44 protein-coding genes, 1 other RNA gene and 2 pseudogenes are annotated in these 56,594 nt (G+C 60.4%); 26 read left to right on the top strand and 21 right to left on the bottom strand.

The features are described from left to right. Positions 1 to 187: 187 nt before the first annotated feature. From recC to J2Y39_RS25765, 6 genes are all read left to right on the top strand, one after another. Entirely contained in the window at positions 188 to 3,640 is a 3,453-nt protein-coding gene (recC, locus tag J2Y39_RS25790) for an exodeoxyribonuclease V subunit gamma (protein ID WP_310220371.1), read from the top strand. After that, positions 3,637 to 7,323 (top strand): exodeoxyribonuclease V subunit beta, encoded by a 3,687-nt coding sequence (recB, locus tag J2Y39_RS25785; protein ID WP_310220370.1) that lies wholly within the window; start codon positions 3,637 to 3,639, stop codon positions 7,321 to 7,323. The genes recC and recB overlap by 4 nt, the downstream gene beginning before the upstream one ends. Beyond that, positions 7,320 to 9,428 carry an exodeoxyribonuclease V subunit alpha gene (gene recD, locus J2Y39_RS25780; protein WP_310220369.1) on the top strand — a complete coding sequence of 703 codons (2,109 nt, stop codon included), beginning with the start codon at positions 7,320 to 7,322 and terminating at the stop codon, positions 9,426 to 9,428. Before recB ends, recD begins: the two co-directional genes overlap by 4 nt. 119 nt (positions 9,429 to 9,547) lie before the next feature. Further along, positions 9,548 to 10,117: a YfiR family protein gene (locus J2Y39_RS25775; protein WP_305382167.1), complete on the top strand. Its 570-nt coding sequence runs from the start codon at positions 9,548 to 9,550 to the stop codon at positions 10,115 to 10,117. Beyond that, positions 10,114 to 11,382: a diguanylate cyclase domain-containing protein gene (locus J2Y39_RS25770; RefSeq protein ID WP_310220368.1), complete on the top strand. Its 1,269-nt coding sequence runs from the start codon at positions 10,114 to 10,116 to the stop codon at positions 11,380 to 11,382. The genes J2Y39_RS25775 and J2Y39_RS25770 overlap by 4 nt, the downstream gene beginning before the upstream one ends. Continuing rightward, the gene (locus tag J2Y39_RS25765) at positions 11,382 to 11,882 is read left to right on the top strand and encodes an OmpA family protein (protein ID WP_191622424.1); all 501 of its coding nucleotides are present in this window, start codon (positions 11,382 to 11,384) and stop codon (positions 11,880 to 11,882) included. Before J2Y39_RS25770 ends, J2Y39_RS25765 begins: the two co-directional genes overlap by 1 nt. Here the strand turns inward: J2Y39_RS25765 and J2Y39_RS25760 are convergent. Further along, positions 11,879 to 12,826 (bottom strand): LysR family transcriptional regulator, encoded by a 948-nt coding sequence (locus tag J2Y39_RS25760; protein ID WP_076565624.1) that lies wholly within the window; start codon positions 12,824 to 12,826, stop codon positions 11,879 to 11,881. The genes J2Y39_RS25765 and J2Y39_RS25760 overlap by 4 nt on opposite strands. Before the next feature lie 149 nt (positions 12,827 to 12,975). On the opposite strand from J2Y39_RS25760, the gene J2Y39_RS25755 reads away from it, so the two are divergent. Both J2Y39_RS25755 and mmsB read left to right on the top strand, forming a co-directional pair. Further along, on the top strand, positions 12,976 to 14,502 hold the full coding sequence (locus tag J2Y39_RS25755; protein WP_024011486.1) for a CoA-acylating methylmalonate-semialdehyde dehydrogenase: 1,527 nt from the start codon (positions 12,976 to 12,978) through the stop codon (positions 14,500 to 14,502). Positions 14,503 to 14,512: 10 nt separating this feature from the next. Further along, a complete protein-coding gene (gene mmsB, locus J2Y39_RS25750) occupies positions 14,513 to 15,400 on the top strand; it encodes a 3-hydroxyisobutyrate dehydrogenase (protein WP_217853169.1) in 888 nt (295 codons plus the stop codon). A gap of 199 nt (positions 15,401 to 15,599) precedes the next feature. Here mmsB and J2Y39_RS25745 read toward each other — a convergent pair whose 3' ends face one another. Together J2Y39_RS25745 and J2Y39_RS25740 are read right to left on the bottom strand one after the other, a co-directional pair. Further along, a complete protein-coding gene (locus J2Y39_RS25745) occupies positions 15,600 to 15,950 on the bottom strand; it encodes a cupin domain-containing protein (RefSeq protein ID WP_016770579.1) in 351 nt (116 codons plus the stop codon). A gap of 41 nt (positions 15,951 to 15,991) precedes the next feature. Continuing rightward, entirely contained in the window at positions 15,992 to 16,930 is a 939-nt protein-coding gene (locus tag J2Y39_RS25740; RefSeq protein ID WP_310220365.1) for a LysR substrate-binding domain-containing protein, read from the bottom strand. Positions 16,931 to 17,146: 216 nt separating this feature from the next. Here J2Y39_RS25740 and J2Y39_RS25735 point away from each other — a divergent pair, with 216 nt between their 5' ends. Continuing rightward, positions 17,147 to 17,911: a sulfite exporter TauE/SafE family protein gene (locus tag J2Y39_RS25735; protein ID WP_310220363.1), complete on the top strand. Its 765-nt coding sequence runs from the start codon at positions 17,147 to 17,149 to the stop codon at positions 17,909 to 17,911. On the opposite strand, the gene J2Y39_RS25730 is transcribed toward J2Y39_RS25735, so the two are convergent. Beyond that, positions 17,901 to 18,215 carry a putative quinol monooxygenase gene (locus J2Y39_RS25730; RefSeq protein WP_310220361.1) on the bottom strand — a complete coding sequence of 105 codons (315 nt, stop codon included), beginning with the start codon at positions 18,213 to 18,215 and terminating at the stop codon, positions 17,901 to 17,903. The genes J2Y39_RS25735 and J2Y39_RS25730 overlap by 11 nt on opposite strands. A gap of 181 nt (positions 18,216 to 18,396) precedes the next feature. Here J2Y39_RS25730 and J2Y39_RS25725 point away from each other — a divergent pair, with 181 nt between their 5' ends. The 7 genes from J2Y39_RS25725 (at position 18,397) to J2Y39_RS25695 (ending at position 25,604) form a co-directional block, all read left to right on the top strand. Continuing rightward, positions 18,397 to 18,987, top strand: coding sequence for an NAD(P)H-dependent oxidoreductase (locus J2Y39_RS25725; protein ID WP_150635981.1), 591 nt, complete (start codon positions 18,397 to 18,399; stop codon positions 18,985 to 18,987). A gap of 108 nt (positions 18,988 to 19,095) precedes the next feature. Beyond that, the gene (locus tag J2Y39_RS25720; RefSeq protein ID WP_310220359.1) at positions 19,096 to 20,007 is read left to right on the top strand and encodes a LysR family transcriptional regulator; all 912 of its coding nucleotides are present in this window, start codon (positions 19,096 to 19,098) and stop codon (positions 20,005 to 20,007) included. A 103-nt stretch (positions 20,008 to 20,110) separates the two neighbouring features. Continuing rightward, entirely contained in the window at positions 20,111 to 21,004 is an 894-nt protein-coding gene (locus J2Y39_RS25715) for an NAD-dependent epimerase/dehydratase family protein (protein WP_310220357.1), read from the top strand. Between the two features lie 369 nt (positions 21,005 to 21,373). After that, the gene (locus tag J2Y39_RS25710) at positions 21,374 to 22,723 is read left to right on the top strand and encodes a GntP family permease (protein ID WP_252868774.1); all 1,350 of its coding nucleotides are present in this window, start codon (positions 21,374 to 21,376) and stop codon (positions 22,721 to 22,723) included. A 16-nt stretch (positions 22,724 to 22,739) separates the two neighbouring features. After that, positions 22,740 to 23,600 (top strand): MurR/RpiR family transcriptional regulator, encoded by an 861-nt coding sequence (locus tag J2Y39_RS25705; protein WP_056782832.1) that lies wholly within the window; start codon positions 22,740 to 22,742, stop codon positions 23,598 to 23,600. Between the two features lies 1 nt (position 23,601). Then, positions 23,602 to 25,059 carry a D-aminoacylase gene (locus J2Y39_RS25700; protein ID WP_310220354.1) on the top strand — a complete coding sequence of 486 codons (1,458 nt, stop codon included), beginning with the start codon at positions 23,602 to 23,604 and terminating at the stop codon, positions 25,057 to 25,059. Positions 25,060 to 25,235: 176 nt separating this feature from the next. After that, positions 25,236 to 25,604 carry a glyoxalase superfamily protein gene (locus J2Y39_RS25695; protein ID WP_016771789.1) on the top strand — a complete coding sequence of 123 codons (369 nt, stop codon included), beginning with the start codon at positions 25,236 to 25,238 and terminating at the stop codon, positions 25,602 to 25,604. A 280-nt stretch (positions 25,605 to 25,884) separates the two neighbouring features. On the opposite strand, the gene J2Y39_RS25690 is transcribed toward J2Y39_RS25695, so the two are convergent. Then, the gene (locus tag J2Y39_RS25690) at positions 25,885 to 26,250 is read right to left on the bottom strand and encodes a DUF6124 family protein (RefSeq protein ID WP_236169267.1); all 366 of its coding nucleotides are present in this window, start codon (positions 26,248 to 26,250) and stop codon (positions 25,885 to 25,887) included. A 476-nt stretch (positions 26,251 to 26,726) separates the two neighbouring features. Beyond that, positions 26,727 to 27,743, bottom strand: a complete 1,017-nt coding sequence (locus J2Y39_RS25685; protein ID WP_310220351.1) for an AraC family transcriptional regulator — start codon at positions 27,741 to 27,743, stop codon at positions 26,727 to 26,729. 188 nt (positions 27,744 to 27,931) lie between these two features. Between J2Y39_RS25685 and J2Y39_RS25680 the strand changes: the two genes are divergently transcribed. The 3 genes from J2Y39_RS25680 to J2Y39_RS25670 are packed head-to-tail and all read left to right on the top strand — an operon-like array spanning position 27,932 to position 32,675. Continuing rightward, entirely contained in the window at positions 27,932 to 29,536 is a 1,605-nt protein-coding gene (locus J2Y39_RS25680) for an FAD-binding oxidoreductase (protein WP_310220349.1), read from the top strand. Continuing rightward, a complete protein-coding gene (locus tag J2Y39_RS25675) occupies positions 29,533 to 31,128 on the top strand; it encodes a glycerol-3-phosphate dehydrogenase/oxidase (protein WP_310220347.1) in 1,596 nt (531 codons plus the stop codon). Before J2Y39_RS25680 ends, J2Y39_RS25675 begins: the two co-directional genes overlap by 4 nt. Continuing rightward, entirely contained in the window at positions 31,125 to 32,675 is a 1,551-nt protein-coding gene (locus J2Y39_RS25670; RefSeq protein WP_310220345.1) for an FGGY-family carbohydrate kinase, read from the top strand. The genes J2Y39_RS25675 and J2Y39_RS25670 overlap by 4 nt, the downstream gene beginning before the upstream one ends. Before the next feature lie 879 nt (positions 32,676 to 33,554). Here J2Y39_RS25670 and J2Y39_RS26660 read toward each other — a convergent pair. The 12 genes and pseudogenes from J2Y39_RS26660 to J2Y39_RS25615 form a co-directional block, all read right to left on the bottom strand. Next, positions 33,555 to 34,151, bottom strand: a pseudogene (locus J2Y39_RS26660) (methyl-accepting chemotaxis protein); the annotation flags it as partial. 309 nt (positions 34,152 to 34,460) lie between these two features. After that, positions 34,461 to 35,339: pseudogene (locus tag J2Y39_RS26655) on the bottom strand (methyl-accepting chemotaxis protein); the annotation flags it as partial. Positions 35,340 to 35,621: 282 nt separating this feature from the next. Beyond that, the gene (locus J2Y39_RS25660) at positions 35,622 to 36,209 is read right to left on the bottom strand and encodes a GNAT family N-acetyltransferase (RefSeq protein WP_310220343.1); all 588 of its coding nucleotides are present in this window, start codon (positions 36,207 to 36,209) and stop codon (positions 35,622 to 35,624) included. A gap of 238 nt (positions 36,210 to 36,447) precedes the next feature. After that, entirely contained in the window at positions 36,448 to 37,296 is an 849-nt protein-coding gene (locus J2Y39_RS25655) for a hypothetical protein (RefSeq protein WP_056782848.1), read from the bottom strand. Between the two features lie 567 nt (positions 37,297 to 37,863). After that, positions 37,864 to 38,252, bottom strand: a transfer-messenger RNA (tmRNA) gene (gene ssrA / locus J2Y39_RS25650). A gap of 95 nt (positions 38,253 to 38,347) precedes the next feature. Next, the gene (locus J2Y39_RS25645; protein ID WP_016771781.1) at positions 38,348 to 38,623 is read right to left on the bottom strand and encodes a hypothetical protein; all 276 of its coding nucleotides are present in this window, start codon (positions 38,621 to 38,623) and stop codon (positions 38,348 to 38,350) included. A 206-nt stretch (positions 38,624 to 38,829) separates the two neighbouring features. Beyond that, entirely contained in the window at positions 38,830 to 39,111 is a 282-nt protein-coding gene (locus tag J2Y39_RS25640) for a hypothetical protein (RefSeq protein WP_041477921.1), read from the bottom strand. Positions 39,112 to 39,223: 112 nt separating this feature from the next. Then, positions 39,224 to 42,034, bottom strand: coding sequence for an FAD-binding and (Fe-S)-binding domain-containing protein (locus J2Y39_RS25635; protein ID WP_310220339.1), 2,811 nt, complete (start codon positions 42,032 to 42,034; stop codon positions 39,224 to 39,226). Continuing rightward, the gene (locus tag J2Y39_RS25630; protein WP_310220337.1) at positions 42,031 to 42,702 is read right to left on the bottom strand and encodes a lactate utilization protein; all 672 of its coding nucleotides are present in this window, start codon (positions 42,700 to 42,702) and stop codon (positions 42,031 to 42,033) included. Before J2Y39_RS25630 ends, J2Y39_RS25635 begins: the two co-directional genes overlap by 4 nt. Continuing rightward, positions 42,699 to 44,156, bottom strand: a complete 1,458-nt coding sequence (locus J2Y39_RS25625; RefSeq protein ID WP_150636049.1) for a LutB/LldF family L-lactate oxidation iron-sulfur protein — start codon at positions 44,154 to 44,156, stop codon at positions 42,699 to 42,701. The genes J2Y39_RS25630 and J2Y39_RS25625 overlap by 4 nt, the downstream gene beginning before the upstream one ends. Next, positions 44,153 to 44,977, bottom strand: a complete 825-nt coding sequence (locus J2Y39_RS25620; RefSeq protein WP_310220334.1) for a (Fe-S)-binding protein — start codon at positions 44,975 to 44,977, stop codon at positions 44,153 to 44,155. Before J2Y39_RS25620 ends, J2Y39_RS25625 begins: the two co-directional genes overlap by 4 nt. Before the next feature lie 149 nt (positions 44,978 to 45,126). Next, positions 45,127 to 46,821 (bottom strand): lactate permease LctP family transporter, encoded by a 1,695-nt coding sequence (locus tag J2Y39_RS25615; RefSeq protein ID WP_016771776.1) that lies wholly within the window; start codon positions 46,819 to 46,821, stop codon positions 45,127 to 45,129. Positions 46,822 to 47,084: 263 nt separating this feature from the next. Between J2Y39_RS25615 and J2Y39_RS25610 the strand changes: the two genes are divergently transcribed. Next, positions 47,085 to 47,852: an FCD domain-containing protein gene (locus tag J2Y39_RS25610; protein WP_016771775.1), complete on the top strand. Its 768-nt coding sequence runs from the start codon at positions 47,085 to 47,087 to the stop codon at positions 47,850 to 47,852. A gap of 117 nt (positions 47,853 to 47,969) precedes the next feature. On the opposite strand, the gene smpB is transcribed toward J2Y39_RS25610, so the two are convergent. Then, on the bottom strand, positions 47,970 to 48,452 hold the full coding sequence (gene smpB, locus J2Y39_RS25605) for an SsrA-binding protein SmpB (protein ID WP_007953781.1): 483 nt from the start codon (positions 48,450 to 48,452) through the stop codon (positions 47,970 to 47,972). A 119-nt stretch (positions 48,453 to 48,571) separates the two neighbouring features. Between smpB and J2Y39_RS25600 the strand changes: the two genes are divergently transcribed. Genes J2Y39_RS25600 through J2Y39_RS25590 form a run of 3 tightly spaced genes read left to right on the top strand, consistent with a single transcriptional unit; the run spans position 48,572 to position 50,724 of the window. Then, on the top strand, positions 48,572 to 49,975 hold the full coding sequence (locus tag J2Y39_RS25600) for a sodium-dependent transporter (RefSeq protein WP_016771774.1): 1,404 nt from the start codon (positions 48,572 to 48,574) through the stop codon (positions 49,973 to 49,975). Between the two features lie 7 nt (positions 49,976 to 49,982). After that, a complete protein-coding gene (locus J2Y39_RS25595; RefSeq protein WP_016771773.1) occupies positions 49,983 to 50,417 on the top strand; it encodes a type II toxin-antitoxin system RatA family toxin in 435 nt (144 codons plus the stop codon). Beyond that, entirely contained in the window at positions 50,410 to 50,724 is a 315-nt protein-coding gene (locus J2Y39_RS25590; protein WP_150636053.1) for an RnfH family protein, read from the top strand. Before J2Y39_RS25595 ends, J2Y39_RS25590 begins: the two co-directional genes overlap by 8 nt. A 61-nt stretch (positions 50,725 to 50,785) precedes the next feature. Here the strand turns inward: J2Y39_RS25590 and J2Y39_RS25585 are convergent, their stop codons facing one another. Next, positions 50,786 to 51,313, bottom strand: coding sequence for an outer membrane protein assembly factor BamE (locus tag J2Y39_RS25585; RefSeq protein ID WP_016771771.1), 528 nt, complete (start codon positions 51,311 to 51,313; stop codon positions 50,786 to 50,788). A 97-nt stretch (positions 51,314 to 51,410) separates the two neighbouring features. Between J2Y39_RS25585 and fur the strand changes: the two genes are divergently transcribed. Then, the gene (fur, locus tag J2Y39_RS25580) at positions 51,411 to 51,815 is read left to right on the top strand and encodes a ferric iron uptake transcriptional regulator (protein WP_016771770.1); all 405 of its coding nucleotides are present in this window, start codon (positions 51,411 to 51,413) and stop codon (positions 51,813 to 51,815) included. Between the two features lie 76 nt (positions 51,816 to 51,891). On the opposite strand, the gene recN is transcribed toward fur, so the two are convergent. Next, on the bottom strand, positions 51,892 to 53,565 hold the full coding sequence (gene recN, locus J2Y39_RS25575) for a DNA repair protein RecN (RefSeq protein ID WP_016771769.1): 1,674 nt from the start codon (positions 53,563 to 53,565) through the stop codon (positions 51,892 to 51,894). A 240-nt stretch (positions 53,566 to 53,805) separates the two neighbouring features. On the opposite strand from recN, the gene grpE reads away from it, so the two are divergent. Next, positions 53,806 to 54,372 (top strand): nucleotide exchange factor GrpE, encoded by a 567-nt coding sequence (grpE, locus tag J2Y39_RS25570; RefSeq protein WP_039759570.1) that lies wholly within the window; start codon positions 53,806 to 53,808, stop codon positions 54,370 to 54,372. Positions 54,373 to 54,474: 102 nt separating this feature from the next. Beyond that, positions 54,475 to 56,391, top strand: coding sequence for a molecular chaperone DnaK (gene dnaK / locus J2Y39_RS25565; protein ID WP_024011565.1), 1,917 nt, complete (start codon positions 54,475 to 54,477; stop codon positions 56,389 to 56,391). The last annotated feature ends 203 nt before the right edge of the window (positions 56,392 to 56,594 follow it).

The following is a 56,594-nucleotide window of genomic DNA, read 5'->3' as shown; positions in this document are numbered from 1 at the left end:
GGTTTCCCCATGTGAGAGTAGGTCATCGTCAAGATTAAATTCCGAAACCCCAATTGCGAAAGCAGTTGGGGTTTTGTTTTGCCTGCGAGAAAGTTCTTACAGGCTTCGCAGACCTCGTCCGGCTGTCACAGCCGGCCGACAATGCTAAGGTTCTGCCTCGGCTTTAGCGATTTTCCAAGGAATCCATATGTCGGACGCCCAGTCCCTCAACGCTGCATTCATGGTGGTTCAGAGCAACAGTCTCGATGAGCTGCGCAGTCTTGTGGTCAGCATCATGCGGCGCTACCCACTGGCACCCTTGGAAAACGAAATCGCTTTGGTGCAAAGCAACGGCATCGCCCAATGGCTCAAACTCGCATTGGCCGAAGATCCTGAAGACGATGACCTTGGCGGTTGCGGGATCGCTGCGGCGATTGACGTTCAACTACCCGGCAGTTTCATGTGGCAGCTGTATCGCATGGTATTGGGACGAGAAGAAATTCCGGCGAAATCCCTGCTCGATAAAGCTCCGCTGACCTGGCGTCTGATGCGCCTCTTGCCACAGGTAATCGATCGCCCCCATTTCGAGCCGCTGCAACGCTTCCTCACTCACGACAGCGATCTGCGCAAGCGCTATCAGTTGTCAGAGCGTCTAGCCGACCTGTTTGACCAATATCAGGTGTACAGGGCCGATTGGCTGGAAGATTGGGCGGAAGGCCGCCACCAACTGCGCAATGTGCGAGGTGAAATCAAGCCTCTGCCAGCGACCAGTTGCTGGCAGGCAGAGTTGTGGCGAGCGCTGCTGGATGACGTCGGCGAACAGGGCATGGCGCAGAGTCGTGCCGGCGTGCATCAACGCTTCATGGAATGCATCAACATACTCGACAAGGCCCCGGCTGCGCTGCCGCCGCGCGTGATCGTCTTTGGCATTTCTTCATTGCCCGCACAAGTTCTTGAAGCGCTCGCCGGTCTGGCGCGCTTCAGTCAGGTTCTGCTTTGCGTACACAACCCCTGTCGCCATCACTGGTCCGATATCGTCGCCGACAAGGACCTGCTGCGACATCAATACAAGCGGCAACAACGCAAAAGCGGGATGCCAGTGGTCCTTGATGCCGAGACCCTGCATCAGCATGCACATCCTTTGCTGGCCGCTTGGGGCAAACAAGGTCGCGACTATATCAACCTGCTCGACAGCTACGACGATCCCAACAGCTACCGCGCAGCCTTTCGTGACGGCCGCATCGACCTGTTCAGCGAAGCTCAGCCGCACAACATGCTCAACCAGCTTCAGGACGACATCCTCGAATTGCGCCCCCTCAACGAGACTCGTGCGCTCTGGCCCGCTGTCGACCTGACGCAGGACCAATCGATCCGGTTTCACATCGCCCACAGTGCCCAGCGTGAAGTCGAAATCCTGCACGATCAACTCCTGGCGCGTTTCAGCGCCGACCCGGCTCTACGCCCACGGGACGTGATCGTGATGGTCCCGGATATCGACAGCTATGCCCCGCATATCCGCGCGGTTTTCGGTCAGCTCGATCGATTTGACCCGCGCTTCATTCCGTTCACTTTGGCGGACCAGGGCCAGCGAGGACGTGATCCATTACTGATCGCCGTCGAGCACCTGCTCAAGCTGCCGGACAGCCGTTTCCCGGTCAGCGAGATCCTCGACCTGCTCGATGTTCCAGCTCTGCGTACTCGCTTTGGCGTAGAGGAACGTGACCTGCCAACTCTGCACCGCTGGATCGAGGGCGCCGGCGTGCGTTGGGGCATGAGTGCCGAACAACGGGCCGGTCTCGGATTGCCTGAGCAACTGGAGCAGAACAGCTGGCATTTCGGCCTGCGCCGAATGCTGCTGGGCTACGCAGTCGGCAGCGCTGAGGCGTGTGCAGGCATCGAACCTTATGATGAAATTGGTGGGCTGGATGCTGCCCTGATCGGGCCATTGGTTGCGCTGCTGGATGCCTTGGAAATCGCTCACCAGCAACTCACGCAACCTGCTCAACCGAAAGAGTGGGGGCTGCGCTTGCAGGCGCTGATGCAGGTGTTCTTTCAGGCGAGCAACGAGCACGACGACTACCTGCTGACCCAGCTCGAAGAGCTTCGCGAGACCTGGCTGGAAACCTGCGAGGCGGTCGGCCTGACTGACGAATTGCCGCTGACTGTCGTGCGCGAAGCCTGGCTCGCCGGGCTGGATCAGGGCCGATTGTCGCAACGATTCCTCGCTGGTGCGGTGAATTTCTGCACCTTGATGCCGATGCGTGCCATTCCTTTCAAACTGGTATGTCTGCTGGGCATGAACGACGGCGATTATCCCCGCGCGCAGCCGCCGCTGGACTTCGATCTGATGGGTAGTGATTACCGCCCAGGCGACCGCTCACGACGTGAGGACGACCGCTATCTGTTACTTGAAGCGCTGTTGTCCGCGCGCTCTCAGCTCTACATCAGTTGGGTTGGCCGCAGTATCCGTGACAACAGCGAACGACCCGCCTCGGTGCTCATCGGCCAGTTGCGCGATCACCTCGCCAGCGGCTGGCGTTCAATCGACCCTACCCAGGATCTATTGGAAGCGCTGACCGAAGAACACCCCCTGCAACCTTTCAGTGCCCGCTATTTCCACGAAGGCGAGCAACTGTTCAGCTACGCCAGCGAGTGGCAGGTGTTACATCAAGAGAAAGCGCAGCAAAGCGAAGCGCCGTTACTCGCGCCATATGTTCAAGAGGAACCGTTGACGCTGGCATTGCTGCAGGATTTTCTGCGTAATCCGGTTCGGCATTTTTTCACCCAGCGTCTCAAGGTCTATTTCGAGGCGGCGCAAGCGCCGTTGGCAGATGAAGAACCTTTCGTGCTGGACGCCCTACAGCGCTACACGCTAAGCGACAGTTTGCTGGAAGCCGCACTCAGCCAGCCGGACAATATCGATCAGGCGCTGCAAGCCCGGGCGCTGCGCCTGCAAAACAGTGGTCTGCTGCCTATGGCCGGTTTTGGCGAATGCCTACAGCGTGAACTGATCGAACCGCTGCCGGATCTTCTGCAGCGTTATCAACAGTTGCTGACGTTATGGCCGACGCCATTGAGTAGTGCAATCCCGGTCAGTCTCGACCTGCAGGGTTTGCGGCTGGAGGGCTGGCTCGCAAACCTGCATCAACGCGCCGATGGCGGCCTGCTGTCGGTCACGACCATTCCCAATAGCATCGGCTCGATCAAAACTCGCAAGTGGCATCGGCTGACCAAATCGTGGGTTACCCATCTGGTCGCCTGCGCCAGCGAGCATGCGCTGACCACGGCATTGGTCGCCAGTGACGACACGTTGTTGCTTGAGCCAATGGAGCGAGACCGAGCGTTGCGTTTGCTCGGTGACCTGCTTCTTGCGTGGCAATCAGGCATGCGCCAGCCCTTGCCGATTGCGATAAAAACCGCGTTCGCCTGGTTGTCTCAAACTGACCCGGTCAAAGCCGAAGCCGCTGCGCGAAAAGCCTATGACGGTGACGGCCAGACCAGCAACGGCGAGCGGCGCGAAAGCCCGGCACTGCTCCGGCAATATCCCGACTTCGATGCATTGTTGGCAGACGAAACCTTCACCGGCTGGTGCGACGCGTTGTACCGCCCATTATTCGAAGCGCCGTGGCGTTCCTTGTCCAGCGAAGGTGCGCGCGCATGAGTACCAAAACACCGTTGGCTCTGGCCTTCCCGCTGCGCGGCAGTCAGTTGATCGAAGCAAGCGCAGGCACCGGCAAAACCTTCACGATCTCGGCACTTTATCTGCGGCTGATACTCGGTCATGGCGGCGAGACAAGCGGTTTTGCACGCGAACTGCTGCCGCCGCAAATCCTCGTAGTGACGTTTACCGATGCTGCTACCAAAGAGCTGCGTGAACGCATTCGGACACGCTTGGCTGAGGCCGCGCGGTTCTTCCGCGACGAAATTGTTGCCCCGGACGGACTGATTGCCGAGCTGCGCGATCAGTTCGATCCGCAGCAATGGCCGGGCTGCGCCAACCGCCTCGATATCGCCGCGCAGTGGATGGACGAAGCCGCCGTCTCGACCATTCACAGCTGGTGTCAGCGCATGCTGCGCGAGCATGCGTTCGACAGCGGCAGCCTGTTCACGCAATCCCTGGAAACCGATCACAGCGATCTGCTTGGCGAAGTGCTGCGCGATTACTGGCGGCTGTTCTGCTACCCGATGCAGGGCGATGCGCTGAAGTGGGTGCGCAGCAATTGGGGTGGCCCCGTAGCGTTGTTGCCTCGGGTGCGCGGCTTGTTTGCCAGCGAGCGTGACACCGATGAAGGCAAGGCGCCCGCGGAGATGATCGAAGAGTGTTTGCTGGAGCGGCGAGCGGCGTTGGTCGAACTGAAAATGCCTTGGCGTGACTGGGCAGACGAGCTGCTTGCTCTCTGCCATGAAGGCGTCGCCAGCAAAACCGTCGATGGCCGCAAAATGCAGGCGCGTTATTTCGAGCCCTGGTTCGAGAAACTCAAGACCTGGGCGGAAGACGAGTCGCTTGAGCAACTGGACATTGGCACCGGCTTCACCCGATTGACGCCCGATGGCATGGCCGAGGCCTGGAAAGGCCAGGCTCCCAGTCATCCGGGGCTGGACGCCATGTCCGGACTCAAGTCGAGCCTGGATACCTTGCCGACGCCCGATGCTGCTGTTCTGCAACACGCTGCCAAGTGGGTCGGCGCGCGTTTTGAAGAAGAGAAGCGCCGTCGCGCAGAAATGGGGTTCGACGACATGTTGCTGCGTCTGGATGCCGCGCTGCAATCGGAGGGCGGCGAGCGTCTGGCAACGCTGATCCGCGAGCAGTTCCCGGTCGCGCTGATCGACGAATTCCAGGACACCGACCCGGTTCAGTACCGCATCTTCGAGAGCATTTACCGCATTGAAGACAATCACCCTGACACCGGCCTGTTCCTGATCGGCGACCCCAAGCAGGCGATCTATGCCTTTCGTGGTGCCGACATCTACACCTATCTGCGCGCACGTCAGGCCACTACCGGCCGTTTGCATACACTAGGCACCAACTTCCGCTCCAGCCACGGCATGGTGACAGCGGTCAATCACGTGTTCGAACGCGCCGAGTCCCGAGAGCAGGGACGAGGCGCGTTTTTGTTTCGCGAAAGAAATGGCGAGAACCCGGTACCGTTCCTCCCGGTCGAGTCTCAGGGACGCAAGGAAACGCTGCGGATTGCCGGGCAAGACGTCGCGGCACTCAATGTCTGGCTACTGCCTAGCGATCAGCCGCTGTCCGGCTCGGTTTATCGCCAGCAAATGGCCGCCGCCTGCGCCAGTCAAATCACCGCACTGCTCAATGGCGGGCAAACCGGCAGCGCTGGTTTCTTTCAAGCAGACGACTTCAAAGGTTTACGCCCTTCGGACATCGCGATCCTCGTCCGCGACGGTAAGGAAGCCCAAGCCGTACGCGCCGAACTCGCCGCCAGAGGTGTGCGCAGTGTTTATCTCTCGGACAAGGATTCGGTGTTTGCCGCCCAAGAGGCGCACGATCTGCTGGCATGGCTGAAGGCTTGCGCCGAACCCGATGTCGAACGCTCGCTCAAGGCTGCGCTGGCTTGTACCACATTGAACCTGCCGCTGATCGAACTGGAGCGCCTGAACCAGGATGAAATGGTCTGGGAAGCCCGGGTCATGCAGTTCCGCGGCTATAGAGAGCTCTGGCGTAAACAGGGCGTGTTGCCGATGTTGCGACGCCTGCTTCACGACTTCCACCTGCCGCAAACCCTGATGCAGCGCAGTGACGGCGAGCGCGTGCTGACCAACCTTTTGCACCTGTCGGAGCTGATGCAGCAAGCCGCTGCTGAACTGGACGGCGAGCAAGCGTTGATCCGCCATCTGGCCGAGCTGCTGGCACTGTCCGGTCAGGCCGGTGAAGAGCAGATTCTGCGTCTGGAAAGCGACGAGCAACTGGTTAAAGTGGTGACCATCCACAAATCCAAGGGGCTGGAATATCCGCTGGTGTTCCTGCCATTCATTTGCTCGGCGAAACCGGTGGATGGCAGCCGTTTGCCGCTGCATTACCACGACGCTGCGCGCAAGGCGCAGATCAGCCTCAAGCCTACCCCCGAGTTGATCGCCCTGGCTGACGATGAGCGTCTGGCCGAAGATCTGCGTCTTCTGTATGTCGCGTTAACCCGCGCGCAGCATGCCTGTTGGCTGGGCGTCACTGATCTCAAGCGCGGCAATAACAACAGCTCGGTGCTGCACCTGTCGGCGTTGGGTTATTTGCTCGGTGGCGGTGCCGCTTTGGGCGAGTCCAGCGAATTGAACCGCTGGCTGCGGGATCTGCAGCAAGACTGCCCGGCCATCGGCATCGGCGAAATGCTTCAGCCCACTGAGGAGCATTACCAGCCGCCGCGCAATGAAGCAGTGCTACGAGCGACGCTACGGCCCAAGCGCAAAGCCAGTGAAAACTGGTGGATCGCTTCCTATAGCGCTTTGCGCATCAGCGACATATTGAGCGTCGGCAGCGATGAAGCACCGGACAGTCCGCAGGCGCAAAAGCTATTCGACGACGAGCGCCTCGATCCCGACGCGCCACATGAAATCAGCAGTGGTGGCGCCGATATCCACCGCTTCCCGCGTGGCCCTAACCCGGGCACGTTTTTACATGGCTTGCTCGAATGGGCGGGCGCTGAAGGTTTTTCGGTTACCCGCGAAGCGCTGGAAGATGCAATTGCCCGGCGCTGCAATCTGCGCGGCTGGCAAGGCTGGATCACCACGCTGACTGACTGGCTGCAGCATTTGCTCAAGTCACCGTTGCCGATCGCTGGCGGGCAACCGCCGGTGGTTCTTGAGCAACTGACGCAATACCGCGTCGAGATGGAGTTCTGGTTCGCCAGCCACAAAGTTGACGTGCTCAAGCTCGACGAACAGGTGCGCCAGCACACCCACAATGGCGTCGCTCGTGTTGCGGCAGAACCGGTTCAGCTCAACGGCATGTTCAAGGGCTTTATCGACCTGACCTTCGAGCACGCTGGCCGTTACTACGTCGCCGATTACAAATCCAATTGGCTCGGCGTGGATGATCAGGCCTACACGGTGCAGGCGATGGAGCAGTCGATCCTCGACAACCGTTATGACCTGCAATACGTGCTGTATCTGCTGGCACTGCATCGCCAGTTGAAGGCGCGGCTGGCGGATTACGATTACGACCGTCACATCGGCGGGGCGCTGTATCTGTTTCTGCGCGGTACGCGTGCGGAAAGTCGTGGCGTGTACTTCGTGCGTCCGCCACGGGAATTGATCGAACGCCTCGACCGGATGTTCCAGGGCAAACCCGAACCCAAGTCCGAACCCGCCTGGGAACAGGGAGTCCTGCTATGAGCCGCACATTCGCCGATCTGCTGCCGACGCCGCTGGAAGCGGACAGCCTGTCGAAACTCTCGCCGCTAACCCGCGCCGATGATTTGCTGTTGTTGCTGAGCCGTTGGGTTGAGCGCGGCTGGCTGCGCGCGCTGGACCGCGCCTTTGTCGCTTTCCTGCATGAACTCGAGCCCGAGACCGACCCGTTGGTGTTGCTCGCGGCGGCGTTGACCAGTCACCAACTCGGCCATGGTCATGTGTGTCTGGACCTGTTTGAAACCCTCAAGGCGCCGGATTTTGCACTGTCATTGCCGCCCGAAGGCGACGTGCAGGGCGGTGTGTTGCTGCTGCCCTCGCAATTGCTCGAAACGCTCGATGGAGCTCATTGGTGCAAAGTGCTGGCAAGTAGTCCATTGGTGGCCCTGGCCGCTGACCCGAGTGAAACAGCGCAGACACGTCCGCTGGTGCTGTCCTCGAAACGCCTGTACCTGCGCCGCTACTGGACCTACGAACGCCGCATCGATGCAGCGTTGCGCCAACGCTTGTTGCAGCAGGAGCCGACGCCGGATGATCTGCCGCAGCGTCTGAACGAATTGTTCGGCGGCGCGGAATCCGCAGCTGTCATCGATTGGCAAAAACTCGCCTGCGCCATCGCTACGCGCAGCGCCTTCAGCATCATCACTGGCGGCCCGGGCACCGGGAAAACCACCACGGTGGTGCGCTTGCTCGCGTTGCTGCAGGCACCGGCCGTCGAGGCTGGCCATCCGCTGCGCATTCGTCTGGCGGCACCGACCGGCAAGGCCGCTGCGCGTTTGACCGAGTCGATCAGTCAGCAAGTGCAATCACTGCAAGTCGCCGAAGCGGTGCGCGCGGCGATCCCCAGCGATGTGACCACCGTGCACCGTCTGCTCGGCAGTCGACCGGGCACCCGGCATTTCCGTCACCATGCCGGCAACCGCCTGCCGCTGGATGTGCTGGTGGTCGACGAAGCTTCGATGATCGACCTGGAAATGATGGCCAACTTGCTCGACGCCATGCCGGCCCATGCTCGGCTGGTACTGCTGGGCGACAAGGATCAGTTGGCCTCGGTCGAGGCCGGCGCGGTACTGGGCGATCTGTGCCGTGACGCCGAGGGCGGTTGGTACAGCCCGCAAACGCGACAATGGCTGGAGTCTGTCAGTGGCGAGTCGTTGCAGGGTAGCGGTTTGCATGAAGACTGCGACGGCACCCATCCGTTGGCGCAACAAGTGGTGATGCTGCGTCACTCGCGCCGCTTCGGCGAGGGCAGCGGTATCGGTCAGCTCGCGCGCCGGGTCAATCAGCAATTGGCCGATGAGGCGCGACAGTTGCTCGCCGCTGGCGGCTACGACGACGTGTATTCGCTGCCGCTCAAAGGCGAGCACGATCACAAGCTCGAACGCCTGTTGCTCGAAGGTCACGGCAACGGCCCGCAAGGTTATCGCCATTACCTGAGCGTACTGCGCGATCAGCGTCCACCGTCGACGCGGCCCCTTGAGCATTCGGCCTGGACCGATTGGGCGCGGGAAGTCTTGCAGGCGTTCGACACATTCCAGTTGCTGTGCGCGGTGCGCAAAGGGCCATGGGGCGTTGAAGGTCTGAACCAGCGCATTACCGCTGCCTTGCTCAAGGCGCGTCTGATCGAGAGCGATCAGCAATGGTATGAAGGTCGGCCGGTGCTGATGACTCGTAACGACTATGGTCTGGGCCTGATGAACGGCGACATCGGCATCGCCCTGAAACTTCCCGAGCGTGAAGGCGCAGAAATCGGCAAGACGGTTCTGCGCGTGGCCTTCCCGCGTAACGATGGTCAGGGCGGCGTGCGCTTCGTGTTGCCGAGTCGACTCAATGATGTCGAAACCGTGTACGCCATGACGGTGCACAAGTCCCAAGGTTCGGAGTTCGCCCACACGGCGCTGATCCTGCCGGATGCGCTGAATCCGGTACTGACCAAAGAGCTGATCTACACCGGAATCACTCGCGCCCGGCACTGGTTCACCTTGATCGAGCCGCGTGCCGGCGTGTTTGAAGAGGCGGTGCTGCGCAAGGTGAAGCGGCTGAGCGGGCTGATGCTGGAGCTGGAGGAGGGTGCCGAGTCTCAGGGATGAAGTGCTGAATGACCGACAACGAATACTGACCAACCGGTCAGAGGCAGGCGCCTCGCTGGTGTTCTAGCGCTGTGCTATCGTTGCGGCATCATTTCGTTACGCTCCAAGAGAATCCCTCCATGAAGGTGGCCGTCTGGGCGACACAGCGTGTGGTGGCCTGCCAGCACGCATTGCTGATCGTTTTGCTCTGGTTTTTGACGGGCAGCGCCATCGCCCAAGCGCAAACCGGGCCGGCCGAGCAACGGGCCAAAGCGGTCACACAAGTGGTTCTTGGCATCCTCAGTTATGCACGCTGGCCGGTGGAACCAGCGCAATTGCGTCTGTGCATCGTCGGCCCCACCGAATACACCGATGACCTGGTCAAAGGCACCACCCAAGCCACGGGTCGGCCGGTGGCTGTGCGGCGTCTGCTGGCAGACAACCCGGCCATCGTCAGCGAATGCGACGCGGTGTACATCGGCAAGCTGACCGCCGATGAACGCAGTCGCCTGTTCGCATCGTTGATCGGGCATCCGGTGCTGAGCATCAGCGAAGCAGACGATCAATGCACCGTCGGCAGTCTGTTCTGCCTGCGCGTTGGCGATGAACAAGTGTCGTTCGAGGTCAATCTCGACTCCGTGGCTCGCAGTGGTGTGCGCATTCACCCCAGCGTGTTGCAGTTGTCCCGTCGCAAAGCGGCGGCGCCATGAAGCTGTTCAGTTGGAAGGCTCGCCCCACCCTTGGTTCGGTCATTGGCCGTGGGCATTTGATTGTCGCGCTGGTGGCGGTGGCGATGGCCAGTGTTTCGCTGACCTTGCTGGGCGTGCTCGCGCTGCGGGTGTATGCCGATCACAACCTGCACTTGATCGCCCGTTCGATCAGCTACACCGTCGAAGCGGCCGTCGTGTTCAATGACAAAGCGGCGGCAACCGAGGCGCTGGCGATCATCGCCGCCACCGAGGAAGTAGCGGATGCCCGAGTGCTCGACGCGCAAGGCCAATTGATTGCGCAATGGCAGCGCGCCGAAACCGGCTTGTTCTCCGAGCTGGAAATGCAGATCACCCGCGCTCTTCTGGAAAAACCGGTCAGCCTGCCGATCGAGCATCAGGACCGCGAAATCGGTCGCGTCCTGCTCATCGGTCACGGCGGCAGCCTGATGCGCTTCCTGCTCAGCGGCCTGGCCGGGATTGTGCTCTGCACCGCGATCAGCGCCTGGGTCGCGCTCTATCTGGCGCGGCGGCAGTTGCGCGCGATCATCGGCCCGTTGCACAGCCTCGCCGCCGTCGCCCACGCCGCGCGCAGTGAGCGAGCGCTGGATCGGCGCGTGCCGCCGGCGCAAATCGCTGAACTGGATAATCTGGGTAACGACTTCAATGCCTTGCTCGGCGAACTCGAGTCGTGGCAAACCCATCTGCAAAACGAAAACGAAACTCTCGCTCACCAAGCGACCCACGACAGCCTCACCGGTTTGCCCAACCGCGCGTTTTTCGAAGGCCGCTTGATGCGCGCCTTGCGCAACGGCAAAAAACACGATGAGCGGGTCGCCGTGCTGTTTCTCGACAGCGACCGCTTCAAAGGCATCAACGATAACTTCGGCCACGCCTCGGGCGACGCAGTGCTGGTGGCCATCGCCAATCGCGTGCGAGCGCAATTGCGCGAGGATGATCTGGTCGCGCGGCTGGGCGGCGACGAGTTCGCCGTGCTGCTTGCGCCACTGCACACGGTCGAAGACGCTGAGCACATCGCTGACAAGATTCTCGCCAGCATGGACATGCCGATCACCCTGCCCGGCGACAGCAGTGTGGTGACCTCGCTCAGTATCGGCATCGCCGTCTATCCCGATCATGGCGCTACGCCTGGGACTTTACTCAACGCAGCCGACGCAGCGATGTACCAGGCCAAGCGCCTGTCGCGTGGCGCGCAATTCACCGCCGGGTCGGAGCGCCCGGTCGATTCCGTTCATACCAGGAGCTGATGTCCGTGTTCACTCTTCCCGTTCGACTTTTTTCCGCATTGCTGATGATCGCCGCGCTGACCCTGAGCGGTTGCCAGACCGCCCCGCAGAAAGGCCTGACACCGGCGCAGGTCGCCGTGCTCAAACAGCAGGGTTTCGAGTTGACCGACGACGGCTGGGAGTTCGGCTTGTCGGGCAAAGTGCTTTTTGGCAGCGATGTCGAAAGCCTGAACGCAGCCAGCACGGAAATCGTCGAACGCATCGGCAAGGCGTTGCTCGGCGTGGGGATCGAGCGCGTTCGGGTAGATGGCCACACCGATGCGTCCGGCAAGGAAACCTACAATCAGCAACTGTCGCTGCGCCGGGCCAAGAGCGTCGCCAACGTCCTCGGCACGGTCGGCATGAAGCAGGAAAACATCCAGCTGCAAGGCCTGGGCAGCAGCGAACCGGTGGCTTCCAACGACACCGCAGCGGGGCGCACGGAAAATCGCCGGGTGTCGATCGTGGTCAGCGCCGACTAATCGGCAAAGCGCATCTCCCGCGTTTCACCCATCAACAACGCCTGATTGCGTTCAGTCACCTCACGGATGTAATCCCACAACAACGTAATCCGCTTCAACTTGCGCAGATCCTCGCGGCAGTACATCCAGAACTGCCGGGTGATGTCGATTTCCTCCGGCAGCACCGGCAGCAATCGCGGGTCTTGTGCGGCGAGGAAGCACGGCAGGATCGCCAGCGAGCGGCCCTGCTGCGCGGCGACGTATTGCGCGATCACGCTGGTGCTGCGCAAATGCGCGCTGGCGCCGGGCAGCACGTTGGCCAGGTAGAGCAGCTCCGAGCTGAACGCCAGATCATCCACATAACTGATGAATTGATGCTTGCTCAAGTCGGCCGGGCGGCGGATCGGTGGGTGTTTGTCCAGATAGTCCTGGGTTGCGTACAGCTGCAAACGGTAGTCGCAGAGTTTGCAGCAGACGTACGGCCCGTGCTCCGGCCGCTCGAGGGCGATGACGATGTCGGCCTCGCGCTTGGACAGGCTGATGAAGTGCGGCAGCGGCAGGATGTCCACCGAGATTGCCGGGTAGGCGTCGACGAAATGGCTCAGTTGCGGGGTGATGAAAAAACTGCCGAAGCCTTCGGTGCAGCCCATGCGCACATGGCCGGACAGGGCCACGCCCGAGCCCGAAACCTGCTCGCAAGCCATGTGCAATGTGCTTTCGATCGACTCGGCATAACCGAGCAAGCGCTGGCCTTCAGTGGTCAGGACGAAGCCGCTGGTGCGGGATTTTTCGAACAGCAATGTGCCCAGCGCCGCTTCCAGCGAGCTGATCCGTCGCGACACCGTGGTGTAGTCGACGGCCAGGCGTTTGGCGGCGGTACTGGCCTTGCGGGTGCGGGCGACTTCGAGGAAAAACTTCAGGTCGTCCCAGTTCAGCGAGCCTAGCGAGGTGATGTTTTTTTGCATGATGGTCGGGCTTATATGTGCGTTCTTATTAGAAGTTTGCACATCTATACTCCAAAAACAGTCCGACAACCAATTCGCGACACACGCCTCATCTCAAGGCGAACCTTTCGCCTTGGCTCCTACGATAAAAACAAGTTCTGGAGACCAGCATGAACGCATCGCTTACGCCCAACGACACCACGCTGCAAAAGGTCAAGCTGCTGATCGACGGCGAGTGGGTCGAGTCGCAGACCACCGAGTGGCACGACATCGTCAACCCGGCCACCCAGCAAGTGCTGGCGAAGGTTCCGTTCGCCACCGCCGCTGAGGTCGATGCCGCTGTCAGCGCCGCCCAGCGCGCGTTCCAGACCTGGAAACTGACCCCGATCGGCGCGCGGATGCGCATCATGCTCAAGTTGCAAGCGCTGATCCGCGAGCACTCCAAGCGCATCGCCGTGGTCCTCAGCGCCGAGCAGGGCAAGACCATTGCTGACGCCGAGGGCGATATTTTCCGTGGCCTGGAAGTGGTCGAGCACGCGTGCTCGATCGGCACCCTGCAAATGGGTGAATTCGCCGAGAACGTCGCCGGCGGCGTCGACACTTACACCCTGCGCCAGCCGATCGGTGTGTGCGCCGGCATCACGCCGTTCAACTTCCCGGCGATGATTCCGCTGTGGATGTTCCCGATGGCGATCGCCTGCGGCAACACCTTCGTGCTCAAGCCGTCGGAACAGGATCCGCTGTCGACCATGCTGCTGGTGGAACTGGCCATTGAGGCTGGCGTTCCGGCGGGCGTGCTCAACGTCGTGCACGGCGGCAAGGATGTGGTCGATGGTCTGTGCACGCACAAGGACATCAAAGCCGTGTCGTTCGTCGGTTCGACCGCTGTCGGCACCCACGTTTATGACCTGGCCGGCAAACACGGCAAGCGCGTGCAGTCGATGATGGGCGCAAAAAACCACGCCGTGGTGCTGCCGGACGCCAATCGCGAGCAAGCGCTGAATGCCTTGGTCGGTGCCGGTTTCGGTGCCGCCGGGCAACGCTGCATGGCCACGTCGGTGGTGGTGCTGGTCGGTGCCGCAAAACAGTGGCTGCCAGACCTGAAAGCGCTGGCGCAGAAACTCAAGGTCAACGCCGGCAGCGAGCCGGGTACCGATGTCGGTCCGGTGATTTCGAAAAAGGCCAAGGCGCGGATTCTCGAACTGATCGAAAGCGGCATCAAGGAAGGCGCCAAGCTTGAACTCGATGGTCGTGACATCAGCGTGCCGGGTTATGAACAAGGCAATTTTGTCGGCCCGACCCTGTTCTCCGGGGTGACCACCGACATGCAGATCTACACCCAGGAAATCTTCGGCCCGGTACTGGTGGTGCTGGAAGTCGACACCCTCGATCAGGCGATCGCGCTGGTCAACGCCAATCCGTTCGGCAACGGCACTGGCCTGTTCACCCAGAGCGGTGCGGCGGCGCGTAAATTCCAGACGGAAATCGACGTCGGTCAGGTCGGTATCAACATCCCGATTCCGGTACCGGTACCGTTCTTCAGCTTCACCGGCTCGCGCGGTTCGAAACTCGGCGACCTCGGCCCGTACGGCAAGCAAGTGGTGCAGTTCTACACGCAGACCAAAACGGTCACGGCGCGCTGGTTCGATGACGACAGCGTCAACGACGGCGTGAACACCACCATCAACCTGCGCTGAGGATTCGATCATGAAAATCGCATTTATCGGGCTGGGCAACATGGGCGCGCCGATGGCGCGCAACCTGATCAAGGCTGGCCACTCGTTGAACTTGGTCGACCTGAACAAAACCGTGCTGGCGGAACTGGAACAGCTGGGCGGCACCATCCGCGCTTCGGCCCGCGAGGCGGCGGAAGATGCCGAACTGGTGATCACCATGCTCCCGGCCGCGGTGCATGTGCGCAGTGTCTGGCTGGGTGAAGAGGGCGTGCTCGCCGGCATTCGCCAAGGCGTGCCGGCGGTGGATTGCAGCACCATCGATCCGCAGACCGCCCGCGACGTCGCAGCGGCCGCCGCCAACCACGGCGTGGCCATGGCCGATGCGCCAGTCTCCGGCGGCACTGGCGGCGCGACCGCCGGCACCTTGACCTTTATGGTTGGCGCTACCCCGGAACTGTTCGCCACCCTGCAACCGGTGCTGGCGCAGATGGGCCGCAACATCGTGCATTGCGGTGAAGTCGGCACCGGCCAGATCGCCAAGATCTGCAACAACCTGCTGCTGGCGATTTCGATGGTCGGCGTCAGTGAGGCGATGGCGTTGGGCGATGCGCTGGGGATCGACACCGGCGTGCTGGCCGGGATCATCAACAGCTCGACCGGCCGCTGCTGGAGTTCGGAGATGTACAACCCGTGGCCGGGCATCGTCGAAACGGCGCCGGCCTCGCGCGGTTATACCGGCGGGTTCGGTGCAGAACTGATGCTCAAGGATCTCGGGCTGGCGACGGAAGCGGCGCGGCAGGCGCACCAGCCGGTGGTGCTCGGCGCGGTGGCACAGCAGTTGTATCAGGCGATGAGCCAGCGCGGTGACGGTGGGAAAGACTTCTCGGCGATCATCAACAGCTATCGCAAGCCGCAGTAACGCGATCAGCCCTTGTGGTGAGGGGATTCATCCCCGTTGGGTTGCGCAGCAGCCCCCTACATTGTGTCAGGCAAACCGAGTCCTCAGGGTTTGCGACTGCTGCGCAGTCGAGCGGGGATAAATCCCCTCGCCACAGGTTTTAGCAACGCCGGGACATTTGCCGGGAAATCACGTCGGGTGATTTCCCGGCTTTTTTGCATCAGGCGAAGACGAAATATTTGCGCACGGTCTCGACCACTTCCCACGTGCCTTTCATACCCGGCTCAACCACGAAGATATCGCCAGCACGCAGATGAATCGGCGCCATGCCGTCCGGGGTGATCACGCAGTAGCCTTCCTGGAAATGGCAGTACTCCCACTTCACATAATCGACGCGCCACTTGCCCGGTGTGCAGATCCAGGTGCCCATGATCTTGCTGCCGTCTTCGCTGGTGTAGGCGTTGAGGTTGACGGTGTGCGGGTCGCCTTCGAGTTTTTCCCATTTGCAGGCGTCGAGTACCGGCAGCGGGTGGGTGTCGCGCAGAACGGTGATAGGGGCGGTCGCGGTCATGGGGACTCCGGGCAAGTGGACTTGAGAATTGAAGTCGCACCCTATAGCGGCCGGTCGCCGCTCAGTTGTCTGGGGTCGACATCGGAGTGCTCAGAAACGCGCGCAGCGGTGAGCGCTTGTAACAATGCGTTGGCATAACCCGGCAGCGCGGCGAAATCTTTCGTGCAGAGCAATAACGCGCGGCGCGCCCATGGCTCATTGAGAGGTGTGCACTTGAACCGTTCCAGCGTCGCGCGTTCGACAGCGGCCAACGGCACGATGGCCAGGCCGGCGCCATGGGCGACCATACGCATCGCGCCATCAAAGCCATCGGCGCGAATGCGCACCTGCATCCGCGCGCCGCTGTGCAGCGCCTGTTCTTCCAGATAAATCGCCAATGCGCTGTCGGCGCTGAGTCCGACAAAGTCGTGCTGCAACGCGTCGCTGAAACTGACCGCGGCGGCGTCGGACAACGGGTGATCGAGCGGCAGAATCAGCACCAGCGGATCATCACGAAACGCCTGGGTCTGCAGGCCGTTGGTGTCGACCGCGTCGGAGACGATGCCCAAGTCCGCTGCGCCTTCACGCAAGGCATGGGTAATTCGCGCACTGGGCAGTTCCTGTAGATCGATGTCGAGATTGGGATGGCTGCGCAGGAAATCCGCGAGCACTTCTGGCAGGTACTCGGTGATCGCCGTGGTGTTGCACAACAGCCGCACCTGGCCTTTGACGCCATGCGCGTAATCGGCCAGATCCTGCTGCATGCGTTCGGCCTGTTGCAAAAGAATGCGGGCGTGGCGGGCGAGGGCTTTGCCGGCAGGCGTCGGGGTGACGCCGCGCCGACCACGCTCGAGGAATTCGGCGCCCAGCGAGGCTTCCATCGCGCGGATTCGGGCGCTGGCGGCGGCGAGGGACAAGTGGCTGCGGGCGGCGCCGGCGGTGATGTTGCCGGTGTCGAGAATGTGCAGGTAGAGGCGCAGGTCGGTGAGGTCGAAATGCATGGAGTTTGCCTGTGGTTTCGCGGTGGCTGGGCTGGCCCTTTCGCGAGCAGGCTCGCTCCCTCAGGGACTTATGTACAGCGCAGATCCCGTGTGGGAGCGAGCCTGCTCGCGAAGAGGCCAGATGCCTCAACGCCGATGTCAGCCTCTTGCAAAGGAAGAGGCTGCCTCAGTATATGGCAGATTTTCCCCCAGCCCGGATCAGTGCACATTACCTCAATGCACACACTGACCGACTTCTACCAAACCCTCGGCCTGACCCTTTCTCTACTGGTCATCGCCACCTTCCTCCTCGCCGGCACGGTCAAAGGCGTGATCGGCCTCGGCCTGCCCACTGTCGCGATGGGCCTGCTCGGTCTGGCTATGGCGCCGGCGCAGGCAGCCGCTTTGTTGATTGTCCCCGCGACCCTGACCAACCTCTGGCAACTGGCCTTCGGCGGTCATCTGCAAGGATTGATCAAACGCCTCTGGCCCATGCTGCTGATGATCTTCCTCGGCACCGGCATCGGCACCCTCTGGCTCGGCATGGCCGGCGGCCATTGGGTGGTGCGCGGACTTGGCGCGGCGCTGTTGCTGTATGCATTGAGCGGATTGTTCTTGCCCACGCTACACGTCAAATCCGCGCATGAATCGTGGCTCGGTCCGCTGTGTGGTCTGATCACCGGCGTAATCACCTCAGCCACCGGCGTCTTCGTGATTCCGGCGGTGCCGTACCTGCAAGCGTTGGGGCTGAGCCGCGACGAGCTGGTGCAGGCGCTCGGTCTGTCCTTCACCGTCTCGACCCTGGCGCTGGCGCTCGGGCTGTTCTGGCACGACGCACTCGGCGGTAGCGAATTGAGCGCCTCGCTGCTGGCGCTGATCCCGGCCATGCTTGGCATGTGGCTCGGTCAGTGGTTGCGTCAGCGCATCAGTGCGGTGCTGTTCAAGCGGGTGTTCTTTATCGGACTGGGCGCGCTCGGCGCCCATTTGCTGATCAGCGGCTAGCCGACGATTCGCTGAGCATGTCGATCGCGCGAATATCGAAATCGCGCTCAAGATAGTCCATGCGCCTGGCGAAAAACGCTTTCATGTGCGGCAATGCCGAATGCTCATCCAGATGCGCCTGGCTCGCCCAGATCTCGTAGAAGATAAACAGCGTCGGATCTTCCTTGTCGCGCAGCATGTGGTACTCGATACAGCCCGGTTCGGCGCGGCTTGGCTCGACGTAAGCGCGGAACAGCGCTTCGAATTCGGCGGCTTTTTCCGGGTGGGTCTTGGCGTGCAGGATGAAACCCTGGCGTTCACTCATCACAACTTCCTCAAAAGCAGAAAGCGGCGATGCTACGGCAACAATTGCCGATCGATTCGTGCGTTTTGATCAAATGTATTTTGCGTCGATGTGGCTGTTTCCGCGCGAGATCGATGGTTAATCTGCCGCCATTCCAATTCCTGTTTCAATCCAGCCTTGAAGGCTGCGCCGAGGTTTTCCGATGAAGAAAGTGCTGTTGCTCAATGGCGGTAAAAAATTCGCCCATTCCGATGGCCGCTACAACGCCACCTTGCACGAAACCGCGCTGAGCGTGCTCGATCGCGGCGGTGTCGACGTCAAGACCACCTTCATTGATGAGGGCTACGACGTTGCCGAGGAAGTGGCGAAATTCCTCTGGGCCGACGTCATCATTTATCAGATGCCGGGCTGGTGGATGGGCGCGCCGTGGACGGTGAAAAAGTACCTCGACGAAGTCTTCACCGAAGGTCACGGCAGCCTCTACGCCAGCGACGGCCGCACCCGTTCCGATGCTTCGCAGAAGTACGGCAGTGGCGGTCTGATTCAGGGCAAGCAATACATGCTGTCGCTGACCTGGAACGCGCCGCAGCAAGCCTTCGATGACCCGACGGATTTCTTCGAAGCCAAAGGCGTGGACGCGGTGTACTTCCCGTTCCACAAGGCCAACGAGTTTCTGGGCATGACCGCGCTGCCGACCTTCCTCTGCGTCGACGTGATGAAGCGTCCGAATATCGACAATGATGTGGTGCGCTATGAGCAGCATCTGACTGAGGTGTTTGGCCTCAAGGCTTGATGGGTTTCGGGCTACTATCCGGGTACAGCAAAAGATCGCGACCTTCGGTAGGTCCCGCAGGGGGCATGGCGATTGGCTGCGATCTTGGCGATTCCAAAGAGGACACCCGTGAAAGCCAGATCCGATGAGTTGCAGATTTTCGTCTGCGTGATCGAGTGCGGTTCGATTTCCGCCGCCGCCGAGCAGGTCGGCCAGACGCCGTCGGCCGTCAGTCGCACGCTGTCGAAGCTCGAAGCCAAGCTCGACACCACGCTGATCAACCGCACCACGCGACGCATGGACCTGACCGAGGAGGGCAAGTATTTCTTCGAACAGGCCAAGCTGATTCTCGATCAGATGGATCAACTCGAAGAGCGTCTGTCTTCGCGCCAGCAAACTCCCTCCGGACGCCTGCGCATCAACGCCGCCTCGCCGTTCATGCTCCACGCCATCGTTCCCTACATCGACGAATTTCGGCAGCTCTATCCGGACATTCAGCTCGAACTCAACAGCAACGACCTGATCATTGACCTGCTGGAACAAAGCACCGACGTCGCCATCCGCATCGGCACCCTCGCCGACTCGACGCTGCATGCGCGTTCGCTCGGTTGCAGTCCGTTGATGATCGTCGCCAGCCCCGCCTATTTGAAAAAGCACGGCGCGCCACGCCAAGTGGCGGATTTGAGCGAACACACGTTGCTCGGCTTTACCCAGAACGAAGGCCTCAACCAATGGCCGCTGCGCTATGTGCATGGCGACCGCTGGCCGATCACCCCGGCAATCAGCGCCTCCAGTGGTGAGACCGTGCGCCATTTGGCGCTGGAGGGGCAGGGCATCGCCTGTCTGTCGCATTTCATGACCATCGACGACATCCGCGCCGGGCGCCTGAAAGTCCTGCTCGGTGAATTCAACAGCGGCTACCGCCAGCCGATCAACGCCGTGTACTACCGCAACTCGCAATTGGCGTTGCGCATCCAGTGCTTCCTCGACTTTATCCAGAGCAAACTTGCCGCCTACGCCAGCGCCGAATTCAAGGGCTGATTCGTGATCCCTGCGCAAGAGTGAATTGGCCGAGGGCGGGTTTTTCGCCGGGTTTCATCGGCCGATACTCGCTGCATCACTTATTCACGCAGGGAGTTTCTCCATGAACGTATTCGTTACCGGCGCGGCTGGTTTTATCGGCGGTTCCATCGCCACCGGCCTGTTGCAGGCCGGGCACACAGTTACTGGTCTGGTGCGCAGCGCGGAGCAGGCTGATGAGCTGAAAGCGTTGGGCATGAACGCGGTAATCGGCACCCTCGATGACAGCCAATTGCTGGCGCAACAGGCCCGTGCTGCCGATGCCGTCATCAACGCTGCCAGCAGCGACCATCGCGGTGCGGTGGAAGCGTTACTCGACGCTTTGCGCGGCTCGAACAAGGTCTTTCTGCACACCAGCGGTTCGAGCATTGTCGGCGATGCTTCCGGCGGCAAATCCAGCGACGACATTTACTACGAGGACAACCTACCGGAGCCGACTGTCGACAAGGCCGATCGCGTAGCCATCGACAATCTGGTGCTCGCGGCGGCGCAGGATGGCGTGAACTCGGCGGTGATCTGCAACACCCTCATCTACGGCCACAGCCTGGGCGTCAACCGCGACAGCGTGCAATTGCCGCGACTGCTCAAGCAGGCGCGCAAAAGCGGCGTCGTTCGCCACGTCGGGACAGGGCAGAACATCTGGTCCAACGTGCACATCGAAGACGTCGTCGCCTTGTATCTGCTGGCGCTGACCAGGAATGTGCCGGGCACTTTCTACTTTGTCGAGAGCGGTGAAGCCTCGTTCATCGACATGACCACCGCCATGGCCGAAGCCCTCGATCTGGGCAAACCGCAAGACTGGCCATTGCCTGACGCCGAAGCCGAATGGGGCTACGAAATGGCCAACTACGGCCTCGGTTCCAACAGCCGCGTACGCGGCAAACACGCCCGGGAACTGCTGGGCTGGACGCCGAAGCGCACGTCGGTGGTTGAATGGATTCGTAACGAAATGGTGTGAGTCCAGCGCGCACCGAGTGAAGCCATTCGCGAGCAGGCTCGCTCCCACAGGTGACCGCGTTCTGCCTGGAGGAATGCGATCAAAAACTGTGAGAGCGAGCCTGCTCGCGAAAGCGGTGGGTCAGTCAATGAAGATGGTGAATGTGAAGCGGTCTTCGCGAGCAGGCTCGCTCCCACAGAGTTGCGTGGTGATCTGGAAAGCCATGAAAATCCCGCCCTCCGATTTTCATTAATCACGACACGCCATACCCATCAGCGACACACCTTGTCTCTCCACGAAAATTACTTTCATGCGGTTTGAAATCTCTATCTCGAAATGATTTATGAGTTTCACGACCCATTCGAACGTGACCCTTTCGAGGAGTACCGCATGACGCCTTCCTTCGGCTATTGGCTGCTGGTCTACGCCGCTGTGGCCATCATCGCGCTGATCGTGTTGATCGCCCGTTACCGGCTCAATCCGTTCATTGTCATCACCCTGATTTCCCTGGGCCTGGCGCTGGTGGCCGGGATGCCGCCGTCGGCTGTGGTCGGTGCGTATGAGGCCGGCGTCGGCAAGACGTTGGGGCATATTGCGCTGGTGGTGGCGTTGGGGACGATGCTCGGCAAGATGATGGCCGAGTCCGGCGGTGCCGAGCAGATGGCGCGCACGCTGATCGACAGATTCGGCGAGAAGAACGCGCACTGGGCGATGGTCTGCATTGCGTTTCTGGTCGGCTTGCCGCTGTTCTTTGAAGTCGGTTTCGTCTTGCTGGTGCCGATCGCTTTCACCGTGGCGCGCCGGGTTGGCGTGTCGATTCTGATGGTCGGTCTGCCGATGGTCGCCGGCCTCTCGGTGGTGCATGCGCTGGTGCCGCCGCACCCGGCGGCGATGCTCGCGGTGCAGGCCTATCAGGCCTCGGTCGGGCAGACCTTGCTGTACGCGATCGCGATCGGCATTCCGACCGCGATCATCGCCGGCCCGCTGTACGCGAAATTCATCGTGCCGCGCATTCAATTGCCGGCGGACAACCCGCTGGAAAAGCAATTTCTCGAGCGCGAGCCGCGCGACAGATTGCCGGGTTTCGGCATCACCATGGCAACCATTCTGCTGCCAGTGGTGCTGATGCTGATCGGCGGCTGGGCCAATCTGATTTCCACCCCCGGCAGTGCGTTTAACCAGTTCCTGCTGTTCATCGGCAATTCGGTGATCGCGCTGTTGCTGGCGACTTTGCTGAGCTTCTGGACGCTAGGGATTGCCCAAGGTTTCAACCGCGAATCGATCCTCAAATTCACCAACGAATGCCTCGCGCCCACCGCCAGCATCACCTTGCTTGTCGGCGCTGGTGGCGGCTTGAACCGGATACTGGTGGATGCCGGCGTTACCGATCAGATCGTCGGCCTCGCTCACGAATTTCACCTGTCGCCGCTGATCATGGGCTGGTTGTTCGCTGCGCTGATGCGCGTTGCCACTGGCTCGGCCACCGTGGCGATGACCACCGCATCAGGTGTTGTCGCGCCGGTGGCCATCGGTCTGGGTTATCCACATCCTGAGCTTTTAGTGCTGGCGACCGGCGCGGGCTCGGTTATCTTTTCCCACGTCAACGACGGCGGCTTCTGGTTGATCAAGGAATACTTCAACATGACGGTCGCGCAGACGTTCAAGACCTGGACCGTGCTCGAGACGCTGATTTCGCTGGTCGCTTTCGCGCTGACCGTCGGCCTTTCCTACCTGCTGTAACCGGAGCCCGCCGCCCATGGACATCCTCTACCAGATCCGCGCCCGCCAGGACTCCTTCAGTGCCGGCGAGGGGCGCATTGCGCGGTTGATGCTCGACGATGTCGGCTTTGCCGCCAGCGCCAGCCTCGAAGACCTCGCACAACGCGCAGAGGTCAGCACCGCCACGCTGTCGCGCTTTGCCCGCACGGTCGGCTGCCGTGACCTGCGTGATCTGCGCCTGCAACTGGCCCAGGCCAGCGGCGTTGGCAGCCGTTTTCTCGACCCGGCGGGCACGCCCGAGCAGTCGGCGTTCTACGGGCAGATTGTCGGCGACATCGAAACCACGCTGCGCCAGCATCTGGCCGGTTTCGATGAATCGCGCTTCGCCGACGCAGTGAAATTGCTCAGCCAGGCGCGGATGATTCACGCGTTCGGCATGGGCGGTTGCTCGACCCTGTGCAGCGATGAATTACAGGTGCGTCTGGTGCGCCTCGGTTACCCGATTGCGGTGTGTCATGACGCGGTGATGATGCGCGTCACCGCCGCCAGTTTGAACGCCGAGCAAGTGCTGATTGCCTGCTCGCTGACCGGCATCACCCCGGAGCTTTTGGAAACCGTGGAGCTGGCGCGCAATTACGGCGCGCGCATTCTCGCCATCACTCGCGGCGATTCACCGTTGGCCGAACTGGCCGACGTCGTCCTGCCGCTGCAAGGCGCGGAAACCTCGTTCATCTACAAACCGACGGCGGCGCGCTACGGCATGCTGTTGGCCATCGACGTGCTCGCCACCGAACTGGCGCTGGCCAGCCCTGAAGACAATCAAGAACGTCTGCGGCGAATCAAACTCGCCCTCGACGAATACCGTGGCGGCGACGATCGCCTGCCGCTGGGAGACTGACATGCAGTACGACACCCTGATCCGCAACGCGCTGGTCATCGACGGCAGCAACACGCCGGGCTACCGCGCAGACGTGGCGATTCTCAATGGCCGCATCGAGCGCATCGGCGATCTGCCTGACGCCCGCGCCAGCGAAGAAATCGACGCCGCCGGCCGGGTGCTGGCGCCGGGTTTCATCGACGTGCACACCCACGACGACACGGTGGTCATTCGCCAACCCGAGATGCTGCCCAAGCTTAGCCAAGGCGTGACCACGGTGATTGTCGGCAACTGCGGCATCAGCGCTTCGCCGGTCACCTTGAAGGGCAATCCACCCGATCCGATGAACCTGCTCGGCAGCGCAGCGGCGTTCGTCTACCCGCGTTTCAGCGACTACCGCGCTGCCGTCGAAGCGGCCAACACCACGTTGAACGTTGCGGCACTGGTCGGCCACACCGCGCTGCGCAGCAATCACCTCGACGACTTGTTCCGCACTGCAACGCCCGACGAAATCACCGCCATGCGCGTGCAGTTGCGCGACAGTCTCGAGGCTGGCGCGTTGGGTTTATCCACAGGCCTGGCCTACGCCAGCGCCTTCAACGCGTCCACTGATGAAGTCATGCAACTGACCGAAGAACTGACGGCGTTCGGCGCGGTGTATACCACCCATTTGCGCAGCGAATTCGCCCCGGTATTGGAGGCGATGGACGAGGCGTTTCAGATCGGCCGCCACGCGCAATCACCGGTGATCATTTCCCACCTCAAATGCGCCGGCGTCGGTAACTGGGGGCGCAGTCCGCAATTGCTCGCAGCGCTGGAAGAGGCAGCGAAAACCCATCCGGTCGGCTGCGATTGCTATCCCTATGCGGCGAGTTCTTCGACCCTGGATTTGAAGCAAGTCACCGACGCGCACCGCATCACCATTACCTGGTCAACACCGCATCCGGAAGTCAGCGGGCGCGACCTGATCGACATCGCTGGCGAATGGAAACTGTCGCTGGAAGAAACCGCGAAACGTCTGCAACCGGCGGGCGCGGTGTACTACGGCATGGACGAGGCCGACGTCAGAAGAATCCTCGCCCATCCGCTTTCGATGGTCGGCTCTGACGGACTGCCCGAAGACCCGTTCCCGCATCCGCGCCTGTGGGGCGCTTTCCCACGGGTGCTGGGCCACTTCAGTCGCGACGTCGGCCTGTTTCCGCTGCACACCGCCGTGCACAAAATGACCGGCCTGTCGGCGGCGCGTTTTGGCTTGCAGGAAAGAGGCGAGATTCGTGCAGGACATTGGGCGGATCTGGTGTTGTTTGATCCGCAAACCGTGCGCGATGTGGCCGATTTCAACGATCCGCAGCGGGCGGCGCAGGGGATTGACGGGGTTTGGGTCAACGGCGTGTTGAGTTATCGCGACGGGCAGGCGAATGGCAGCAGGGCAGGGCGGTTTCTGGCTCGCGAAGGTAATTTGCGCGAAGGATTTTATTGATGATGATGGCGCCAAAAGATCGCAGCCTTCGGCAGCTCCTACAGGAGATCGAAGGCTGCGATCTTTTGATCCATGTCTCATAGTGGCACTGTGCAATTAAAGAAAGCCATCCACAAGCCGATTTGCTGACATCCTCCCCGTCTACATTGTGGGGCCAATCAGTCAGGGAGCACCCCATGAGCTTCGGCAAAACCACCCCGATCCTGCGGATCTTCGATGAGGCCAAGGCTGTCGAGTTTTACGTCGATTTTCTCGGTTTCAAGATCGACTGGCAGCATCGCTTCGAAGCGAATTTTCCGCTGTATCTGCAGGTGTCGCGGGGCGAGTGTGTGCTGCATCTGTCCGAGCATCACGGCGATGCCTGCCCGGGTTCGGCGCTGCGTATCGAGACCGATGAGCTGGAGGCGTTTCAGCAGCAACTGATGGCCAAGGATTACAAGTTTTCCCATCCGCAGATTCAGGCGATGCCTTGGGGGAGTCAGGACATGACCATTGCCGATCCGTTTGGCAATCGGTTGGTGTTTACCAATGCGATCAGTCTTTGAGCTTGGCGCCCAAGATCAAAAGCCCCTCACCCTAGCCCTCTCCCGGGGGGAGAGGGGACCGATTGGGGGATGCTCGGGAGTTACGCCGACCTGAATGTGCTGTGCTGAATCCATAATCGAATTGAATGCATGGCGTCGAATCCATATCGACTCGGTCTTTCAGGTCGACGGACAACGCAAGACAGCTGGGTCGGCCCCCTCTCCCTCTGGGAGAGGGCTGGGGTGAGGGCAACCCCTGACACCCCACAAAACCAGCCCACACCAAATTCCTCAAAAACCCTCAATCAGTCGGCACCAACCGATCCAGCACCCGATTCACCGCCATCTCCGCGACCATCACAATCTGCGCAATGCCCTGCAACGTCTTGCGCTGCGAGCCGTTCACCAGCCCCGCCTGATCGTTGAGCATCACCGTCGCCGACCCCAGGGTTTCGCAGGCATCGGCCAGCAGCGATTCGTTGTCGGCCTCGGGATTGGCCATGTACAGCGTGTTGGATTTGTAGGGCGGGGCCATGAATTCGGCGCTGGATGGGCCGAGGTAATGGTCGAGGGCGCGGTCGGCGGCTTCGTGGAATTTCTTCGAGTCGACGGATTCGTAGGGGGATGCCGGGCCGGTGGTTGGCGGGTTTGGGGTTACTTTGAACATATCCAGATCCTCATTTTGGCTGGCCACCGCTTCCCTACTAAAGGAAGTGGAGGCAGCTGTGCGCAGGTTAGTAGACCGGGGATCTGGGAAACCGGCGCGCCCGAGAGCGCCCTGCGCACAGCCACCATAAAGCTCAGGCGAGACCTGACTGTCTGATGAACGATGCACCCCAAATACTCCGGGCTACTAAACCCGATCACTGATAGGCAGTGACGCAATCACAGTAGCGATGAGGTCTGGGGCGCACAAGCCGGCGGATTCTGGCGCAGGCGTAGGCAGCGGCGCAAGGAATTGTGGGTGGTTTCGCTGAATGTCTGGCGGCTTTAAACAGTTGTGCCAAGACGCGTTTAATCGGTGTGGCAAATGACGCCTTCGCGAGCAGGCTCGCTCCCACAAGGGGGCTGCGGTGAACTCGGAAATGCAGGCAACCGAGAACTACTGTGGGAGCGAGCCTGCTCGCGAAGAGGCCATCAGCATCACCGCCGATTCCGCAGCCGAAACTCCCCCGGCGGCATCCCGCGCCAGCTCTTGAACGTGCGATGAAACGAGCGCGGCTCGGTGAAGCCCAGATACTGCGCAATGTCCTGAATCGGCAACGTGCTGTTGAGCAAATAATGCTCGGCCAGTTCCTGACGCAGCTCATCGAGAATCTGCTGATACGACGTCCCGGCCTGCTGCAATTGCCGCTGCAACGTGCGCACCGAGACGCTGAGCTGCTCCGCCACTTGCTCCTTGCGCGGCAAGCCCTCCTTGAGCAAACCGCGCAGGATGTTTTTCACCTGCTGCGCCAGCGACGCATCTTCCAGCGTCGCCAGCAAACCCATCGCGTGTTCTTCCAGGGTTCGCAGCAATTGCGCATCGGCCTGACGCAGCGGCAATTGCAAATACGCCAGCGGCACCACCAGCGCCGAATACGCCTGATCGAATAGCACCGGGCAACCAAAAAACGCCTCGTACTCGGCCAGCGTCACCGCATCCGGCCGCCCATGCTCCAGCCATACGCAGGCCGGCGACAGCTGCGTGTCGGCGATCCAGCGCGCATAGTGCAGCCACGAACCGAGCACATTTTCCACCAGATGCCGACGAATCCGTGGCCGCTGGTAACGGCAGGCCCAGATCAGATGCACGTGCTCGCCCTGCACCTCGGCGCGGCTGACGCCCATGTCGCCGACGAGTTTTTCGAACGGCATGATCCGGCTCATCGCATCGCCCAGCGTCGCGCAATTCATGGTGATGTAACCGAGCACGCTCCACGAATTGGGCAGGACGAAATTCGCCGCATGCAGCCCGAACAACCCATCGCCGGAGTGCTCGCAGAAATAATCCAGCAAGCGCTCGTGAACCTCACCCGGCAGGCGCAAGGTGTTGTCGCTCAACTGCTGCGCCTGCAACCCGGCCGCCGCCAACGCAGGCTCGATGGCCATGCCCAACTGTTCGGCGTGACGCAGGTATTTGAGCAGCGGCGGAACGGAAGTGAAGCCGAGCGATGGCATGGTCGCGGTCCTTTGATCGACGGCGCGTGAGCGAATGAATGCCGCAAGGTAAGTGGATTGCCCGGCGAAAGTAAATGCCCGGACGTTTGGCGCCATTCGCTACAGGTTCTGGCCGGATGCGACCGTGACAGATCTCCAGCGCTGACTAGTATGCAAGCTTGATCCAACGGCAGAAAAAGGACACACGCATGCGACGCTGGAACGGCTGGGGAGAGGCAGGCACGGTGGTCGAACTGCCGGCCCAGGGCGCGACATTTCTCCACGAACGCTTGGGTGCTGGCCGGGCATTGCCCGATGCGACCCTGGCAGCGGCGTTGGCGCAAGTGCCGACCTCGCGTCTGGTGCCTCATCGCTTGTACAGCGTCGATACTCACGATCGCCTGCTGCACGCGCGCGGCCAGAGCCTGCCGGACTGGTTGGCATTACGCGAAGGCGCGCTGGGCACGTATCCCGATGCCGTGGCGTTTCCCGAAACCGCCGAGCAGATCCGCCAATTGCTGGCGCTCGCCCATGATCAGGATCTGTGCCTGATTCCCTACGGCGGCGGCACGTCGGTGGCCGGGCACATCAATCCGCCAAACTCCGCGCGTCCGGTGCTGACGGTGTCGCTGGCGCGAATGAATCGACTGACCGACCTCGACGAACAGAGCCTGCTGGCGACGTTCGGCCCCGGCGCCAGCGGGCCGCAAGTCGAAAGCCAATTGCGCGCGCGCGGCTACACGCTGGGACATTTCCCGCAGTCGTGGGAGCTGTCGACGCTGGGCGGTTGGGTGGCCAGTCGTTCCAGCGGCCAGCAGTCGTTGCGCTACGGGCGGATCGAGCAATTGTTCGCTGGCGGCACCCTGGAAACGTTCGCCGGGCCTTTGCAGATTCCGACATTCCCGGCGTCGGCCGCCGGCCCGGATCTGCGTGAAGTGGTGCTCGGTTGCGAAGGCCGCTTCGGGATCATTTCCGAAGTCAAAGTGCGAGTCAGCGCGTTGCCGGCGGACGAGCGTTTCTACGGCGTGTTTCTGCCCGATTGGCCGCACGCGCTGCAAGCAATCCGGCAACTGGCGCAGGCGCGCGTACCGCTGTCGATGCTGCGTCTGTCCAACGCGGTGGAAACCGAAACGCAACTGGCGCTGGCCGGCCATCCGCAACAGATCGCCTGGCTGGAGAAGTACCTCAAGCTGCGCGGCGCCGGCGACGGCAAATGCCTGCTGACCTTCGGTGTCACCGGCAATCGCCAGCAAAACGCACTGTCGCTGAAACACGCGCGCCAGCATCTGAAAGCCTTCGGCGGCGTGTTCACCGGCACCCTGCTGGGCAAGAAGTGGGCGCAGAACCGCTTCCGCTTTCCCTACCTGCGCGAGAACCTGTGGAACGCCGGTTACGTGGTCGACACCCTCGAAACCGCCACCGACTGGAGCAACGTCGACCACTTGCTCAGCCTCATCGAAAATAGCCTGCGCGACGCCTTGGCCGCCGAGGGCGAGCGCGTGCATGTGTTCACTCATCTCTCGCACGTTTACGGCGAAGGCTCGAGCATTTACACCACTTACGTTTTTCGCCCGGCAGCGGACTATGCGGCGACGCTGGCGCGCTGGCGGATGCTCAAACACGCGGCCAGCCAGACCATCGTCGACAACCACGGCACCATCAGTCATCAGCACGGTGTCGGCAAGGATCACGCGCCGTATCTGCTGCGCGAAAAAGGCCCGCTGGCGCTGCAGACGTTGCAGGCGTTGAGCGAACATTTCGACCCGGAAAGGCGCCTCAATCCCGGCACGTTATTGCCAGAGTCGCGGCCATGACGGCGGAATGGAACGCGCAATGGCGCGAGCAGATGCTACCGACGCTGGCGGATGAAACCTGGGACCTGATCGTCATCGGCGGCGGCATCAGCGGCGCCGGGATCGTCCGCGAAGCGGCGCGCCGGGGCTGGCGTTGTCTGCTGCTGGAGCAGCGCGATTTTGCCTGGGGCACCTCCAGCCGATCATCGAAAATGGTCCACGGCGGTTTGCGTTACATCGCCAAGGGCCAGTGGCGCCTGACCCGCGATTCGGTGCGCGAGCGCCAGCGTTTGCTTGATGAAGCGCCGGGGCTGGTCGAGCCGATGAGTTTCATGATGCCGCACTATCGCGGCGGCTTTCCCGGGCCGCGCGTCATGGGCGGCTTGCTCTCGGTGTACGACGCGCTGGCGGGGCGGCGCAACCATGCTTTTCATGACGCCCAGCAACTGCGTTTTCTCGCCCCGGGGGTTAAGGAAAACGGCCTGCTCGGCGGCAGCTGTTTTGTCGATGCCCTGACCGATGATGCGCGGCTGGTGATGCGCGTACTGCGCGAGGCCCGGGCCGATGGCGCGGTGGTGCTCAATGGTGTGCGCGTCACGCAACTGCTGCGTGAAGGCGGGCGGGTGTGCGGGGTTCAGATCGAAGATGGCGAGGGCGGCGCGACGCTGCAATTGCGCTCCGCTGTGTTGGCTGTGGCCACAGGCGCGTGGGCTGAGCGCTTGCGTCCCGCTGACGCTGCGAAGCAATTGCGCCCGTTGCGCGGCAGCCATCTGTTACTGCCGGGCTGGCGCTTGCCGGTGGCGCAGGCGTTCACTTTTTTGCATCAGCGTGATCGGCGCCCGGTGTTTGTGTTTCCGTGGGAAGGCGCGACGGTGGTCGGCACCACGGACCTCGATCACCGCGAAGATCTCGACCACAGCGCGCGCATTTCCAGCGACGAATTCGACTATCTGCTCGCCGCGTGCCAGCAGCAATTTCCCAGCGCCGAAATTGGTGTCGACGACGTGCTCTCGACCTGGTCAGGCGTGCGTCCGGTGGTCGGCAGCGCGACGGGTGCGCAGCAGGGCAAACCGTCTAACGAGACCCGCGAACATGTGCTGTGGCAGGAGCCGGGTTGCGTGACTTTGGCCGGCGGCAAACTGACCACATTTCGCCCGCAAGCGCTCGAAGTGCTCAAGGCTTGTGCGGCGATGCTTGGGCGTTCTTTTGTCGATGACGGCGCGCCGGTGTTCGCCGCTGTGCCGCCGCTGACGATTGCGGGACTGAGCGGCAATCAATGGCGACGCTTAGCCGGGCGTCACGGTCGAGACCTGCCGAGGCTGGCGCAATTGCTCGGCGAACTCGGTCTGGAAACGGTTGGCGCCACCGATACTTTGTGGGCAGAGCTGGCGTTTGCCTGCGAGGCGGAAATGGTTGTGCACCTGGATGATTTGCTGCTGCGTCGCACCCGTTTGGGCCTGTTGCTGCCGCGCGGTGGCGAGGATTTTTTCCCGGCGATCCGCACGCTGTGCCAGCCACGATTGGCCTGGGACGATGAGCGCTGGCAGGCGGAAATCCAGCGCTACCGTTTGCTGTGGCTGCGCGATCACGGCTTGCCGGAGATCACGCCATGAAATACCTACTGGCGATCGACAACGGCACCCAGAGCGTGCGCGCGCTGCTCTTCGATCTGCAGGGCAATCTGCTCGGCAAAGGCAAAGTCGACTTGCAGGCGTACTACTCGACGCAACCCGGTTGGGCCGAGCAGGATCCGGAATATTACTGGGCGAAACTCGGCGAGGCCTGCCAGCAACTCTGGCAGCAGACCGGCATCGACCGTGCGCAGATTGCCGGCGTGTCCCTGACTACCCAGCGCGGCACAGTGATCAACGTGGACGCCAAGGGCAAACCGCTGCGCCCGGCAATTGTCTGGCTCGATCAACGTCAGGCTGAGGTCGAGGGCAGCATCAAAGGGCCGTGGGGCTGGCTGTTCAAACTGGTCGGCGCCCAAGCGACGGTGGATTATTTTCGCGCCCAGGCCGAGGCCAACTGGATCGCCCGGCATCAGCCCGATGTGTGGGCGGCGACTGACAAGTTTTTGCTGCTCTCGGGTTTTCTCACCCATCGCTTGTGCGGGCGCTTCGTCGATTCGGTCGGCTGTTGCGTCGGCTATCTGCCCTTCGACTTCAAACGGCTGGGATGGGCGGCGCCGCGCGACTGGAAATGGCAGGCACTGGCGGTGCGCCCGGAGCAGTTGCCGAGCCTGCACAAACCCGGCGAAACCCTCGGCTACATCAGCGCCGAAGCCGCCCGGCACACCGGCATTCCCGAAGGCCTGCCGCTGATCGCGGCGGGCGCGGACAAGGCCTGCGAAGTGATCGGCTCCGGCGTGGTCGACGCACGCACCGTGTGCCTGTCTTACGGCACCACCGCGACGATCACCAGCACCCGCTCGCGCTACCTGGAAATCGTCCCGCTGATCCCGCCGTACCCCTCGGCCGTGCCCGATCAGTACAACTGCGAAGTGATGATCTATCGCGGCTACTGGATGGTCAGTTGGTTCAAGAATCAGTTCGGCCTGCGCGAGATGCAACAGGCGAAAGCGCAGGGCATCGAACCGGAGCAACTGTTCGACGCACTGGTCGACGAAGTGCCGTCGGGCTCGATGGGCCTGATGCTGCAACCCTACTGGTCACCGGGCATCCGCGAACCGGGCGTTGAGGCCAAAGGCGCGATGATCGGCTTCGGCGACGTACACACCCGCGCGCACATCTACCGGGCCATTCTCGAAGGCCTGGCCTACGCGCTGCGCCAGGGCATGGAGAACATCGAGCGACGCTCAAAAGTCTCGATCAAACGGCTGCGCGTCGCCGGCGGCGGCTCACAAAGCGACGCCGCCATGCAACTGACCGCCAACATCTTCGGCCTGCCGGCAGAACGCCCGCATGTGTATGAAGCGTCCGGGTTGGGGGCGGCGATATGCTGCGCGGTGGGGTTGGGACTGCACAAGGATTTCCCATCGGCCATTGCGGCGATGACTCGGGTTGGAGCGGTCTTTAACCCACAACCCGAGGCGCAGAGGATCTATGAGCAGTTGTACAGAGAGGTGTATTTGCGCATGTATCGCCAGCTCAAACCGCTGTACCAAAGCATCCGCAAAATCACCGGGTATCCCGAATAGTCCCGACACCATAGACCCCTGTGGCAGCGAGCCTGCTCGCGAAGGCGGAGTGTCAGTCAATGATGATTCGCCTGACCCACCGCTTTCGCGAGCAGGCTCGCTCCCACAGGGATTTTGCTGTGCGCTCAAAATCCGGTGAGTCACACAAATCCAAATGTGGGAGCGAGCCTGCTCGCGAAGGCGCAGCGTCAAGCAATGTTGATTTGATTGACCCACCGCCATCGCGGGCAAGCCCGCTCCAACAGGGGTATTGCGGTGTGCTCAAAATCCAGCGACCCACACAAATCCAATGTGGGAGCGAGCCTGCTCGCGAAGGCGCAGCGTCAGGCAATGTTGATTTGACTGACCCACCGCCTTCGCGGGCAGGCTCGCTCCCACAGGGATTTTGCTGTGTGCTCAAAATCCAGCAACCCACACAAATCCAATGTGGATCGAGCCTGCTCGCGAAGGCGGAGTGTCAGGCACTGTTGATTTGGTTGACCCACCGCCATCGCGGGCAAGCCCGCTCCCACAGGGATTTTCGGTGAGCTCAAAATCCTGTGACCCACACAAATCCAAATGTGGGAGCGAGCCTGCTCGCGAAGGCGCAGTGTCAGGCAACTTTGATTTGATTGACCCACCGCCTTCGCGGGCAAGCCCGCTCCCACAAGGGATCTGCGGTGTGCTCAAATCCTGTGACCCACATAAATCCAAATGTGGGAGCGAGCCTGCTCGCGAAGACGGAGTGTCAGGCACTGTTAATTTGGCTGATCCACCGATTTCGCGTTCAAGCCCGCTCCCACAGTTATCGAGATGAACACATCAACAGTGCTCGACCACGAAAACCTGTGGGAGCGGGCTTGCCCGCGATTCGATTTCAGCTTCAGCGCAAAACCAAAATCAAACGCGGAAGTGGCTGACCATCTGCTGCAACTGACCACCCAACCGCGCGAGCTCAACACTCGACGCTGCCGTCTCATCACTCGCCGCTGCGGTCTGTTCGGACACGTCGCGGACGTTGATGATGCTGCGGCTGATCTCTTCGGCCACGGCGCTTTGCTGTTCAGCCGCCGCAGCGATCTGCTGGTTCATCGACTGGATGTTCGACACCGTGCGGGTGATGTTTTCCAGCGAGGCGCCGGCCTTGCGCGTCAGGGCGACGCTGCTGTCGGTTAGCGCGCGGCTGTTGTTCATCACTGCAGAAACCTGCTGGGTGCCGTTCTGCAGACCGGCGACCAGACCTTCGATTTCCTCAGTCGACTTCTGCGTACGCTGAGCCAAACCGCGCACCTCATCGGCAACCACGGCAAACCCACGCCCGGCTTCACCGGCACGTGCCGCTTCAATCGCGGCGTTGAGCGCGAGCAGGTTGGTCTGTTCGGCGACAGCCTTGATCACGTCCATGACGCTGCCGATCTTGTCGCTTTCCTGTTGCAGCACGCTCATCGCTTCGGTCGAGCGCACCACTTCGCTGGCCAGACGCTCGATCTGCGCGATGGCCTCATTCACAACCTTGTCGCCTTCACGGGCTTCGCCATCCGCCGCGGCGGCAGCTTGCGACGCTTCCTCGGCATTGCGCGCAACTTCCTGCACGGTGGCAGTCATTTCGTGCATGGCCGTGGCGACCTGATCGGTCTCGACTTTCTGGCTGTTCACACCGGCGCTGGTCTGCTCGGTTACGGCCGACAACTCTTCAGCGGCGCTGGCGATCTGCGTGACGCCGTCGCGGATGCCACTGATCAAATCACGCAGGGTCACGCCCATGCGCGCAATGCCTTGCTGCAACACGCCGAGTTCGTCGCGACGGGTGACGGTGACGTTTTGGGTCAGGTCGCCGCTGGCGATGCGCTCGACCACGGCCAGGGTTTCCTGCAACGGACGGGTGATCTGACGGGTGATGATCACCGCCGCAATCACGCCAACCAGCAGCGCCAGCAACGTACTGATCAACTGGAAGGTGCGCGCCTGGGCACTTTCGGCGTCACGGCGATCGAGCTGAATCTGGTACAGCTGCTCGCTCAGGGCGACGATGGTGGTGCCCTGATCGGTCATTTCCTTACGCGCCTGCACGGCCTCGGTGTTGGCGTTCTTGTACGCCATCAACGCGCTGCGATAGCTGCTCAGCGCGGTTTCCAATTGGCGCAGGGCATCCTGCTGAGTCGCGGCAAATTGCGCATTCAGTGGTTTGAGGCTGGCGATGGCCGCGTCGATCTGGCCGACGGCTTTCTGCTCGGTCTCGGCGTTGCTGGTCGCGGTGTAACCACGCACTTCATAGCGCGCGAGGATGAAGGCTTCCTTCGCGGCAGTAACCGCCTGGAACTGCTCGAAACGCTGGTCGCTCAACTCCAACTGCTGCACACGCTGGCTGATCGATTCGATCAGGTTGTAGGCGTTCTGGGCGTTGACGCTCATGGTGTCGCGCGCACTGTTGCCGGTGCGATAGGCGTTGCGCATTTTGTTCAGCGAGGTCTGGTATTCAGCGATGGTCGCGGCCTGCTGCTTGAGCAGCTTGACGTTCTCCGGACTCTTGAACTTGCTGATCAACGCCTGCTGCTGAGCGGCGAAACTTTCCAGGGTGGTCTGCACATTCTGCGCGGCGGTTTCGTCGCCGTTGGTCAGCATGTATTGCAGGCGCACCACGCGCAATTTAGTCAGGCCAGCGTTGAGCTGGGTGATATCGCTCATCCAGTTGCTGCGGTCGATCAGGCCGCCGAGGCTGGTCCAGCCGGTCAGCGCCAGAACGCAGGTCAGGGCCAGCACCAGGCCGAAGCCCAGGCCGAGTTTCATGTTCACGCTGATGTTACCGAACCAGCTATTCATGCAAATCCTCCAGAAACGTTGGGTTTCTTGGTCGTCAGTTAAGCTGGAAGATTGTTGTTCTTTTGAGCCAGCAGGGGTGTTAGCAGGTCTGTATCGGCCGCAAACCCGAGAGCTGAAAGGATTTTTGTCGGACAGATTTCGCGCAACTCAACCCAGGCGCCGCGACCAGCGCTGATCCGGCGCCTCGAACCCCGGATTGACCAGCGCCGTCAGCACATGATCCTGCCAACGCCCGGCGATATTCAGATACGCCTTCGCATACCCCTCGCGCTCAAAACCCAAGCGCTCAAGCAAACGCGCACTGCGCTCATTGCCCGGAATGTAATTGGCCATGATCCGATGCAGATTCTGCACATCGAACATATAACTAATCCCCGCCTCCAGCCCCTCCTGCATCAAACCCAGCCCCTGATGCGCCTCATCGATGTGATAACCCAAATAACACGCCTGAAACGCCCCACGAATAATCCCGCTGAAATTGCACGCACCGATCATCTGCTTACCATCCGGCGACAGCAGCGCGAAATGCATGGCTAACCCGGCTTCGAAAGCACTGGCCTGGATCTCCAAGCGACGGCGGATGTTGGCGGTGGAGAAGTAGTCGGTGGTGCGGATGGGCGACCACGGCGCCAGGTGGCGGAGGTTGCGCTGGTAGAACGCGCTTTCGAGCTCGGCTTGATCGGGAGAGAGGATCGCCAGCGTCAGGCGCGGGCAGGGCAGGGATAACAGCGGCATCGAGCGCTCCTTGGCGAGGGATCTGCAGGCAGAGTCGCGCATATGGTGGGGAGCGGCAAGATATGGAGAAGCCGAGGCGAAAAAAAGCCCGCTAGGAGCGCGGGCGAACCGTAGTTTCTTGAATGAGCGGGGGGATTTTATGGGATTGGTCGGGTGGGCGTGGTGAAGAAAAGTTCATCTCGCTTCTGCCGACCGGGTTGATGTCCCGACAGTCGATCTCCAGCGCACGATGAAAATATCAGCGCCCATACAGCACCGTGTTCATCAACGCATTGACCTGATTTGGCATCGTGTGGATGAACCAGTCGAAAGCAAGACCCGAGGTAAGCAGGTACGCGAGAACCAGCAGGATAGGCATGAAGATGATGTTTTTGCGCAGATTGGCGTACTTGCGGGTTTTTCTGGAAAGCCAAGGTTCGTGAGTACCGTTGTTATTGGCATGTGCACCCGCAACGATGAAGTAGGTTGAAAAAAGCATCATCCGAAGGCTGGTATAGATAAACAGCAGTACGCCTATCAGGTGTAGCAAGAACCAGTGCATGTCCAGCAAGACGAAATATTTTTTTATTCCCGTCAGGCCCTGCTCATTGATGATCTGCTGGCTGTACTGAAAGTTTTGCGGCGCTAGGGTGGGCATAAAAGCTTCGTCGGTGACATACGTCGCGGCCACGCAAAATGCCAAGCAAAACAACAGCGCAACGATCCACTTAATGCCCGCGAAGAAGCCTCGGTAAAGGCTATGCAAGGTGCCGCCAGCCCATAGTGAAATGGTGAATAGCGTGATCCAGGAAAGCAGGTTGAGTATCTCGGCCCGGAAAAACACATAAATCAGCCCGGCAATCACCATCATCATGAAGATGACTGGAGTCATATCCTGGCTTGTGCTGGCGGCGTTCACGCCCAGCGGTGGATTGACCACCGTGTTGAAGGTCAGGTTTACCGAATGGCCCGGCTGATTGGTGGATTGTGGAGAATCGCCTTTCAGTACCCGATCCAGAATGGCTCCCAGAATCAGGCCGAGGATGGTGAAGAACGCCGATATGTAGATATCGACTTCCTTGGATTGGATTGTTTCGATGAAGCTCATGGTTTATTGCCTTCCTTGTGCAGGTTGAGTTTCCACATGCGAACCGGTTTTCTCTGCGAGGCGTCCAGCCAGCCGCGGAATGGTAAGGGGATGGCTGTGGTTTTGCTATCACACAAGCGCAATCGTCTTACAGCCAAATTGGTTTCGTTTAATTGGAGAGTGAGCCGAATCGGTGCCGCCCCAGCGTCCTTTTGTACAACGTCGAACATTCACAGCCACCGGCAGGCTTGAGAATGTGAAGGAAATGGGCGGCCATTCGACTAACCCCAGATGCGACAAAGCCCGCACTGGGCGGGCTTTGTCGTTGAGAGTTGGTGGGTCTTTGTCCTTGGGCTTGGCGGCTTTGATTTTTAGGTCTGAAAGGCGTGTGGCTCGGGCTCCCATGGGTACTCCAACGCTGTTTGTGTATTCCAAAATTTACCAGTCACGGGCTTGGAATACGCCTTGGAATACAGTTCAAAATGGATCTGCCTGAAGCGCTGTGGAGCTCAATGGCCCTGAAACCCCCGTATTTACTGGATTTCAGGCACAAAAAAAGACGTCCGTGGACGTCTTTAGATGATTATTTGGTGGAGCCGGGGGGATTTGAACCCCCGTCCGCCAGTACTCCGCTGTCGGTACTACATGCGTAGCCGTGTCTATTAAGTTAACCCTCAGCGACCCGACGGGCAGGGTGCTTTGGGCGAGTTGTGTAAGTTTTAGCCGCTTCGTCCACAACGTACTGCACGGCGATTCTGTTCTATATGACAATCATTTCGGGTTTACAGACATCCCCTGATGATTGCTGGACCCGAAGGTACCAGGAGCATTGTCAGCTGCAATTAAGCAGCGAGAGCAACACCGTATTGGTCGTCATTGGCAACTATAAGTAGTTGCAACAGTGGATTTACGACTTCTGTTACCAAGTCGGCATGCACCTAGAGTTTCGCAACCGGCGTCGAATCCTAAACGGCCCCGAACTCATTGCCCGGTGAATCTGTTCGGGCAACAAGCGTGCACAGTGTACGTCAAAACGCTTGGCAGGCCAACCCGAAGGTTGGCCTGCGGGACATCAGTTACGCGTCGGGTTACGGATCTGCATCTTGCTGATGATGCCGTTGGTAACCTCGATGCATTCCTTGTCGTTGCCGGACGCCTGGGCCGCAGTGGCTTTTTCCTGTGCTTCCTTGATGTTATTCATGGAGCTTTCAGGAAGGGACGGCTGGCTGGTGACGAAATCTTTGATGCTTTGAAGATTCCCGGCGCAGAGGTCTTTGTCCGCCGCGAACACCGGCGAGGCCAGAAGTGCACCAGTGATAAACAATCCAGCAATTGCAGAATGCTTCATGGGTATCTCCTTGAACGATGGGGGCTCGGTGCTGCCGGACGGTTTGGCCGCGATGCCGAGGTCAAGACAAGCGAGGTCAGTATAGGACCTGTCTGGTTGACCGCTTCGCTGCGCAGGAATTCGGTTTTATTTGCAACGAATGTCAAAAGGCCAGATCGGTCGGCCAGGTGCCGATGCAGCCGACCTGTAAAAGGTCGGCGCATGAATCATTTTTTGGTGTCACCGGTAGCGTTTTGAATGTCCAGCAGGGTTTGCTGTGTTTCAGCGAGGCAGTCGTCAATCTTGCCTTGTGCTTTCAGGGCGCGGGCTTTGCTGACACTGGCCGATACGCGCGCATTCAGGTCTGTCGACGTCAGGTATTGGGATTTTGCGCTATCGATTCTCTGCAGATTGGCATCGCATAAATCGCCAGGTTTTTCAGCGGCGAACGAAGTGGACGCCATCATCGAGGCAGTGACAAACAGACCTAACATTACAGAGCGGTTCATGTGTATCTCCTTGAACTGAGGGTTCAGACTTCGCTGACCGTTGAACAGGCCCCGAATGGTCCGGGGCATGTGCAGTGGACTACCGCCTCGCTCAAGGGTTCTGATTTTTTCCTCAGCAGGCTTTCGCCCGTGTCACCCGATCCACCAGATAAACCAGCCCGTGGTAGTCGATGCCACCGTGCTGGGTCAGGCCGATTTCACACGTGCGGCTGGTGGAAATGCCCTCGCTGCAGTGCTGCACGGCGTCCTTGAGCGTACGCAGCGAATGGCTGTTCAGCTTCGGTGTGGTGAAGCCTTTGTCGCCGGCAAATCCGCAGCAATGTATGCCTTCGGGAATCACCACGGTGTTGCTGCATTTGCGCGTCAGATCGATCAGCGCCTGGCTTTCGCCCAAGTGCTGAGTGCTGCAGGTCACGTGGACGGCAATCGGCGCTTCCTGGGGTGTGAAGTCCAGACGATCCAGCAGATGCGTACGGATGAAGCGCACCGGATCGTACAGATCCAGTCGTGTTTCGCCGATGTCCTGAACCAGGCGCAACGTACACGGGCTGGTGTCGCAATAGATTGGATCGAGGCCGCCGCGACTGGCGTGGAGCAGGGCGCTGATCAGTTCCTGGCGTTTGTGCTCGGCCTGCTCGGCGTAGCCTTTGGAGGCGAATGGCTGGCCGCAGCAGAGGTTGTCCTGATTGTCGGGAAAGACTACCTGGTAACCGGCCTTTTCCAGCAAGCCACGGGTTTTGTCGTACAGCGACATCTGCTCTTTGTCACCCGCCGCCGGGCCCATGACCCGCGACACGCAAGCTGCCAGATAAACCACGCGCGGGCGCTCGTCCGCCACGCTCGGGCTGAAGCGAATGGCTTTTTCCGGTTGTGGCATGGCGTTGGTCCACAACGGCACCTGGCCTTTGGACAGGCGCGTCAGCGTTGCCGACAACTTTGCCAGACGCGGTGCACCGAGCATCATTCGCGCACCGTTGGCGACGTGCAGGGTGAAGCGCGCGCCTTGCAGGGTCTTGGCGAAATTTCCTTCGATCCAGTCAGCGGTTTTCTGATGCGTGGCGTGTCGGCCACGGAGTTTTTTCACCAGCTCGCCGGTGTTGATGCCTACGGGGCAGCGCTGCGCACACAGGCCGGTCGCGGCGCAGGTGTCGATGCCTTGGTAGTCGTAGGCTTTTTCCAGGTCGGTGGTGTCGACGCCGGCGCGCTTTTTCGCCTGGATATCGCGCCAGATCACGATGCGCTGGCGCGGGCTCAGGGTCAGGCCTTTCGATGGGCAGACCGGTTCGCAGAAACCGCACTCGATGCACTTGTCCACAATCTCGTCCGCCGCCGGCAGCGGTTTCAGGTGCTTGAGATGGATCTGCGGATCTTCGCTGAGCACCACGTCCGGATTGAGAATGCCGTTGGGGTCGAGCAGGCGTTTAAGCTGCCACATCAGTTGATAGGCGTCGCTGCCCCATTCCAGCTCCACGAACGGCGCCATGTTGCGGCCGGTGCCGTGTTCGGCCTTCAGCGAGCCGCCGAATTCTACGGCGACCAGTTGCGCGACGTCGTCCATGAATGCTTGGTAGCGTGCGATTTCTTCCGGGCTGTTGAAGCCTTGGTTGAAGACGAAGTGCAGATTGCCTTCCAGTGCGTGTCCGAAAAGGATCGCTTCGTCGTAGGCATGTTTGTCGAACAGCTCGATCAGGCGATTGACGCCGATCGCCAGTTGTTCGACCGGGAAGGTCACGTCTTCGATGATTACCGTGGTGCCGGTTTTGCGCACGGCGCCGACGGCGGGGAAGGTGTCTTTGCGGATGGCCCAGAGGCGGGCGTTTTCCACCGGGTCTTCAGTGAAGTCGACCTGCTTCTCGACGGGGAAATCGCGCAGGGACGCCATGATTTGCGCCAGTTGTTCCTGCAGCAATGTTGACGAAGCCGCCCGAGATTCGATGAGCAGCGCGCAGGCATTTTCCGACAGCAGCTGTACGAAAGCGGGCATGCCTTTTTTGTCCTGCACCGAGCGCAGACTGCGTCGGTCGAGCAGTTCCACGGCGGATACCGGTTGGCTTTTCAGCACCGTCACCGCGTTGCAGCAGGTTTCTACATCGGGGAACACGATCAGCGCCGAGGCCTTGTTCGGGTGATCGATGACGGTGTCGTAAGTCACCGCGCTGATGAAGCCGAGTGTGCCTTCGGAGCCGACCAGCAGGTGGCTCAGGATATCCACAGGCTCGTCGAAATCCACCAGGGCGTTGAGCGACAGGCCGGTGGTATTTTTCAGACGGTATTTGTGGCGGATTCTTGCGGCCAGTTCGGTGTTGGCGCGGGTCTCGCGGCCCAATGTCGCCAAGCGTTCGAGCAGGTCGCCGTGGCTGGAGCGAAATGCCGCGACGCTGGCTGGATCTTCGGTATCGAGGCGCGTGCCGTCGGCCAGCACCAGCCGAATTCCGGCCAAGGTGTGATAGGTATTCTGCGCGGTGCCACAGCACATGCCGCTGGCGTTGTTGGCGACGATGCCGCCGATCTTGCAGGCATTGATCGACGCCGGGTCCGGGCCGATCTTGCGTCCGAACGGCGCCAGCCAGGCGTTGGCCTGCGCGCCGATCACGCCCGGTTGCAGGCGGATCTGCGTGCCTTGGCCGCGAATCTCGCGGGCGTTCCAGTTATCCCCAAGCACGATCAGCACCGAGTCGCTGATCGCCTGCCCGGACAGGCTGGTGCCGGCAGCGCGGAAGGTCACCGGCACCTTGTCGCGCTGGGCCAGTTGCAGCAGCGCCACGACTTCGTCTTCAGACTCGACGCGGATCACCAGTTTCGGGATCAGTCGATAGAAACTGGCGTCGGTGCCAAAGGCCAGGGTCGACAGCGGATCGTCGAAGCGCCGGTCTGCTGGAATCAGTCGCTCGGCATCACGCAGGAAAGCAGCAGGAAGACTCATTGATCCTCCAGAATCAGCACGACCAGATCTTTCGGGCCATGCGCACCATACGCCAGCACCTGTTCAATATCGGCAGTCTTCGACGGGCCGGACACCAGCAGCGCGTTGGTCGGCATGCCTTGCGCCCATTCGAACTCCTGTTGCACCTGATAGAAGTTGTCGCGGATTTCGCTGGCCTTGAGCAGGGCGAAATGCACCGGCGGCACCAGACTCATCAAGCGCGGTTCCTCACGGGTTGGCCAGATAATCAGGCTCCCGGTCGCGGCGATGGCACCGAGGGTGCCAGTGAGGCTGGCCGGGGTGTCGTTGAACAGCTCGGCTTTCCACTCTTCCATTGGCCGGTCGTAGGACTTCAGTTCTGGCAGCTCGGGATTGTTCGCCCAGTGCTGTGCGATGCGTTGCCCGTGCGGTGTGGTCGGTGCGATCAGCAGGCTCGGCAATTGGCGGTCGCGCAGCAGTTGTGCCAGTAATGCCGGCCACTCCGCGCCCGAGGTCAGGTGGATTTCGGTGTGCACCGCCTCCATCAGTTTGCGCAGTTGCGGGATGCGTTGCTCGGCGCTGTAGGTGTAGGGCTCGGTGACCAGATCGACGTCGAAGTTGTCGGCGATTGGCGTGGTGCCGGTCAGACTTTTCCGCAGCTTGCCGAGGATATTTTGCTTGGCGCTCATCGATGCTCTCCCTGTTTGGCCAGATGCTCGCGGGCCATGTCATGCAACGAACGCGCGGCCGGTTTTGGCGCGCTGTGGTTTTGCGTCCATGGGCCGACATTGCTCGGCGTAAGGGCACGCAGGCGCGTGGCGAAAAAAGCGAACAAGCGGTACAGCGTCGGTGAGCTGTTGAGTCTGGCCCAGGCGTTCCAGATGAAACGTTCCTTGCGCGAATACTTGCTGCCTTGGCCGCGCATCACCTGATTCGGTGCGTCCGGGGCTTTGACGTTTTCCTCGCGCAGACGGCGCAGGATGGCGGGGATCGGAATCTTCACCGGGCAGACTTCACCGCAGGCGCCGCACAGTGAGGACGCGCTCGGGTGGTCCGGGACCTTGGCCAGGCCGACCATGTGCGGGGTGATGATTTTGCCAATCGGCCCCGGGTACACCTCGCCATAAGTGTGGCCGCCGACGCGGGTGTAAACCGGGCAATGATTCATGCAGGCGCCGCAGCGGATGCAGTTCAGGGTCTGGCGCAATTCACTGTCGGCGAAGGCCTGGCTGCGACCGTTGTCGAGCAGGACCAGATGCACTTCCTGCGGGCCATCGAGTTCGTGTTCCTTGCGCGGGCCGGAGATCATGTTGACGTAAGTGGTGATCGGAATGCCCAGCGCCGAGCGCGTCAGCAATGACAGCAGCGGCACCACGTCGCGCAGGTTTTCCACGACTTTTTCGATGCCGGTAACGGCGATATGCACCGGGGGAACGGTGGTGGTCATGCGCCCGTTGCCTTCGTTTTCCACCAGCAGCAGGGTGCCGGTTTCGGCCACGGCGAAGTTGACGCCGGAGACGCCGATGTCGGCTTCGAAGAATTTCTGCCGCAGGACCCTGCGACCGATCTGAATGAGTTGGTCAACGTCCTTGGTGTATTCCACGCCAAGTTTGTCGTGGAACAAGGACGCGACCTGACCGGCATTCTTGTGGATCGCCGGCATAATGATGTGTGAAGGCTTCTCGTGGTCGAGCTGGACGATGTACTCCCCCATGTCGGACTCCAGACATTCAATGTCCCGAGCCTCGAGGAAATGGTTCATCTCCATCTCTTCGCTGACCATCGATTTGCCCTTGATCACTTGCCGCGCCTCGTGAGCGCGGATGATCGATAAGACGATGCCATTGGCCTCGTCCACCGTTTCCGCCCAGTGCACTGTCACACCGTTGCGGGTCAGGTTCTGTTCCAGTTGCTCGAGCAGGTCGGGCAACTTGGACAGCGCGCGGGCCTTGATCGAATTGCCCAGTGCGCGCAAGTGTTCTCTTTCGTGGGCATCGCTGAAAGCCGCTGCCCGCTTGGTCATCAGTGAATCCATGGCAGTGCGGAAGTTGTTCCGCAGCTGCTGATCACCCAGGGCGTTGTGTGCCCGGGTGCGGAAATCTTCTTCTACGGCGACCGTAGGAATAATCGTCGAGGTGCTCATTGCGCACCTCCGGTTCGCTGCCAGAGGAAGCTCGCCAGATGTTGCCCGCGCAACGCCTCCTGCTGTTTCTCCAGCGCGCCGTTGATGTTCATCAAACAGCCGCAGTCGGCACTCAGTACCTTGTGTGCGCCGGATTCTTTCAACGCACGGGTCTTGTCAGCCACCATCGCGCCGGAAATGTCTGGCATACGGACGCTGAATGTCCCACCGAAGCCACAGCATTCGCTTTCGTGGTCGTGATTGACCCGCTCCACATTGCTCAACTGCGCCAACAACTCGCGGCCGTGCAGGTGGGTGTTCATTTCGCGGCGTGCCGAACACGAGGTGTGCAGCGCGACTTTCACCGGTTCGCCGCTGTCCTTGAGCTGCACCTTGCAGACGAACAGCAGAAACTCGGCCAGCTCATAAGTGCGAGCCGCAAGGGCCTGCACCTGGTTCAACGTCTCCGGCTCGTCCTTGAACAAGTCGGCGTAATGCTCGCGCAGCATGCCGGCGCAGGAACCCGAGGGCACTACCACCGGATAATCCCCGGCAAACAGCGCCAGTTGCGAGCGCGCTACCGTCCGCGCCTGCTCGGTGTAACCCGAGGTGTAGGCCGGTTGGCCGCAGCAACTCTGGCCTTGCGGATACTCGACCCGGATCCCTTCACGCTCCAGCAGATGGATCGCGTCCATCCCGGCTTCGGGGTAGAACAGGTCGACCACACACGTGCCGAACAGGTAGACCCGCGACGGTTTCTCGCTGGGGTATTGCCGAGGTTCGGGCAGTGGCGGTGCCACGCGGGTCGCGTTCGGCACAGCGTTGTAAAAAAGCTCGCTCATCAGGCGTGTCTCCGGGTAGGCCCGGTTATCCGTCTGCTGCGGCTGCCGAATATAAAGCGCATTGCTTTCAGCAGCCTTACAGACCCGGTGGTGAATTGCTGACGCCGGATCACGGGCCGGCGTCGGTTATTTCCGTCTTTCTTGTAGGTTTAGTGCACCAGCATGCCGGTGAACCAGTAGGCCTGAGCCAAGGTGATCAAACCGACAATCGTTGCAAAGAATAGGCTGTGCTTGAGGGTGAAGCGGAACAGATCCGATTCCTTGCCGACCAGACCGGTCGCGGCGCAGGCCACGGCGATCGATTGCGGCGAGATCATCTTGCCGGTCACGCCGCCGCTGGTATTGGCCGCCACCAGCAAGGTGTCGTTGACGCCGATCTGGTGGGCGGTGGTCGCTTGCAACGAACTGAACAGCGCGTTCGACGACGTATCCGAACCGGTGAGGAACACGCCCAGCCAACCGAGGAATGGCGAGAAGAACGGAAACGCCGCACCAGTACCCGCCAGCACCAGGGCCATGGTCGAGGACATGCCGGAGTAGTTGGTGACGAAGGCGAACGCCAGCACCATGCCGATCGACAGGATCGGCCAGCGCAGCTCATAGAAGGTTTCTTTCAAAGTGGTCAGACCAGTTTTGAAATTGATCTTCAGCACCAGCATCGAAATCAGCGCGGAGAAGAAAATCGCCGTTCCGGTGGCGGAAATCGGGTCGAGTTTGAACACCGCTGGAATGGCAGTCGGATTGGCCACGATTGGCGCAGTCTTGATCACCAGTTGATCAAGGTGCGGAATCGCGAAGTTGAACACCCAGCTGTACATCGAGCCGCCGGCAGCGAACATCGCTTTGAAAGGCTTCAGCGTCCAGATCGTCACCAGCACAGTGAGGATCAGGAACGGCGACCACGCCTTGAAAATTTCCCCGAGGCTGTAGGGCGAAGCGACGGTGGTGCGCTTCTGGCCGAAACCGCCGACGCTGGCGCTGACCACCGAAGCAGACACGGCGCCAACGATGTGCTGGCCGGCGGCGCGACGTGGTTGCCAGACCTTGAGGAACAGGGTCAGGGAAATCAGGCTGGCCAGTGCCGAGGTGATGTCCGGCAGTTCCGGGCCGATGAAGTTGGAGGTGAAGTATTGGGTGATGGCGAAACTCAAGCCTGCCACCAGCGCGGCTGGCCAGGTTTCGCGCACACCGCGCAGGCCGTCCATCATGAACACCAGCCAGAACGGCACGAACAGCGACAGCAGTGGCAGCTGGCGACCGGTCATGGCGCCGATCTTGAAGGCGTCGATGCCAGTGACCTGGCCCGCCACGATGATCGGAATCCCCAGCGCGCCGAACGCCACCGGAGCGGTGTTGGCGATCAGGCACAGGCCGGCGGCGTACAGCGGATTGAAGCCCAGTCCTACAAGGAGTGCGGCAGTAATCGCGACCGGCGCGCCGAAACCGGCAGCACCTTCCAGAAAGGCGCCGAAGCAGAAACCGATCAGCAACACCTGCAAGCGCTGGTCATCGGTAATCGACAGAACCGAGCTGCGGATGACCTCGAACTGACCGCTCTTCACTGTCAGCTTGTAGAGGAACACTGCCGCGACAATGATCCAGGCAATCGGCCACAGACCGTAAGCGAAACCATAACCAGCGGCGGCGAACGCCATGTCCACTGGCATCTGGAAGGCGAAAATCGCCACGGCAATCGAAAGCGCGAGGGTGATGCTGCCGGCCACATGGCCTTTGAGACGGAACACCGCCAGGGCGAGAAAGAAGAACACGATGGGAATGACGGCCGCGAGAGCGGAGACGCCAAGACTGCCGAGCGGACTGTAGAGCTGTTGCCAGGTTTGCATGGTGGGGTGGCCCCTAATTGTTGTTGGTCAGGCACTGTGAGCAATCTTGGGTAATTGGTAAGACCAATTTACAAGCGCTGTTGGCTAGGGTAAAAGCCTTGGTGGCGGTGTGTCAATTTGCCGCTCTGAAACTTTCGTCGAAGATGCGGTGCAGAGGGCAACTGATCCGCTTTGGCGAAGTGGCGTCTGGCAGGTGTCGGCGGCGCGCGGATAGGCCAGAATAGACACCCCGGCGAGCGGTCGGGATCGTGGAGAAATGAGTTATGGGCTTTGATCAGATACGTCAGCGCCGTTTGTCTGACGATATTGTCGAGCGCCTCGAGGGGATGATCCTTGAGGGCACGCTGAAGTCGGGCGAACGTCTGCCGGCCGAGCGCACGCTGGCCGAACAATTTGGCGTATCACGCCCGTCGTTGCGCGAGGCGATTCAGAAACTCGCGGCCAAAGGCTTGTTGGTCAGTCGCCAGGGCGGCGGCAATTATGTGGTGGAGGGCCTGGGTTCGACGTTCAGCGATCCGCTGTTGCAATTGCTTGAAAGTAATCCCGAAGCGCAACGTGATTTGCTCGAATTCCGCCACACCCTGGAGGCATCGTGCGCCTACTACGCCGCACTGCGCGCCACCGATGTCGATCGCGAGCGCCTGACCGCTGCGTTCGAAGAGCTGCAGGATTGCTACTCGCGCCATGAAGAAGTCAGCCGGGCGGAAGAGGGCGCGGCGGATGCGAAGTTTCATCTGGCGATTGCCGAGGCCAGCCATAACGCGGTGTTGCTGCATACGATTCGCGGACTGTTCGATCTGCTCAAACGCAACGTCGTGACCAACATCGGCGGCATGTACAAGCAGCGTACGGAAACCCGCGACATGCTGATCTCGCAGCACCGGGAATTGTATCTGGCGATTATCGAAGGGCGTGCCGAGCAGGCGCGAGAAGTGTCCAGCCGACATATTTTGTATGTGCAGGAAGTGCTGGAAGAGGTGCGTCAGGAGGTGCAGCGCATGGCTCGGGCGGAGCGGCGCAAGGGGATGTGATCAGGTGTGTTTGTGTTGATGCTGAAATAGCTTTCGCGAGCAGGCTCGCTCCCACCTTTGAAATGCATTCCAAGGTAGGAGCGAGCCTGCTCGCGAATTGGCGCTAAAGGAGGAAGATCAGTCTTCCTTGCCCTTGTTGCGCACCGCACGCTGCAATTCACGACCGGCATCGCGCTCGCGCTCGGTATCACGCTTGTCGTATTCCTTCTTGCCCTTGCCCAGAGCGATCTCGCACTTGACCATGTGCTTGCTCCAGTACCAGGACAGGCAGACGCAGGCGTAACCCTTCTGCTGCACGGCGGCGGCGAGCTTGTCCAGCTCGCGGCGGTTGAGCAGTAGTTTGCGCGTGCGCACCGGGTCGGCGATGACGTGAGTGCTCGCGGTCATCAACGGCGTGATGTGGCTGCCGAGCAACCATGCTTCGCCGTCCTTGAGCAGCACATAGCTGTCGACCAGCTGCAACTTGCTCGCCCGCAGACTTTTTACTTCCCAGCCGGCCAGGACCAGACCAGCCTCGAACTTGTGCTCGATGAAGTAATCGTGTCGCGCCTTTTTGTTCTGCGCGATGGTCCCTGTTGGGTGTTTCTTCTGTTTAGCCATAGGGGCGGCATTATATGGAGTTGTTCGGCTGTCGGCTACGGTGTTGCTGCGTGCTTGAGCAGGTTGAGTGAATCCCGGACAATGCGGCCTCTTTTTCTAACGCTTGGGCGTGATAAACGATGTCGACAGACAAGGTTTCTGTCCACGGCAGTTGGGCTAGCCGCTGGGTATTCATACTCGCCGCGACCGGTTCGGCCGTGGGACTGGGTAGTATCTGGAAGTTCCCCTACATGGTCGGGGTCTACGGCGGCGGCGCCTTTGTGCTGATGTTCCTGGCGTGCATCGCGCTTATCGGTGTCCCGGTCATGCTCGCGGAAACCCTGATCGGCCGGCGCGCCCGGCAAAGTCCGGCGAATGCCCTGAAGGTGCTGGCACTGGAAGCCGGGCACTCGGCGAAATGGTCGTGGGGCGCGTTCGCCGGGATGATCACGGCCCTGCTGATTCTGTCTTTCTACAGTGTGGTCGGCGGCTGGTCGCTGGATTACATCGTCGACATGGGCCGTGGCGATTTCCAGGGCGCGACGGCCGATCAGGTCGGCGCCTATTTCGGCAATGTCATCTCCAATCCATGGCGCCTGACACTTTGGCACACGATTTTCATGCTGCTGTCGGCCTTCGTGATCGCCAAAGGCGTGGTCGCCGGGCTTGAACGCAGCCTGCGAATCATGATGCCGCTGCTGTTCGTGATGATTCTGGTGCTGCTGGGCTACAGCATGACCACCGGGCATTTCATGGAAGGCGTGCATTTCATGTTCGACTTCCACCCGGAAAAAGTCCTCGACGGTCTGCTGCCAGCGATGGGGCACGCGTTCTTCTCGCTGAGCGTCGGCGTCGGCTCCATCATGATCTACGGCGCCTACATGCCGAAGAACACCTCGCTGTCGGGCACGGTGGTCGGTGTTGCGCTGTTGGATACCTTCGTGTCGCTGGTCGCTGGTCTGGCGTTGTTTCCAATTGTATTTGCTGCTGGCCTGAACCCAAGCGAAGGCCCGGGGCTGATGTTCGTCAGCCTGCCATTTGCTTTTGGTAATGTCTTTTTCGGCCAGTTGATGGGCGTGGTGTTCTTCGTGCTGGTCGCGGTGGCTGCCTGGAGTTCGGCTATTTCGCTGCTCGAGCCGATGGTGGCTTACCTGGTTGAACGCACTAAAATCAGCCGCATCTGGGTAACTTTCTGGCTGGCATTCACCTGCTGGTTTGTTGGTCTGGGCACCGTGTTTTCTTTCAATATCTGGAAGGAAGCCAAGTTTTTCGTGAACGAAGGCGGGGCGTTCAGCCTCTATCAATGGGGTGCGCAGAGCGGGCTCGACTTCTTCGGCGTGATCGATTTCTTCACCTCGCGGATCATGTTGCCCCTCGGTGGCTTGTGTTTCGTGCTGTTCGCGGGATGGGTGATGGGGCGTGAAGCGGTGCGGGATGAATTGTCCATCCGTAACCCGGTTCTGTTTGCTCTGTCCCTGTTCTTGATGCGCTACGTGGCGCCTATCGGCATTCTTGTAGTCTTTGCCGCTCAGCTCTGGAAGTAACGCTTACATGACGACACATATCCAACGATCCGCGCTCCTGCCGTACCCGGCGCAATTTCTCTACGACCTGGTCAACGACGTCGCTCGTTACCCGGAGTTTCTGCCGTGGTGCTCGGAGGCTGAAGTGCTGGAAAGCTCCCCGGAACACATGCGCGCCAGTGTCGGCGTGGCCAAGGGTGGCCTCAGTCAGCATTTCGTCACGCGCAATACGCTGGTGCCGGGGCAGTCGATCGAGATGAATCTTGAGGAAGGCCCGTTCACTCAGTTGCACGGCATCTGGGTATTCAAGGCGCTGAACGAAAAGGCCTGCAAGATCAGTCTGGATCTGTCGTTCGATTATGCCGGGCCGCTGGTGCGCGCAACTCTGGGGCCGTTGTTCAATCAGGCGGCCAATCAGTTGGTGGATGCTTTCTGCCAGCGCGCCAAGCAGATGCATGGTTGAGCCGGTGATCGAGATAGAAGTCGTGTACGCAGCGGTTGATCGCCAGGTTATGCGTGCGATCAGCGTGGCTGAAGGCGTTAGCATTCGGGCTGCGGTGCACGCATCGGGCATCGCGGCCGAGTTTCCTGAGCTGAATCTGGCGCAGTGCCCGCTGGGGATTTTTGGCAAGGTCGTGGCTGACGCGGATTCTCGCCCTGTTCAGGCGGGCGACCGGATCGAAATATATCGACCGCTGCTGGCTGATCCCAAAGAAGTTCGACGTTTGCGTGCGGCCAAGGCTGCCGAGGCCAAAGCACGCAATTCTTGATCAGGCCAAACGGCAGGCAATAAAAAACCCGGAATGTCCGGGTTTTTTATTGCCTCGCCTATTACTGCGGCGAGGTGTCCAGCGGCTCTGGTGTCGGAACCGGTACGGTTTCTACACCATCGACGTCCTTCTGGATCTGATCCAGCAAGGAGCCTGGTTTGGCTGGCTTCTCGGCTTCTGGCTTGTCGGCGTTTTCAGCAGGCGCGGTCACGGTAGTACCGCTGTCCTTGCCGAGAATGGCTTCATCACGGCTCACGCCGGGCATGAAGTCACCGGACAGGCTGACAAGCTGGTCGTTGGAGTTGAAGATAACGCTGATTCGTTCCTGCTGGCGTTCACCGCCACCCGGTTGCAGGCTGTACAGATAATCCCAGCGATCGGCATGGAACGTGTCGGCAAGCAGAGGGTTGCCCATGATAAACCGTACTTGCGGCCGGGTCATTCCCGGGCGTAACTGGTCTATCATGTCCTGCGTGACGACATTGCCCTGCTGGATGTCGATTTTGTAAACCCCGGGGAATGAACAACCGGCGAGTGCGAGCAGTCCCACAAAGGTGAAACTGGTTAGCAAGAGCTTGGTGTTTTGCATCGGTGGGCGACTTCCACTATCTTGGCTGGGACAACGTAAACGCCGATCATACCCGCATTAAGAGAAGCTGCGAAGCAGCATCGCGAGAAAGCTGACCATGGTTGAAAATAGCGAACTACGCAAAGCCGGCCTCAAAGTGACCCTGCCACGGGTCAAGATCCTGCAAATGCTCGACTCTACCGAGCAGCGCCACATGAGTGCCGAGGACGTCTACAAGGCGTTGATGGAAGCTGGTGAGGACGTTGGTCTGGCCACGGTTTACCGTGTTCTGACCCAGTTCGAAGCGGCCGGCCTCGTGGTCCGCCACAACTTCGACGGCGGCCACGCGGTCTTCGAACTGGCTGACGGTGGCCACCACGACCATATGGTCAACGTGGAATCGGGTGAAGTGATCGAATTCTTCGACGAAGAAATCGAAAAACTTCAGAAATCGATCGTCGAGAAGCATGGCTTCGAGATGGTTGATCACAACCTGGTGCTGTACGTACGCAAGAAAAAGTAAGCATGTCGCGCGAATTTCACATTCGCGAAACGAACGAAGGCGACCCAAGGGTCGCCTTCGTGCTTTCTACTATTTATTACGCCTTGGCGGTCACCACCATTTTTTTCGCGTGAGCCAGGGATTCCTTGGTCAGATCGATGCCGCCGAGCATGCGCGCGACTTCTTCGATGCGCTCGTTCTTTGTGAGCTTGGCGACGGCGGTGTGTGTCGCCTTCTCGTCGCGAACCTTGTGCACGAACAGATGTTGATGCCCTTGCGCCGCCACTTGCGGCAAGTGCGTCACGGTCAGGACCTGGCCGCGATCACCGAGACGGCGCAGTAACTGGCCGACAATCTCGGCAGTCGGGCCGCCAATACCTACGTCCACTTCGTCGAACACCAGCGTCGGCACGCGGGAGGTCTGGGCGGTAATGACCTGAATCGCCAGACTGATCCGCGACAGCTCACCGCCGGAGGCGACTTTCGCCAGCGCTTTGAGCGGTTGGCCGGGGTTGGCGCTGACCAGCAGTTCGACCTGTTCCAGCCCGTTCGGCAGCAACTCGTCGCTGCTGTTGGCTTTCAGTTCGATGGTGAATCGGCCGCCGGGCATGCCCAGGCGCTGGATTTCCTGCTCCACCGCACTGGCGAGGCTGCCGGCCGCTTGATGACGAAGGTCGCTCAGCTCGCGGGCTTTCTCCTGATAGTGGCGGGCGTAGGACGCCAGTTCTTCACCCAAGCGTTCGATGGATTCATCGTTGGCGTTGAGGGTTTCGATTTCATCGAGCAGCTTCTGCTGCATCTCGCCGACTTCGGTCGGCTGAATCCGGTGTTTGCGCGCCAAGGTGTAGATCGCGTCGAGGCGCTCTTCGAGATATTGCAGACGAGCCGGGTCGGCATCGAAGTTGTCGAGGAAGCGATTGAGCTCGCCGACTGCTTCTTCTACCTGAATCTGTGCACTGGTCAGCAGACTGCTGGCTTCACCCAGCGCCCCCACCGAGCTGTTCACACTGGACAGACGATTGAGGCTGGCGGTCAGTGCATTCAGGACATTCCCTGAATCACTTTCACTGCATTGCTCGACCACTTGCCGGCAAATGCCCAGCAAGGTTTCGGCGTTGGTCAGGTTCTTGTGTTCCTGCTCCAGTTGCTCCAGTTCATTTTCGCCGAGGCCGAGGTTCTCCAATTCCTCAAGCTGATAGCTGAGCAACTGATGACGTGCGCGTTGTTCGTCGCCGGAGTTGGACAGCCGCTCCAGTTCCTGGCGGGTCTGACGCCAGCGTTGCGCGGCAAGCTGCACCTGACGCGCCAGATCGGTGGCACCGGCGTACTCGTCCAGCAGGCGGCGATGGGTGTCGGTTTTCAGTAGCGATTGGTGTTCGTGCTGGCTGTGGATATCGATCAGCAGCTCGCCGAGGGCTTTGAGGTCGCCAAGTGGGCAGGGCGTGCCGTTGATATAGCCGCGCGAACGACCTTCCGAGGTGATGACCCGGCGCAGGATGCAAGGCCCGTCGTTTTCCAGATCGCGCTCGGCCAGCCAGGCGCTGGCTTCAGGGATATCAGCGAGATCGAAGGTGGCGAGAATGTCGGCTTTATCAGCGCCCGGGCGAACCACGCCGCTGTCGGCGCGATCACCCAGGGTGAGGCCCAGGGCATCGAGCATGATCGACTTGCCGGCGCCGGTTTCCCCTGTGATCACGCTCATCCCGCGATCAAGTTCGAGATCGAGATGTTCAACGATGGCGTAGTTGTGTACGGACAGGTGCACCAGCATAAAGGCAGCTCCCAGGCTTGAGGTCTGGTTATTTATACAGTGTTTTGTTCAGGCCTGACAATGCCCGCCCTTAGCTCGATTTGCTTGATCAGAGAGTTTTCTTAGCGCGTTCAAGAATGAGTATTCAGCACTTTTTTGTAGGGACAATTGTTTTCAGCCCTTGAAGCCTGATTTTGCGGCCCCATATATCGGGGCAGAAGCGCGAGTCAGGCTCGCGGACGAAATTGAAAGGAGAATTCTATGGCTGACGAACAGACAGTAGATACGCAAAACCCAGATGCCAATCAGGCGCCCGAAGGTTCGGGTGACGACCTGGCGACCCGTGTGCAAGTGCTCGAAGAGCAATTGGCCGCCGCGCAGGATCAGTCTCTGCGTGTTGCTGCCGATCTGCAGAACGTTCGCCGCCGTGCCGAGCAGGATGTCGAGAAGGCGCACAAGTTTGCCCTTGAGAAATTTGCCAGCGATCTGCTGCCGATCGTCGACAGCCTGGAGCGCGGCCTCGAGCTGTCGAGCCCGGACGACGAAAGCATCCGTCCGATGCGCGAAGGCATCGAGCTGACCCTGAAAATGTTCCACGACACCCTCAAGCGCTACCAGCTTGAAGCGATCGATCCGCATGGCGAACCGTTCAACGCCGTTCACCATCAGGCGATGGCCATGCAGGAAAGTGCCGACGTCGAGCCGAATAGCGTGTTGAAGGTTTTCCAGAAGGGCTACCAGCTCAATGGTCGCCTGCTGCGCCCGGCGATGGTCGTGGTCAGCAAGGCGCCGGCACCGGTTTCGCCTTCGATTGACGAGCAGGCTTGAAATTAGCCGCAAGGCCCCCATTTAGAAGTCAAGCGTTTAAGTGCTACCGCAGTCAGCCACCACTGCTGCGGCAACAAAATCCAAAGTTTCGGGAGAGTGAACATGGGCAAAATTATCGGTATCGACCTGGGGACTACCAACTCCTGCGTCTCCGTGCTGGAAAACGGCAAAGCCAAAGTTATTGAAAACGCTGAAGGCGCGCGTACCACGCCGTCGATCATCGCTTACGCCAACGATGGCGAAATTCTGGTAGGTCAGTCGGCCAAGCGTCAGGCTGTAACCAACCCGCACAACACCCTGTACGCGGTAAAGCGTCTGATCGGTCGTCGTTTTGACGAAGAAGTTGTGCAGAAAGATATCCAGATGGTCCCTTACAAGATCGTCAAGGCTGACAACAATGACGCCTGGGTAGAAGTGAACGGCCAGAAAATGGCGCCGCCACAAATCTCGGCTGAAATTCTGAAGAAGATGAAGAAGACCGCCGAAGACTACCTCGGCGAGGCAGTGACCGAAGCGGTGATTACCGTTCCGGCCTACTTCAACGACAGCCAGCGTCAAGCCACCAAAGACGCCGGCCGCATCGCTGGTCTGGACGTAAAACGCATCATCAACGAACCAACCGCAGCCGCTCTGGCTTACGGTATGGACAAGGCCAAGGGCGATCACACCGTGATCGTTTATGACCTGGGTGGCGGTACTTTCGACGTTTCCGTGATCGAAATCGCTGAAGTTGACGGTGAGCACCAGTTCGAAGTGTTGGCCACCAACGGTGACACTTTCCTCGGCGGTGAAGACTTCGACATTCGTCTGATCGACTACCTCGTTGACGAATTCAAGAAAGAAAGCGGCATGAACCTCAAAGGTGACCCGCTGGCCATGCAGCGCCTGAAAGAAGCCGCTGAGAAAGCCAAGATCGAGCTGTCGTCCGCTCAGTCGACCGACGTCAACCTGCCGTACATCACTGCAGACGCGACCGGTCCTAAGCACCTGAACGTGAAGATCTCGCGTGCCAAGCTCGAAGCACTGGTTGAAGACCTGGTTCAGCGCACCATCGAACCTTGCCGCATTGCCATGAAAGACGCCGGTATCGACGTCAGCGCGATCAACGACGTGATTCTGGTCGGTGGTCAGACTCGTATGCCGCTGGTGCAGAAGCTGGTTACCGATTTCTTCGGTAAAGAAGCGCGTAAAGACGTCAACCCGGACGAAGCTGTTGCCATGGGTGCTGCGATCCAGGGCGCTGTTCTGGCCGGTGACGTAAAAGACGTGCTGCTGCTCGACGTCAGCCCGCTGACCCTGGGTATCGAAACCATGGGTGGCGTGATGACCGCGCTGATCGAGAAAAACACCACGATTCCTACCAAGAAATCGCAAGTGTTCTCGACTGCCGACGACAACCAGGGTGCTGTGACCATTCACGTTCTGCAGGGCGAGCGCAAGCAAGCTGCACAGAACAAATCGCTGGGCAAGTTCGACCTGGCCGACATTCCACCAGCTCCACGTGGCGTGCCGCAGATCGAAGTGACCTTCGACATCGACGCCAACGGCATCCTGCACGTCGGCGCGAAAGACAAGGCTACCGGCAAGACCCAGTCGATCGTGATCAAGGCCAACTCCGGTCTGTCCGACGAAGAAATCGAGCGCATGGTGCGTGACGCCGAGGCGAATGCCGAGGAAGACCGCAAGTTCGAAGAACTGGCCGCTGCCCGTAACCAGGGTGATGCACTGGTGCACTCGACTCGCAAAATGGTCGCTGACGCGGGCGACAAGGTCACCGCCGAAGAGAAGACTGCAATCGAAGCTGCAGTGGTTGCGCTGGAAGCCGCCGTCAAAGGCGACGACAAGGCTGCCATCGAAGCCAAGGTTGAAGAGCTGTCGAAAGTCTCCGCTCCGGTTGCTCAGAAGATGTACGCCGAACAGGCTCAGCCAGCTGATGGCGCGGCCCCGCAAGGCGAATCGGCTGAGAAGGCTGACGACGTTGTCGACGCCGAGTTCGAAGAAGTCAAAGACCACAAGTAAGTTGTTGGTCGCCCGGTTGACTGCCTTGCGGCGGTGACTGGTAGGATGTCGCCGCGCGGGAGCTTGCCTCCCGCGTTGGCGTATCTGGAATACGCGAATTTTTACAGCATGCGACACCGTTCGGATGCTGGCGGTATGGCCGGGAATGCTCCTGCTTTTCGCGCCGCAGATACCGCATCAATCAAGACCAGGATCGTTGAATT

Origin of the sequence: Pseudomonas sp. 2957, from assembly GCF_031456345.1 — a bacterium.
Classification (GTDB): domain Bacteria; phylum Pseudomonadota; class Gammaproteobacteria; order Pseudomonadales; family Pseudomonadaceae; genus Aquipseudomonas; species Aquipseudomonas siliginis.
This window is presented reverse-complemented; position numbering and strand designations above follow the sequence as displayed.

Excerpts from the sequence above, each read along its gene's own strand:
- recC (WP_310220371.1), top strand. The coding sequence starts at position 188 with ATGTCGGACGCCCAGTCCCTCAACGCTGCATTCATGGTGGTTCAGAGC.
- recB (WP_310220370.1), top strand. The coding sequence starts at position 3,637 with ATGAGTACCAAAACACCGTTGGCTCTGGCCTTCCCGCTGCGCGGCAGT.
- recD (WP_310220369.1), top strand. The coding sequence starts at position 7,320 with ATGAGCCGCACATTCGCCGATCTGCTGCCGACGCCGCTGGAAGCGGAC.
- J2Y39_RS25775 (WP_305382167.1), top strand. The coding sequence starts at position 9,548 with ATGAAGGTGGCCGTCTGGGCGACACAGCGTGTGGTGGCCTGCCAGCAC.
- J2Y39_RS25770 (WP_310220368.1), top strand. The coding sequence starts at position 10,114 with ATGAAGCTGTTCAGTTGGAAGGCTCGCCCCACCCTTGGTTCGGTCATT.
- J2Y39_RS25765 (WP_191622424.1), top strand. The coding sequence starts at position 11,382 with ATGTCCGTGTTCACTCTTCCCGTTCGACTTTTTTCCGCATTGCTGATG.
- J2Y39_RS25760 (WP_076565624.1), bottom strand. The coding sequence starts at position 12,826 with ATGCAAAAAAACATCACCTCGCTAGGCTCGCTGAACTGGGACGACCTG.
- J2Y39_RS25755 (WP_024011486.1), top strand. The coding sequence starts at position 12,976 with ATGAACGCATCGCTTACGCCCAACGACACCACGCTGCAAAAGGTCAAG.
- mmsB (WP_217853169.1), top strand. The coding sequence starts at position 14,513 with ATGAAAATCGCATTTATCGGGCTGGGCAACATGGGCGCGCCGATGGCG.
- J2Y39_RS25745 (WP_016770579.1), bottom strand. The coding sequence starts at position 15,950 with ATGACCGCGACCGCCCCTATCACCGTTCTGCGCGACACCCACCCGCTG.
- J2Y39_RS25740 (WP_310220365.1), bottom strand. The coding sequence starts at position 16,930 with ATGCATTTCGACCTCACCGACCTGCGCCTCTACCTGCACATTCTCGAC.
- J2Y39_RS25735 (WP_310220363.1), top strand. The coding sequence starts at position 17,147 with ATGCACACACTGACCGACTTCTACCAAACCCTCGGCCTGACCCTTTCT.
- J2Y39_RS25730 (WP_310220361.1), bottom strand. The coding sequence starts at position 18,215 with ATGAGTGAACGCCAGGGTTTCATCCTGCACGCCAAGACCCACCCGGAA.
- J2Y39_RS25725 (WP_150635981.1), top strand. The coding sequence starts at position 18,397 with ATGAAGAAAGTGCTGTTGCTCAATGGCGGTAAAAAATTCGCCCATTCC.
- J2Y39_RS25715 (WP_310220357.1), top strand. The coding sequence starts at position 20,111 with ATGAACGTATTCGTTACCGGCGCGGCTGGTTTTATCGGCGGTTCCATC.
- J2Y39_RS25710 (WP_252868774.1), top strand. The coding sequence starts at position 21,374 with ATGACGCCTTCCTTCGGCTATTGGCTGCTGGTCTACGCCGCTGTGGCC.
- J2Y39_RS25705 (WP_056782832.1), top strand. The coding sequence starts at position 22,740 with ATGGACATCCTCTACCAGATCCGCGCCCGCCAGGACTCCTTCAGTGCC.
- J2Y39_RS25700 (WP_310220354.1), top strand. The coding sequence starts at position 23,602 with ATGCAGTACGACACCCTGATCCGCAACGCGCTGGTCATCGACGGCAGC.
- J2Y39_RS25695 (WP_016771789.1), top strand. The coding sequence starts at position 25,236 with ATGAGCTTCGGCAAAACCACCCCGATCCTGCGGATCTTCGATGAGGCC.
- J2Y39_RS25690 (WP_236169267.1), bottom strand. The coding sequence starts at position 26,250 with ATGTTCAAAGTAACCCCAAACCCGCCAACCACCGGCCCGGCATCCCCC.
- J2Y39_RS25685 (WP_310220351.1), bottom strand. The coding sequence starts at position 27,743 with ATGCCATCGCTCGGCTTCACTTCCGTTCCGCCGCTGCTCAAATACCTG.
- J2Y39_RS25680 (WP_310220349.1), top strand. The coding sequence starts at position 27,932 with ATGCGACGCTGGAACGGCTGGGGAGAGGCAGGCACGGTGGTCGAACTG.
- J2Y39_RS25675 (WP_310220347.1), top strand. The coding sequence starts at position 29,533 with ATGACGGCGGAATGGAACGCGCAATGGCGCGAGCAGATGCTACCGACG.
- J2Y39_RS25670 (WP_310220345.1), top strand. The coding sequence starts at position 31,125 with ATGAAATACCTACTGGCGATCGACAACGGCACCCAGAGCGTGCGCGCG.
- J2Y39_RS25660 (WP_310220343.1), bottom strand. The coding sequence starts at position 36,209 with ATGCCGCTGTTATCCCTGCCCTGCCCGCGCCTGACGCTGGCGATCCTC.
- J2Y39_RS25655 (WP_056782848.1), bottom strand. The coding sequence starts at position 37,296 with ATGAGCTTCATCGAAACAATCCAATCCAAGGAAGTCGATATCTACATA.
- J2Y39_RS25645 (WP_016771781.1), bottom strand. The coding sequence starts at position 38,623 with ATGAAGCATTCTGCAATTGCTGGATTGTTTATCACTGGTGCACTTCTG.
- J2Y39_RS25640 (WP_041477921.1), bottom strand. The coding sequence starts at position 39,111 with ATGAACCGCTCTGTAATGTTAGGTCTGTTTGTCACTGCCTCGATGATG.
- J2Y39_RS25635 (WP_310220339.1), bottom strand. The coding sequence starts at position 42,034 with ATGAGTCTTCCTGCTGCTTTCCTGCGTGATGCCGAGCGACTGATTCCA.
- J2Y39_RS25630 (WP_310220337.1), bottom strand. The coding sequence starts at position 42,702 with ATGAGCGCCAAGCAAAATATCCTCGGCAAGCTGCGGAAAAGTCTGACC.
- J2Y39_RS25625 (WP_150636049.1), bottom strand. The coding sequence starts at position 44,156 with ATGAGCACCTCGACGATTATTCCTACGGTCGCCGTAGAAGAAGATTTC.
- J2Y39_RS25620 (WP_310220334.1), bottom strand. The coding sequence starts at position 44,977 with ATGAGCGAGCTTTTTTACAACGCTGTGCCGAACGCGACCCGCGTGGCA.
- J2Y39_RS25615 (WP_016771776.1), bottom strand. The coding sequence starts at position 46,821 with ATGCAAACCTGGCAACAGCTCTACAGTCCGCTCGGCAGTCTTGGCGTC.
- J2Y39_RS25610 (WP_016771775.1), top strand. The coding sequence starts at position 47,085 with ATGGGCTTTGATCAGATACGTCAGCGCCGTTTGTCTGACGATATTGTC.
- smpB (WP_007953781.1), bottom strand. The coding sequence starts at position 48,452 with ATGGCTAAACAGAAGAAACACCCAACAGGGACCATCGCGCAGAACAAA.
- J2Y39_RS25600 (WP_016771774.1), top strand. The coding sequence starts at position 48,572 with ATGTCGACAGACAAGGTTTCTGTCCACGGCAGTTGGGCTAGCCGCTGG.
- J2Y39_RS25595 (WP_016771773.1), top strand. The coding sequence starts at position 49,983 with ATGACGACACATATCCAACGATCCGCGCTCCTGCCGTACCCGGCGCAA.
- J2Y39_RS25590 (WP_150636053.1), top strand. The coding sequence starts at position 50,410 with ATGGTTGAGCCGGTGATCGAGATAGAAGTCGTGTACGCAGCGGTTGAT.
- J2Y39_RS25585 (WP_016771771.1), bottom strand. The coding sequence starts at position 51,313 with ATGCAAAACACCAAGCTCTTGCTAACCAGTTTCACCTTTGTGGGACTG.
- fur (WP_016771770.1), top strand. The coding sequence starts at position 51,411 with ATGGTTGAAAATAGCGAACTACGCAAAGCCGGCCTCAAAGTGACCCTG.
- recN (WP_016771769.1), bottom strand. The coding sequence starts at position 53,565 with ATGCTGGTGCACCTGTCCGTACACAACTACGCCATCGTTGAACATCTC.
- grpE (WP_039759570.1), top strand. The coding sequence starts at position 53,806 with ATGGCTGACGAACAGACAGTAGATACGCAAAACCCAGATGCCAATCAG.
- dnaK (WP_024011565.1), top strand. The coding sequence starts at position 54,475 with ATGGGCAAAATTATCGGTATCGACCTGGGGACTACCAACTCCTGCGTC.